Source organism: Mobiluncus curtisii subsp. curtisii ATCC 35241, from assembly GCF_000146285.1.
Taxonomy (GTDB): Bacteria; Actinomycetota; Actinomycetes; order Actinomycetales; family Actinomycetaceae; genus Mobiluncus; species Mobiluncus curtisii.
The window spans coordinates 538,567-595,473 of sequence record NZ_GL385912.1; the positions used below are offsets into that span (position 1 = coordinate 538,567).

Below are 56,907 nucleotides of genomic sequence, written 5' to 3' on the forward strand. Positions count from 1 at the left end.
ATAGGACGTATCCAGCACTTTTGTAGCATAGTGGTGTCGTTCGCAATACCGCAGGTACATCCGCAGCAGCATCTGCGCAAAGTCGGCGGCGTCCACCCCGCCTGCCCCGGAGCGAATGGTGACGACCGCGAAGCGTTCGTCGTATTCCCCGTTCAACAGGGTCTTTACCTCCATCGCGTCCAGATCCTGTTTCAAAGTTTCATAGGTTTGTTCCGCGTCAGCGAGGATGGCGTCGCGGTCCTCTCCACTTTCTTCTGCCCCCAGCTCGACCAGAGCTTCCATATCGTCGATACGGGCACGCATCTTTTGCAGACGTTGCAAATCGGCTTGTGCTGCCGAAAGTGATTGCGTGACTTTTTGGGCGTGTTCCTGGTCATCCCACAAGTCCGGGGCGGCGGCTTGTTGCGTCAGGTCAGCAATCTTTTGCGTCAACAGTTCAGGGTCCATCACCGCTGAAATCGTCGCGAAAGACGCACGCAGTTTCTCAATCAGGGGTTGAAAATCATCGGGAGAAATCACCTTTTTACCTTACTGGTAATCCGGGGCGGTTCTCAAATGAGTTGCGTGGCGCCCTGCCGGGTTTATACTTGTCCGGTGGCTCGCATCTCCGAGTTTAATCCCGGTCGCAAGATTTCGGCAGCATTCCTGATAACTATCCTGGTGGGTACGGTATTGCTGATGCTCCCAGCATCCCGGAGCGGTGCTGCGGTCGCCACGAGTTTCGATGTCGTGGCTCCCCACGCTGTCCCCACCGGGGTTCCTGTTTTTGGTCCCTCGTTTGCGGATGGTGCTCCTCTGTCGATTGCGCTGTTCACCGCTGCCTCTGCCACCAGCGTGACGGGATTAATTGTGGTGGACACGGGCAGCTACTGGTCTGCTTTCGGTCAGGCTGTCATCTTCCTGCTGATTGAGTTGGGCGGTATCGGCACCATGACGATGGTCACACTGTTCGCTTCGGCGTTGCGCAAACGCGCCACTTTTGAGGATCGCGCGATTGCCAAAGTGTGGTTCGGCTTGACTCCGCGGGAAGTCCGGCATTCCGTGGGGCAGATTGTGGTGGCTTCGCTCTTGTTGCAGCTGGGGTTTGCTTTCCTCAATAGTCTCTATCTGTGGTTTTCCCATCATGCCACCTCACCGTTGCAGGCGATGGCACACGGGGTGTTCCTCACGGGTTCCGCTTTTAACAATGCCGGGTTTGCTCCTTATCAGGATTCGTTGATGAGCTTCAGCACTGAGCCTTTCCTGCTGTTGAGTCTGGGGGCGCTTATCGTGATTGGAGGCTTAGGCTTTCCTGTTTGGCTGATGCTTTACCGCAACGGCTGGCATTGGTGGAAGTGGGGCATGACCACCCGGATTATGCTGCTGGGCACCGCGGCGGCGATTGTGTTCGGCTGGGTCGCCATCACGGTTTTGGAATGGCACAATCCGCATACGTTTGGGGCGATGCCTGTCCCCGAGCGCCTGCTCAACGGGTTATTTTCCTCTGTCTCGCCACGCACCGCGGGCTTTAACTCTGTTGACATTTCCCAGCAATACCCTGAAACCTGGCTCATCACCGATGGGCTGATGCTGATTGGTGGGGGTCCTGCCGGGACTGCGGGCGGGCTAAAGATTACTACGGCGATTGTGGTGATGGCGACTCTTTGGGGTGAGATTCGGGGTGCCCACGCTATTAATATCTTGGGCTGGCGCCTGGCGCGTTCTGCCCAGCGGCAAGCCTTGGCGGTGCTTTCGCTGTTTTTCGGGCTGGTCGCGGTGGGGGCTTTCCTGCTGATGCTCTTTACCCCTTTCAACCTCAACCAGTGCCTGTTTGAAATCTGTTCCGCCTTGGGGACCGTGGGTCTGAGTACCGGCATCACTCCCCTGTTGCCTGTTGCGGCGCAATTCATGGTCATAATATTTATGATTCTGGGACGTATTGGACCGTTGACCTTAGCAGCGGCCCTCGCCACCCGGAGACGACCGGTAGCTTACGAACTGCCTCGGGATCATCCCCTTATCGGTTAGGACGACACAAATGAGCATATTTAATACGAATTCTGTCCCGGAGCCCCCCGCTCATCCGACCGGGAATCCACAAAGCGCGGTCGTCATCGGCTTGGGACGCTTCGGTTTGAGCATGGCGACCGAGTTGGAGGCCAGTGGTGTGGAGGTGCTGGGCATCGACTGTAACCCAGAAGTGGTGCAGCGCGCTTCGGCACTAATTCGTCACGTGGTGCGGGCGGATGCCACGGATAAGGAGGCATTAGCCCAGCTGGCAGTCGATGAGTACGCCTGCGGGGTGGTGACGATTGGTGGCGATTTGGCGGCTTCCATCCTGAGTGCCTCTGCCCTGCTGACCCTGCACTGTCCTCAGGTGTGGGCGAAAGCCTCCAGCGTGGAACAGGGTGAAATCCTCAACCAGATGGGTATCACCCGCGTGTTCTATCCGGAATCCGAGATGGGTTTGCGTGCCGCCCACCAGGTCGCCCAGTCTTTCGAGGACTACATCGACCTGGGACATGGGTTTGCCCTGGTTATCACCAGTCTGGGACCGCGTTACTGCGGAAAGACCTTGGGTGAACTCGACGTACGTCGCCGCGATGGATTCTCTATTGTGGCGATTCAATCCCCCGCTGACACTTGGGAGACCGCTCACGCCAAAACGATTTTGTCCCCTGCTGACCGGGTGATGGTGGTGGCACCCACCCGGATTATTTCCAAAATTACCCGGCGAGATTAATCAAAATTTCATGTAATCGTAAAGCAACAGGGAAATTGCCCTAAAGTAAAATTATTTTACACAGTCTTAACATTAGCCCCGCGCTAGCCTTAACAATCCTTTCTTACTATCTGACTTGGGAGTAAAAGTTCGAGGTATGAAAGGAACACCATGAAAATCTCTCGTATTGGCGCGATTTTTGGCGCTGGCTTGCTTTCCATGTCTTTGTTGACCGGCTGTGAGGGCGGTGGCAATCAGACCGCCTCCGGTACTGACGCCGAGTCCAGCGCAGCGCCTTCGACTCTGAGTGGCACCGTCACTGGTTCCGGCTCCTCCGCGCTGCTGCCCTTGGCGAAAGCCGCGGCCGAGGCTTTCATGCAGGATAACCCCGATGTGACCGTGACGATGAACGGCGGCGGTTCTGGGGAAGGTCTCAAGCAGGTTGCTGCCGGTTCTGTAAACATCGGTAACTCTGACGTTTTCGCTGGTGAAAAGCTCGATACGACCCAGGCCGCCGACTTGGTCGACCACAAGGTTTGCACCATCACTATGGCTCCGGTGGTCAACAAGGATTTGGGGGTAACGAACCTCACCACTGCCCAGCTGACCGATGTCTTTACCGGCAAGACTACGAACTGGAAGGAAGTGGGCGGTCCGGACGAAAAGATTGTGTTGGTCACCCGCCCGTCCTCCTCCGGTACTCGCGCCCTGTTTAAGACCTGGGCGTTGGGTGGTGCTGAGGAGGCCTCCAACCAGTCCCTTGAGACGGACGACTCCGGCACTCTGCTCCAGACCGTGTCCCAGAACAAGGGCGCTATCGGCTATGTGGCGCTGTCTTACCTGGTCGGCAAGGACGAAGTGCAGCCAGTCGCTATCGACGGCGTGAAACCGACCTTGGAAAATACCTACAGCGGTAAATACAAAGTGTGGGGCTATGAGCACATGTACACCAAGGGCAATCCCGATGCGGTGACCAAAGCGTTCCTTGACTACATGATGGGCGACAAGTTCGCCGCTGACCTGGAAAAAATGGGCTACGGTGTGTCCTCCAAGATGTCCGCCCAGGCTGCCGCTTCTCACCCTGACCCCGCGGCATAAAGAGACTCAGGCGCGACTGTACTAATGGCAACCACGGCTTCTTCGGTGCGGGAGCCTGAATCGATGGAAATGCAGATGACTGATGATGTGTCTACTCGTCTCAACTCCACGGATTCAGTGCTCCCGCAAACGCGCAACTCCGCAGCTGGGGCGGGTTTATCCCCCGCCAGGTCGCGGTTCGACTCTCGCGGGGCGGATAAACGTTTCCGTTTGGCAAACAAAATCGGCGGAACCATCGTGGCGATTGCGGGTATTTCCCTCATCGCACTCACGGTCATGATTGGTCTGTTCCTGCTGTACAAGGGTTCTTTCACCTTTACCGCGTTCCAGCATTCCGTCGGAGAATTCCTGTTTTCCCCGGACTGGAATCCCCAGGACAGCCCGGACTTGACTCTGCGCGGCAGTGTCGGCGCCCTGATTTTTATTCTGGGTTCGCTGATGACCTGTTTCCTGGGTCTGGCCATCGCTACGCCTTTCGCGGTGGGAGCCGCCGTGTTCATCACGGAAATCGCTCCGTGTGCGGGTGAGCGCCTGTTCCGTCCCGCGGTGGAACTGTTCCTCGGTATCCCCTCCGTGGTTTACGGCTGGGTCGGCTTGACCGTCCTGGTGCCTTTTATTCGTGACTATTTTCACGCCCCCCTGGGCGGCTATTCGGTCCTGGCGGCGGGCATCGTCCTGGCGGTCATGATTTTCCCGACCATCACCACAGTTTCTGCCGACGCGATTACCGCGGTTCCTGACCACTACCGCGAGGCTGCCTACGGTCTGGGGGCTACCCGCTGGCAATCGATTTACCACATTGTCCTGCCTGCCGCGCGGAAAGGCATCTTGACCGGCATTATTCTGGGTTTGGCCAGGGCTTTTGGCGAGGCTCTGGCGGTTGCGATGGTCATCGGCAAAACTCGCGCCCTGCCGGCTGATATTCTCTCTCCGACCAGTTCGCTGACCACGGCAATTACCGCCGACATGGGAAACACCACCAACGGCGGCGAACACAACTCGGCATTGTGGACCATGGCTTTGCTGCTGTTTCTCATCTCGATGTTCTTTATTTTTGTGATTCACCTCATCGGCACAGAGAGGAAACAGAATCGATGAGTACCGCTACGACTACCGCTTCGGGTCTTTCCGCTCAGATGGAACACCGTATTCGCCGCGCCAAGAGCGTCAACAACCTGATGACCGGCGTCTTTGGCGCTATCGGGGGTTTCTTCCTGATGTTGATTGTGGCGCTGGCGGCATACATTGTGTTTCGCGGTCTGTTGAGTTTTGACCCCGTGTTCCTCAGTTTCACCCGTGACGGCATCATGAACCAGGTGTTCAACACCGTTTACCTGGTGTTTTTGTCCCTAATTGTGTCCGTTGCGCTCGGTGTTCCCGCCGGAATCTACATGGCTGAATACGCTCCAGAGAACCGCTGGACCGGGTTCATCCGCATCTCTATCGAGTCTCTGTCCTCCCTGCCATCCATCGTGGTCGGTCTGTTCGGTTACCTGGTCTTTATCCTCATGGTGGGGCAACAGTGGAACCTGCTGGCCGGCGCTTTGGCAGTTTCGATTCTGAACTTGCCCCTGGTCACTACGTCTACCGAGTCGGCTCTCCGGGCGCTGCCCGCAGACCTGAAGTACGGTTCGGCGGCTTTGGGCGCGACCCGCTGGACCACCATTGTGCGGGTGCAGCTTCCGGCGGCTCTCCCCCACCTGATGACAGGGGTGGTGCTGGCGGCTGAACGCGGTTTCGGGGAGGCTGCCGCCCTGCTCTATACCGCCGGCATGTCCACCAACATCAACTGGTCCTCCATGGACATCACCTCCCCCACCAATGCATTCAACCCTGTGCGTCCCGGCGAGACGTTATCGCTGCACGTGTGGGCGATGCGTACCGAGGCGGTGGAACCCAACGCGGTGGACATCGCTAACTTCTCTGCCGCGGTGTTGGTGATGATTGCCCTCCTGTTCTCGATTTTGGCTCGCACCATCACGAAACGGGTTCACGCCAGCCTGGCGGGCCTGTCTGACCAGGCTCCCCAGGGCGGCACAGGCAAGTGGCGTAAGGTCAACGCTGGAACCCCCGTCCCCGCTACTGACACGGTGAATCGTCCCGAACCGACTATTGACGCTACGAACTTCACCGACCGTTTCCACACTGATAAAGGAAAGGAATAATCACTCATGACTGCGCAAACCAACGTCCTGGCGTCCCCCTCGGCGCCCAAAATTTCCACCACCGCCAAGTTTTCCGCGCGTGACCTGCACCTGCATTACGGCGATTTTGAGGCTCTCAAGGGAGTCAACATCGACATTCAACCCCGCAAAATCACGGCTTTGATTGGCCCCTCCGGCTGCGGCAAGTCGACTTTCCTGAAAACCTTGAATCGAATGAATGACCTGGTCAAGGGCGTTAGCATCACCGGTCAGGTACTGCTGGACGGCGCGGATATTTTCAAGGATATGGACGCCCTCGCCCTGCGGAAGCGGGTGGGCATGGTGTTCCAGCAGCCCAATCCGTTCCCCAAGTCGGTCTTTGACAACATCGCCTATGGGCCGCGTATCAACGGGATTCGCAATCACCGGGAGCTGAGCGAAATCGTGGAGCGTTCCCTGCGTCAAGCCGCGATTTGGGACGAGCTAAAGGATCGCTTGCACAAGTCCGCCGTGGGGCTTTCCGGGGGTCAGCAGCAGCGCCTGTGCATCGCCCGCGCTTTGGCTACCGAACCGGACGTCATCTTAATGGACGAACCGACCTCCGCTCTGGACCCGATTTCTACTTCCAAGATTGAGGAACTGGTCGTGGACCTGGCTCGGGATTACACCATCGTGATTGTGACCCACAATATGCAACAGGCTTCGCGTATCGCCGACAACACGGCGTTCTTCCTGCTGGGCGAACTGGTGGAGTACAACGATACGGAAACCCTGTTCAGCGTGCCGTCGGACCAGCGCACCGAGGACTACATCACGGGTCGGTTCAGCTGACACTGTTTTCGCGTGCCCCGGCGGACTCCGCTGGTGCGCGACGGGGAAATACCGTTCTGAGTTATGGAACAGAAAGTAGGGAGTTAATGCGATCCCGATTCGATCAACAACTCACGCAGCTCAGCGAAATGCTGGTGCAGACCGGAGAGCTGTGCGAACAGGCCATCAGTCAGACCATGGTGGCTCTGTCCAGTTCCAGCGATGAAATCGCCCGTGAAGTCATCCGGGCTGATGCCCACATCGATCAGATGGAACGGGACATTGAGCACTTGTGTCTGAAATTGCTGTTGCAGCAGCAGCCCGTGGCGGGGGATTTACGCCAGGTTTCCGCCGCCCTCAAAATGATTACCGACATGGAACGTATCGGCGATCAGGCAGCGGATATTGCGGAAATCGTGAAGTCTACGGATATGTCCCTGGTGCGAGGATTCCCCAAGATACCTCAGATGGCGGCGAAAACTGCCGCGATGGTCCATGATGCGGTCCAGTCTTTTGTCGACCGCGATTTGGCTTTGGCTACTGCCACCCAAGCGGCGGATGACGCGGTAGACCGGATGTTTGCTGAGGTCGCCACCGAGATGATTGATTTCATTGTGCATGCCGATGCCGCGGACGCTCAAAAGGCTATCGACGTCATCATGATTGCCAAATATCTGGAACGTATCGGGGATCACGCCACGAACCTCGCCGAGTGGGTGGATTTCTCGATTACGGGGGTACACGATGTCAGCTTCGACACAAAATCCGCCTGAATCGGGCGGTCCTTGGAATAATGGAAGTGTGATTTATTTTGTCGAGGATGACCTGAACATTCGAGATTTGGTCGTTTACACCCTCGGTTCCACCGGGTTTACCGCTCGGGGTTTCGCTGATTATCGGGAATTTCGCGAAGCGATGACGGAGCTGCTCCCGGAAATGATTTTGCTGGACATTATGCTGCCGGGCGTTGATGGTATCCAGATTTTGCGTCGAATTCGGGCTAACCCGGAAACCGAGGACATTCCGGTCATCATGGTTACGGCAAAAGGCGCCGAGTTTGACAAGGTCAAGTCCTTGGACTTGGGGGCTGACGACTACATCACCAAGCCGTTTGGCATGATGGAGCTGGTGTCACGAGTCCGGGCAGTGCTGCGCCGCGTGGCTCGTCCCGCTGATTCTACTGTTGGGGACGAGGAAATCCTCACCATCGGCTCTATTGACCTGAACCTGCCCCGCCACACGGTCGCGGTTGCGGGTCGGGAGGTGAAACTGACGCTAAAGGAATACCAGCTGTTAGAGGAGCTGATGAGCCAGCCGGGGATTTTGTTTTCCCGCAACAGACTGCTGGATTCAATCTGGGGATACAGTTTCCATGGCGGGACGCGCACGGTCGATGTGCATATTCGCACGCTGCGCAAGAAACTCGGTCCGGCTGCGAAACATATTGAAACCGTGCGTGGCGTCGGCTACAAGATTTCCGAATGAGTGCGTTGTTAGCGTAACCGCCATCGAATCAAGGGAGATTATATGCGACGCAAGATTTTGGGGGCTATCTCAGGTATTTCTGCCCTAGCTCTGGTGCTTGCTTATGCCGGTTCCGTTTTGTTCTTTTACCAGGTCAATCGTGCCAACATTTTGAACGCCCTGACCGAAGAGGGCAACCTGTTGGCGCTGAGCCTGGAGCATCATCCCGACGGTATGCAGACCCGGATGCTGACCGACTTTCACCGGCAGACCCCGGGGGTTCGCTTGACGTTGGTGGCCAGTGATGGTGAAGTTCTCTATGATTCCGAAGTCCCTGCCGCTCAGATGTCTAACCACGCGAACCGACCCGAGATCGTCTCGGCTTTGAGACGCCAGGCTGCCGGGTTGGGTTCCGATATCGAGGTACGTGATTCTGATACTCTCGGCGAGGATATGTGCTATTACGCGCGGGCTATTCCGTCGGGCAAAATCGTTCGCGTGGCGCGTCCTGTCCGCACGTTTTATGCCACGGTCCTGTCTGGGCTGCCGATTTTGGGCGGCATCGCCCTTGGTGTATTCGGGCTGTCTTTCCTCATTGCGCGACGTCAGGCCCGCCTGATTGTCGCGCCGCTGGAACAGATTGACCTGAACCACCCGCTCTCGGGCACCCCTTATGACCGCGACCGGCTGCCCAAGGTCAGCAAAAACGGGGTGTTCGGGAACTCCAGCGTTTTCGGTGGCGGAGGGATTTTCGGTTCGGGAGCCTGCACCGACACGCCCGCGGACGAGGATCCGAATCAGCCTGAGTCTGCGGAGCCTCCCCTGCCCTCCGATGCGCTCCAAGCCTACGGTAAGGACCACGGAACGGTCCCGATTTACCCCGAGTTTTTGCCGCTGCTGCAACGTCTGGAACATCAGAATCGGGATAAGGAAGCCGCCGCGCGTTCCCGCCGCGAGTTTTCCGCTAACGTGTCTCACGAGTTGAAAACCCCGCTGACCTCTATCTCTGGATATGCCGAGATTATTCGTAATGGTTTGGTGAGAGACGAGGATATTCCAGGTTTTGCCGAGCGCATTCACCAGGAGTCCTCCCGACTGTTAGACCTGATTGGCGACATTATGGAGCTGTCCCGGCTGGACGAGGGTGGTCTGCCGGCAGAAGCGGGGGAGGTCGATTTGTTTGGTTTGTGCCGTACGGTGGTGGAGCGGCTGCAGGCTCGCGCCGCGGCCTTCGATGTGAAGCTGACCTTGTCCGGCTCACGCACGACGCTCATCGGGGTGGAGCCGCTCCTGGGTGAGATGGTGTACAACCTGGTGGACAACGCGATTAAGTACAATCGCGAGGGCGGTGAGGTGAACGTTTGGGCAGGGACGCACCTGGGCAGGCCCCAGCTGGTCGTGACCGACACGGGTATCGGGATTCCTCTCGAGGATCAGGAGCGCGTGTTTGAGCGGTTTTATCGGGTGGATAAGTCGCATTCGCGACAGACCGGGGGTACCGGTTTGGGGCTATCTATCGTCAAGCACGCCGCTAGCCTGCATTCGGCAGAGATTACGGTGAACTCGACTCCGGGTCAGGGCACGCGCATCGAAGTGACTTTCCCGGACGCGGCTTGAATTTAGCGCCACTCAACGACACCAAGCGCGCGCGGATTCGGGGGAGTGACGCGTAGCTGTAGCCGCCTATGGGCTCGTGTCATGGATAGAAATCAGGTTAAGCCGTGAACTAGTTTTTCAAACTGTGATTTCATATAATGAAAAATGTTTAATTTTTGAAAATAAGCTCCGAGGTCACGTTGTAAAACATTCCATCTTTGAATGTGTCGTGATCACCGGGGAGGGGATAATTCCATGAATGTTCACTTTAAGCAAGCTGTTGCAGGGATAATTGCGCTGGGACTGGTACTTCCAGGGGCGATGATTTTATCTTCGCCGGGGGAAGCTAGCGCCGCCGAACACAGCACCTATGCAGACTCTCTGAGCGCCGAACCGGTAAAGCTTTCAGGCAGCGAAACTGCTGCGGATGTCATCAAGAACCCCGCGCAGCCAGATATTTACACCCTACGTAGCGACTATGAAATTACAAAAGATGGACATAATATCATCAACTACCAACCCTACGTAGCCACCGTGGGAGCAGCCGCTACCTCAGAGGAACAGAACAAAGTCGACAAGACCATTAAGCTGCCACAGTTTGCTGGCTATAACAAGCCTACGGATAATGCTAATGATCCAATCAATAACTACCACATCGACTACCAACGAGTCGTAGATGCAGCCCAAGCTGGGAGCACCACTGGTGACACCGAATATGGAAAAGTACACCAGGCGAAAAAAGAGTATATATACAAAGGTCTGCCTGGAACCATCACGATAAAGCACGTGTTTCAGGAATTACGAAAAATTAATGAATACAGTAGAAAGCCGGGAACTAACACCGACATTATCACTACGCAAACCGGACAAGTTGGTGACAAGCCTCTCATCAAGCCCTTACCAGCTGCTGAAATAGCTGGTTTTGTACCCGAAAATAAAGAGATGAGGGTTTTAATCACGCAACGTGGTCGCAACGTGGAAATGCGTTACAACCGCGCCTACTATGCGGTCACATTTGACACCCAGGATGGGACGGCGGTGCCCACTCGCACCCTGTATTACGGACAAGAAATTCCTGCCATCAAGAGCACTGATATCCCCACCAGAATTGGAGCTAAGTTCTTAGGCTGGAAGCCATCTGTCGATTTGCACGGCACTTTGAATGGGACAGAAACTACATTTAGGTCTAATGAAATCATTAAAGACAGCGCCGGTACCCCTCTCAAAGATCTAAACGCCAAACTAATCATGCCGGCTCACCATATAAAGTTCACGGCAGTTTGGGAGGAGGATCCTACGGCAGATTATGCGATTCAATTTTGGACGGAAAAAGCTGATCATGCTGATAACGCTCCGCTCTTACAAAAGTATGAATTCGTGGGCACTCACGTGTACCGGAACAAGGCCACAGGTTACCGTCCGAATCTGGAGGAAGAGCCCATCAAGGGAGTGGAATTCCCCGATTTGGATAAAAAACGTTTAGTTAAAATCTGGAACGGAGATAAGTTCCTGTCTGGTCGGTTCCTGTATTTCAATAAATTCTATAAATACAATAAAACTTTAACTGATAGCGAAAATGCTGATCCAGATACTCCCAGTGAGGTAAAGCCTGTTTCCGCTACCGGCAAGACCGTCTATAACATCTATTTCGACCGACAGGTCTATGAAGTGTACTTTACGAAATCTAACGTCAGTAGTATGGATTCTTTCTTTCCTACAATATGGCGGTATAATAAACAATCAGGTGAACCAGAACAAGTAGGTGGGCCAGGACACCCCTACCACTTCAAAGCCAGATTTAACCAGCGCATGTTAGATTGGCCGAACGATGCCCTCCAAACCAAGGGGTTCGATGAGGGTAAGCAAAGCTTCGGGTGGGGGCCGAACTTCTTAGAACCGAATTGGATATACCGCGACACGCCTCCTTACCGGCTATCAGCTGATGACTTCTTAGACATGGAGGAATACACTAAATACTCCGGCTACACCAGCCAAATTGATGCCGGCGACGGTACCACCATCCCGGTTAATCTGGCGGCAAATCCACAAACTTTCACCACGCTCTCTTTTGGTATCGTGCAAGCAGGTGATAACGGTAACCCGTCGACACCTCACCACATGGACTTTTGGATGGATGGCTTTGACATAAATCCAGACTGGCAACCTGGCATGGATCCGAAAGAAAAATATAATAAAATTATTGACTACGACCTTTATAGATCTAAAGCCGATACAAACAGTTCCAGCTATAGTCATAAGGCTCCGGTAGTCCAAGGCTTTACCCCTTACGATATAAACCCCGGGACGGGCATCGCGTCGGAGGATTCGAGACCACTGACGGAAAACGATTTTGATGAGCTGAACGAGGCGCGGGGCGAGATAACGCCATACCCCAAAGAAGAAATAACAGACATTTTTGGTAATACCGACAACAAGGGTAAAATGCACTTTATAAAAGCATTCTTTAGTAACGCCGATGAGTTTGGCGACCCACTAGAGGGTGACGAATTTGAAGAAAATGGCTATATTCGTTTTTACTACAAACGCAATCAGTATAAATTGCGTTTCAATAATGACCCCGCCACCATCAAAGCTGACAGCGAATATAATGCAAGCAATCAGAAAGATATCTTTTATCAAAAACCTTTACAGGATTTGAATCTGGATAACGTTGATACTTTGTTAGACATGGGTCTAACGGATCTTTTAGAACGGGATAGCCACGGAGACTATCAAGTTAAACGACCCGCCGGACTCGCGCCCAATATGGTATTCAAAGGCTGGTCCCTGGACCCTGCCGGACGGAAAATGGTTTCGGACAGCAAAGAAACCATGCCTGCTCACAACCTGGTCCTCTACGCCAAGTGGGAGGAACCTGACTATAAGTGGAAAGTCACTTTTGACCCGGCAGGCGGCACTTTGCCACCCGTTGACGCCGCACAGCTCGCGACAGAGCAAAAAACCATCCGGGAGATGACTGGCACCCATGTGGGTAAGGTCACCTATCCCCAGAAAACTGCTGCCGCATCGGGAGCTACCCCAGATGACAAGCAGGTATTCACCGTGCTGCATCGCCAGAAACTGGTAGAGCCTACCAAGCCCACGCGGGACGACTATTCTTTCCTAGGATGGGAAGTATTGCACTACAAGAAAGATGCTCACGGCAGATACACCGATGAGATTGATAATTCCTATCGTCAGAGGTATATCGTCCCTGAGCTGTATTCTTTCGGAAATGAAGTGGTGGATTCCCTTTACCTCAGGGCGATTTGGGTAAAGAACGACTTTGAAAAGGTTAAGGTGTATCACCACTTCTTAGATAGCCAATACCGCACCGACCCGAGTGTTCCAGATAATCCTAAAATCATCGTTTTAGAGCAGGAACGTGCCGGACAATATACGATGGCACTCGCTACTCAACAAAACGAGAAATGGCTCCTTGCCCAACATGACGAACTGCTGAAGACCAAAGACCAGCAACTTAAGGCACTCTACACCGAATACAACGACCGTTTAGGCTTCGAAAACACAGGTTTCCAAACGTTTAGGGTGCAGCCAAAACAGATTATCGAAAATGGTCATCCCGTACCTAATCCCGAATATAAGAACAACGAATTTCACTTTTTCTATGTTCCTTTCCGGACCCGTAACTACAAAGTTAACTATGTGGACGAAAGAGCCCAGGCGGAATTGCGGACAGCCACCACGGAGGCTCAGAAACAAGCCATTATTAACAAATACCGCCTCATCGACCAGGAACAGGTCTCTAGCCAAGCACGCCACTATGATGCGCGAAACTACAAGCCGATCAAAGGGTGGAAGCTCACCTCAGCGCCGCAACAGCAGCTCTTTTACGATGTAGAGGAAAGTACCAATAAATTCCTAGGTATCAACGGCACCGGCTCTGATGAAATCACTTTCTTTTACCGGGATGTCCGAATCATCGAGGTACCCCAGGGAGGCGTGACTCCTCCCGGATATGTGCGGGTCACGTTTAAGGCCAGTGAGGGCGGCTCCTTTGGCTCGGATGCCGCAGGGCACCCCATCACGGAACTGCATTACGATGTCCTCAAGGGTACTAAATCAAGCCAGCTTCCTGTTCCGCAGGAATTGGGAGGCGGTACTCGCAATGCCGACAAATACTATATCACCCCGGATGCGGGCAGGAATTTTGTAAACTGGGACAAAGACCCGCTTTCTCCGGTCATCACGCTTGATGACAGCTCTCATGTCTTTACTGCGCAATTCTCGGCTCCGGCGCCGACTCCGCCTGCGCCGACTCCGGGTCCAACCACACCACCCGCGCCGACGCCTAACCCGACCACGCCCGCGCCGACGCCTAACCCGACCACGCCTGTGCCGACACCCAATCCGACTACGCCGACTACTCCGCCGACGCCTGGTCCGACCACGCCCGCGCCTAGCCCGGCTACGCCGACTCCGGGAGGGACACCCTCGACTCCGGTTTCACCGGCGCCCAGCACGCCAAGCACTCCGGCTACCCCAAAGCCGAGCCAGCCGAGTGAACCGAGCCAGCCGGAAACGCCGGCACCGCCGCGTTCACCTGAAAATTTCGGGAAACCGGCTACACCTGCGCTCCCCGGTAAGAGCCTTACCCCCTCTCTACCGCCGTCTGCGCCCATCAGTCCCGACCAGCAGCACAAGTCGAATCCGGCTAAGCTTGCGGCGACTGGAGCGAACTCGCTGCTCTATCTCTATGCGGCGATTTTGTTCACCGTAACCGGTGGCTTGATGGTCAGGATTAACAGAAGACGGGTTCGGGATTAAAACGAACCTCGGCGGGGCACCGTATATACGGTGCCCCGCCGTCTTTAATCGTCATAATGCACCGCAAGCCTACACGCTTGCGACATTGCCCGACTTTCGCGCTAAATATAACCCAGTTACACTGTTAATTTGCTGTCCTAGCCCAGGTTATATATACTGTTTAGGCACTTCGGGGCATTGGCGCAGTTGGTAGCGCGCTTCCATGGCATGGAAGAGGTCAGGGGTTCGAATCCCCTATGCTCCACATTACGAAGTCGCGGAAACCTTTGGTTTTCGCGACTTTTGCATTTTACAGTCGTGAGTTTTTGGGCGTGCTGAAAGCTGACACCTAGCAGGGTGCCGATGTCTCGATAGGACAGCCCAAGGGCGTAAAGGTCGGATGACGCTTCTTACGCCACGTTGGTGGCTTTGGCTCGCGTTTTTGAAGCTTTGCGCTGCAGTTCGATTGCTGGGGCGGAAACCGAGGTAAACGCCGGGTCTGGAATCACGTTTACTGCGGTGGTTTGCGGGTTTTCCTCCACTTCGGGGAACAGGGTCAGTGCGTCTTGAACCTGCGCGGGAATCTGGGTAAAGGACAAATTGCAGGGATGCTATGCCATGCGGGGCAGGGTGTCGTTGCCGTGGTAGCCGTCGTTGCGCCGGTCGGAGAATAGCGGGGTAGGCTCGGTATCAGACAAGTGCTAGGTCTTAGCGGTTTCGTAATTAAGGCTTGACGACAGGCAGAAAATTATGAAACAATCGGGATGCCAGCGAGAAGAGGGTCAGGGATTCTTTTCCACTATGTGGATAGCTGGCAACAATCTTTTTTACACTCCCCACGGGTGCCGAACACAGTCGGACGGAATCCGGGCACACACCTCAAAATCCTGCAAGTTTCTCTTGGACATGCGGCGTTGCAATCCCCAAAGCATATAGTCCGCAATCTGTAATCCCGAGGATGATGCGGAGTCCCAGTAGCAAGGTGTTATTTCTTGGGGCATCTGGTTAGAAATATCCAGCAGAGCCGTCTCGGCTGCGGTTTTCTCGGATTTCGTGCCGAAGGTCGCGAGCACCAGGTACAGGTGGTCGTTTTTGTCGAAAGCTGTTTGGCACAACCCGCGGACGTGTTCATACAATGCTAGTTTGTATAGCCGCATTTTCCCGGCCTGCTGCACGTAACTATACGCCCTGGATTTGTACAGGAATGTCGCGTGGAAGACTGGGGGTTGTTGGCTTAGTAACGCGAATACCTGGGCGCGTGTGTTCATGGAGTCGTTTTTTGCGTGGAAACCACGGGGCAGTGATATACCTTGGTCTTCCAGGGAGGCACGCAATACCAGCATATTCCACAGGATGTCAGCGTGCTCGTCTTTGAAGGTGGCGGAGCCGATTCCGAAATAGGGGCTGTCGCTTTCTGTTTGCGGTTCCCGGAAATCCAGGGTGCCGGTTTCATCTATGTAGACGAAGTAATCTGCCATAGCGGTAATTCTATGGCATGCTGGACGTCGAACCGGTATCACGATGATTGCGACTGTGTTCCAGTGCCGGTGGTTGGCCGCTGGGTGGTTGATGATTCCATTCGCGGAGCGCATTGGGAGGGACAGAACCCCGGATACGACTTCGAGGAACTCTACGAGAAAGAATACTTGCCCTATCATCATGCTGGGGACACCCCTGAGGACGTGATGAAACGCCGCCGCGCTGTACAGCGTCAAGCGAAGCAAACTGAGAAACGCAATACCCGCAAAGCCTCACTTGATGGTACTTTGCAAAGGGAAAAGTGGGACGCATACCGGTCTTGGGTTGAGAACCAAGCGAGGCTGAAAGGAATAGTCATTGACGGAGAGGCATTCAAGCTCCCGCCAAAGAACTGGGAAGAACCACCGGACGATTGGCCGCAAGACTTACCACTACTTCGGGCGTTGGAGTGGAATCATATACTTTTCAGCAATGTCAAAGGTGGAGGGCACCTTCAGGGGTACGGTTGGATTAAAGACCGCACGGAATTCGATAAGGAATGGACTCCAGAGGTAATAGCAGACAAATTGCGTAAATTACTTCCGCTAGTGCCCTATGAAAAGGTTGAACGCACAAGTAAGTTTGTGGTGACAGATTCAGGTATCAATTATGCCATCGGAATTTCAGAATCACACGGTATAATAAGAGTAACGACTTTCTATCGGATGGAGGACTAAAATGGATGAGGGCGAAGAGGAAATACGTTTGGTTCTCCAGCATATGCACCAGCAAAAGGTCATTACTGATCAAGAGTTCAAGGATATGAATTCATTCATCGATGAGGATGGGACTCTTGGCGCACTGGCAGGCATAAGCGCTGTGGTACAGAATGACCCAAATGGCATTCCCTCAGAACTGCTTGACGAAATCCTCGCCCTCGAACCAGTGTTTGAAGAGGGCTATTATGAAGAAATGCTAGATGCGTTGCAGGAACGCGTCTAACCAAACAAAACCCATCAGCAACCGTCTTGGCTATACGCCAGGGCGGTTTTCTTATGCCCACTATCCCGGGGCATACCGTGACTACCCAACCAGCCCCCTAGGGTGCGTGTTGTTACACCAGGCGACACGAAAGGTTTGGGGTTTTCTGGTGGCCAATAACTACTCCGAAAGGGAGGCCTAACTATGCCCGAAACAAACACCAACGCTGAGCAGCCCCAGGCGGCTGCAGCATCTGCCGATGTTCCGGCCGCGGATTCTGTACCGAAGGAGTCGCGTACTTTCACTCAGGAGGAAGTCAACGCTTTCCTCGCTGAGGACCGTCGGAAGACCGCGAAGAAGTATGAGGGATTCGATGCTTTGAAAGCGAAGTTGGCTCAGTACGAATCCTCTAAGACTGACGCTGAGAAGCTTCAGGAAAAGGTAGCTGAGCTCGAGCGGGCGAATCGTGATGCGGTTCGCGCGAAGGTCGCGTCTCAGTATGGGATGCCTATCGAACTGGTTACTGGTGAAACTGAGGAAGAATGCGTGGCTCAGGGTGAAGCGTTCAAGAAAGTTCTTGCTGACGCGAAGCCTGCTGGTCCGTCCTCGAAGGTTTTGGGTAACCCCACGAAGGGGGCACCTGCTTTGAACTCTGACGTGTTGGAAAACGCGCTGAGGGCAAAGCTTGGAATCGCGTAATTTCAGCCTCTACAAGACAAGGAGATGACTATGGCTGAGCAAACTAAAGCAACAATGACTAACGAGTTCGCAGGTTTCCTGCGTCCTGACCAAGCCCAACCGATTTTCGATGAGGCTATGAAGACTTCCGTGGTGCAGTCTTTGGCTCGTCAAATCCCGGTTGGGGTTAACGGTGTGGAGATTCCGGTGACTACCGGGAAACCGGAAGCGGGCTGGGTCGCTGAGGCTGGATTGAAGCCCTCGACTTCTACCGCTATTGGGATTAAGACCATGAAACCGCACAAGCTGGCTGCGAAGACTGTGGTCTCTGCTGAGGTAGTCCGTGCTAACCCTGGTGGTTATGTGGACATTTACAAGAAACAGATTGGTGAAGCGTTCGCTTTAGCTTTCGACAAGGCTGCCCTGTTCGGTGGGGTGAAGCGTCCCAGGTTTTGTTCCGCTTCTTATACGGGTGCTAGTTGTTTAGCATGGGTTTGGTTGTAGCGGGTTATCACCTCCTGGGGGGTGTATAGTTCAGGGATTCGTGAAGGCGGGTATTGTTCCACCAGTGAACCCAGTTCATGGTGGCGAACTCGACCTCGGACAGGGTTTCCCAGGTTTGCGAATAGATAAATTCGGTCTTATATAAACCATTTACGGTCTCTGCCAGGGCGTTATCGTAGGAGTCTCCCACGGTTTCGGTAGAAGGTTTTATACCGTAATCAGTGAGTTTGTTGTTATAGGCAATGGAGGTGTACTGGCTACCGTGATCGCAATGATGCACCAGGCCTGCAAGATTGTCTCTTGCTAGGGCTATGGCCTGCTCGAGTGCTTGCAGGGGCAGTACCTCGGTTTTCATTGATGACCTGGTAGCCCACCCCACAATCTTGCGTGAATACACATCGGTTACGAACGCTGTATAAACAAAACCAGAAAGAGTACGAACGTAGGTAATATCTGCTACCCACAACCTGTTAGGTCTATCTGTTCTAAACTGGCGATTAACTAGATTAGGGCGTGCATCAGGGACCTTAGAAGGACGGGTAGTAACTGGTCTACGTCCCCTACTCGCCCCGCAAATCCCGGCCAGACGCATCAACCTGCCAGTCTGTTCCCGCCCGATAGCAAACCCCGCCCGGCGCATAGCACGCCAGATTTTACGAATCCCATAAACACGGTAATTCTGGTCGAAAATCTTTACGATTTCCTCGATTAACAAGGCATCTCTCAATTGCCTAGCACACACTTTTCGGGTCTTTGCCGCCCGGTAACCACGTGGCGTGAGGAAGCCCCCAACCGTGTGTTCTCTCATAACCCGGCAAATACGCTCGACCGAGAAACAATCACGATACTGGTCAATAAACGCAATAATTTCATCCCGGGGTGGTCGAGTTCTTTGGCGAAAAAAGCCGATGCGAGCTTCAAAATCTCGTTAGTACGTTTAAGCTCCGCGTTTTCTTTACGCAACCGCCTTATCTCGGCAGACTCCTCCCGACTAACCCCAGGTCTTTCTCCCCGGTCTATCTCGGCTTGAACAACCCAGCGACGCAATGATTCACGACTCACACCAAGCTTTAACCCGGTATCACTAATAATCGCTGCTCTCGAACCAGGATCATCCCGAAGCCGGTCAAACACCAACCCAACAGCACAATCCCTAAACTCCCGCAAATACTTCCAAGGCATAAAACAACCCTCACAAAAAACCTAGGAACAAAACCCAGGACGCTTCAGTTTTGAGAGGTTTGAGTTTGTTTGAATATCGTAGCGACTAGACATCATAGTTCTGCTGAAGTCAACACCGCTTTAGCAGGGATTTTTATGGTTTTTGCTTCTAATCATAAAGAGATTATTCGCGGAACTCGGGATGGTAAAAACTCAGCAAAATTGCCGCAGCTATCAGGACTGTGCAACATGTCATTGGTAGCCACGGAGAGAGTCCGTAAAGTGCGGTGGAGGCTATCGGTGCCACTACATAGGCTGCACCATTGTTAGCATTAATCAACCCGACCAGTCCACCTTGTTCTTCGGGCTTCATTTGCAAAGTAGGCGCCGTGTTGTAGCCAGGCATCGCCAGGCCTAGACCAAAGCCTGTCAAGATGCTGGCCACGATGAACAGTCCAAGATTTAGTGGATAAACCAAGAGCAGTAACCCGAGAAGAACGATTATTAATCCTCTTCTAAAGAGTTTTTTAGCACCCCAGTTTAACCTTGGAGCCACCAAGGCCTGCGCCAGTATCATCACCACACCCATTATTGACATGCACAAAGCGGTGAGCCCTGCTGTGGCGCCGGCCGCTAGCTTCAAAACGTCCTGCAGTAAAAAGCCGAAAAGTGTAGCCACGGTAGAAAAAGCGGTAAACATTAGGAAACCGCAAGCCAGGAACACGAATACTCTTGAATCAAAATAGGAAACTTTTGCCGGTTGAGCGACTTTTTCTTCGCCACCTGCGGGTTTGAATGTTAGCAGCAAAACGGCAACGCCTAAAAGCATGACCAGAGGCATCACCAGCAAGGGCATCATGAAACCTCCTATAGCTGCAAGGCTGCCGCCCAATAAGGCTCCAAGAATAGACGAGAATCCTTGTGCAGCGCCCAAGACTCCCAGACCTTTGACCCGTTGCGTCTCATTGTAGGTATGAGTCACAACGTAGGTTTGCGCGGCTGGGGAAACTGATGCGATGGCACCGCCGTACAGCACTCCCCTAGTTATGACTACTCCCAGAATCAACGCTATGCCGGTGAGCAGACCCTTAAATCCTAGCCACACCACCATAGCGAATCCGCCTAGAGCCAGGATTCCGGCAAGCATGCCAATAAGCAAGATACGCCGAGATCCCCATCGCAATGAGACCCGTCCCCACCTGGTGGAGGTAAGAGAAAACATTATGGCAGCTAACGAAATGGTGGCGCCAATGTGCCATTCCTTCAACCCGATCTCGCGCGATAGCGGAGCCAGAATTGGATTAAGAATCATCTGCCCCATATATGCCAGTAACACCGTCAAAAACAAGGGAAACAGTCCCGCTATTTTTGATTCGACTTTCTCGTTTCGTTCATTAGTGGCGCACATTAAAACATCCTTTCCAAAGTGAGCTACCAATCAAGCTGAAACAATACTAGAACAATGTTCTAGTATTGTCGAGGTTGAGGGTATGCTGTTTTCGTGGGAAATAAAGACAAACGGGTAAACACGGGTAGACGCGCCTGGCTGACGCAAGAAAAGATCATGTACACCGCAATGGAACTGACCCGAGAGTGCGGTCTAGAAAAATGGTCGATTCGCGACCTTGCACAGCGTCTGGGAGTAGTTCCCTCTGTCATCTACCACCATTACCAAAACCGTGACGCCATTACCGCTTCTGTAATAGGCGAAATCACTAGCACCATCGAGCTACCGGACGAGCAGCTGGAATGGAAAGATTGGTTCATCTCCCTAGCAAAAAATGTCAGGCCCGTCTTTCTTGAATTCCCCGGAGTCACCGACAAACTGATGTATGGACATATGAACGACGCGTTGATACCAATCTTGGAGGTGGCTTACGAAAAACTACGGGATGCTGGTTTTAGCAAGTACATTCACATCGCATACTCAATTATCATCAACACGATGCTGTGGAGCATTACTGCTCGCAACTTGCGCAGCCCAACCAAGCAGGAACAGCGCCACGACCTAGACCAAATGATTACCCAACTTCAGCCCCTAGCTGCCTGCTCCACAACGCTGGCTGACATCATTCAAGGCTACTTAATTCCGCTAGCCAACCCGAAAAACGAAGACCGCATGAGTCAGGAATACTTTGAAATCATCATAGAAGTCGTACTCGCCGGTTTAGAGATAGCGATCTTGCCTCGCGAAAACGCCTAACGAACCCGTGAACAAGAGAAATCATCAAACAGGACGAATTGTGCACGAGGATGCGGCTCTTGACGTACGTGAAAATTTCGCTGCCATATGTAAAGCATCAGGTCGGCAGCCTGTAGACCCATCTGTTCGGAAGATGATATAAAATCCAAGGGGTCTGAAATGGCTGCTAATTTAGAACTTTGGTATCCGCCGGTACCATATACTTTATTTCTCTCCATCTGTTTCTTGAGCAGTCCCGGCACGCTGCAGATATTCGGCAAATAGTTGAGGATGCGTAGCATGCCACTGATGCCCCACTCCCGGAACGACTGCAAAGCGAGCCCCAGGAATAAGCCGAGCAATTTTACGCGACGCCGGCAGGTTCGCTTTATCTCTGCTACCGCAAACCACAGTTACCGGCATCCGCAAAGCTGGCAGCTGCGCAGTGAGATCTAAATATTTCAAGCTATCGAGCACCCCGAAAAGGTCAGCTTTACTCAGCTGCGGTGGGCAGACCCATTTCGGGGGCAGCAGTCGCATCAGCACGCGCTGCAGGCTCATCAACAGTTTGGGCAGCTTGGCTTGCGGAGCCGAAATAAACAACGAAACGACCTTTTCAGGGTGAGTGATGGCGATTTGTAAAGCTATCACTGCACCTAGTGAGAGCCCGACCAGGTGCACAGGTTCCGTGAACGTATCAGCAATCTCGTTGCTGATACCCTCTAGTGACCAGTCAGTCATCGGAGATTTCACCTTTAAAACCTCGGGAGCTGCGCACTCGGTTTGCGCCAGCTGCTTGACTACCGGATTCCACACCTCACTGGTCTCACCCAACCCGTGCAAGAATACAACTTTGGGAATATCACTCATTTACGCACCGCGAGAACCCCTATAATCAGGCTGGTTATCAGGAAACCGGCGACATTTCCGATAGCGGTAACCGGTGAAATCACATGAGTGACTCCGAGAACAGCAAAACAGAGAGCTGCCAGCAACAGTCCAACTGTCGACAACAGTAGCCAGTGGCGTGTTCGCACATTTTTCTTTTCCATAAAAGCGTCCTCCCCCGGAAGCGTTTTCACTGATTATCCCATAAACGGGTCAGAGCGTTTCCCCACCATGAAACATTTGAGGGAAAAATACCCGCACTTTACTCAAACCAGGTTCTAACTGTCTTTCGGTGCCTCGTAGGATTCCTGGCGGTATGTCTTTCCCAAGGAGATTAAATACGGTCACATGAACCACATAAACAAGGCTATGCAAAACCTGGGACGCTTCAACAACGCGGTAAAATAAGGGTGACTACTTTCTACAGATGGGAGGGCTACACATGGATGAAGGCGAAGAGGAAATACGTTTAGTTCTCCAGCATCTGCTTGACCACAAGATAATCAGCGAAAAAGAGTTTACGGGCATGTGTACCGCCATTAAGTATGACGGAACTTTGACTGCTCTGGCTGGTATAAGCGCCGCGGTACAGAATGACCCGAATGCCATTCCCTCAGAACTGCTTGACGAAATCCTCGCCCTCGAACCAGTGTTTGACGAGGGATATTATGAAGAAATGCTAGATGCGCTAGCCGACCGAACGGCTATGCCCTAACCGCGGTGTCCGACACGCCCACGTTATAGGAATCAATCCGCCAGTACGGCTCGCGATGCTCGGACTGAATCACCGCCCAATGGCAGTTATCCAAGCCGTGCAGCCCATACCACTGGGCAGGGTCGTGCCCCAGCAAACTCACGATTCCCTGCGAAGTGGCAGACCCGTGAGAGACAAACAAAATCGTTTCACCATCAGCGATTTTGTCAGCCCAGTCGCGGTAAGCCTGGGACACGCGCAGCCCGACCTCGTGACGCAGCTCTACTTTCGTAGCCTCCGGGTCGGGATCGCCAAAATCACGCCACGAGGTGAAGTCGTCAGGCCAGCCTGCCTTAATCTCCGTAGCGTTGAGCCCTTCCCAATCTCCAAAAGACCGTTCCATCAGGCGTTCGTCAACCTCGATGGACAAACCGAGCCGATCTGCCAGTGCGTGAGCGGTGTCGAGGGCGCGACCCAAAGGTGAGGAAACCACCCTTGTGAAGGGAAACCGAGCCAACCCGGCTGCGGCTTCTCGAGCCTGTGCAATGCCCGTCTCGTTGAGAGGGATGTCAATCTGTCCCTGAATCCGTTGCAGCTTGTTGTAATCGGTTTGCCCATGCCGCCACATCACCAAAGTTTTCGGCATCGCCCTGTCCTCCTGTTCGGTCGGCGCATAAGTCCCTGACCCACGTGTTTAGGAAAAATCCTCGCCAATGAGGTCCAGCGGCGAGATCGGTTGAGGCATCTGCGGGGTGGCACTGGAAGGTGCCGGACCGTCACTCTGCGTGACCGGCACTTCTGAATCAGGTACCTCAATCAGGGGCGCGTCCGCCCACAAACGTTCCAGCGCATAAAACTGCCGGTCGTCCTCTTGCTGGACATGCACCACCAGCAGCCCGTAATCGAGCAACACCCAATGAGCCTGTTCCAGCCCCTCCCGGCGGAGCAACTTTAAACCAGCTTTCGTCATCGCTTCGTCAACAGCATCAACAATCGCCCGCACCTGACGGTCGCTATTGCCCGTAGCCAACACAAACATGTCGGTCAGCACCAAGCGCTCAGAGACATCCAGAGCGATGACCTCCGTGGCTTTCTTTGATTTTGCGGCTTGACCTGCTGCTATGGCGAGTTCGATGGACTTAGCGTCAGCACTCATACAGAAAAAATCCTCATTTCAGTGGTGGAATCGGGTAAAGAAGTCTGTCCCGGCGAGACTGCGGGAGGGTCTGGTGCTGTTGCGCTCAGCGTAACTCCCGGTTCTAGCGTTGTTCCCGAAGCGGTTGTAACCGCAGCGTTCTTGTCCAGAGCAAAGATGAGCATGGCGACAACCAGGACGGTCACCAACACGACCAACGCCCAGCGCGCTGCTTGCCCCAGCATCAGCAAAGTTTCGCCCCAACGCCCGGACTTGCGAATCAAACGTTCGGTTAAGGATTCCTCGAACTCGAACTCTTCCCAGTCGATGTTTTCCAGTTCTTCATCAGTGATGTCATCGCCGAGTTCCTTACGCAAAACCTCCACGTCGGCCTCATGGAACTTCTTTTCAGCTTCTTTAAGTTCCTCAAGCTGCCGAGCCTCTGCCTGTTCCAGGCTCTCACGGCGAGCCGAGCGGGTTTCTTGCGGATTCCACAAGTGAGGCATTCCAGGACGAGTAGGCATTCCGGGGCGGCCGTAAGGCATGGGTGGCATCCCATAACCGGGCATTCCCGGCATCCCAGGCATACCCGGCATTCCTGGCATACCGGGCATTCCCGGCATCCCAGGGCGACCGTAAGGGTTCGGACGCCCCCACATGCCATAGGGAGAACCCGGCTGTCCCGGCATTTGCCCTGGTTGTCCCGGCTGACCAGGCATTCCGGGGCGGTTCGACATTCCCGGCTGGTTCGGCATTTGTCCCGGTTGGTGTGCCGTTCGCGGATTACCGGACGGACCTGCCGAAGTGTGGACCAGCATCTGTCCGGGTTGCCGTGGTTGGTTCGACTGACCAGCTTGACCGGGTGCCGGTTGGGATTGACCGGATACTTGTCCGGGTTGCGACGATTGATTCGGCTGACCGGGCTGTTTAGGTTGGCTGAGTTGATTCGGCTGCCCCTGATTTGGCTGATCCGGCTGGGTGGGCTGCACTGGCTGAACAGGTTGTTTAGGTTGACTGGGCTGATTCGACTGCCCCGGCAGGGAGGGCTGCTCCGGCTGCACCGGTTTACCTGGCAGAGTGGTCGGCACCGGTCGCCCCGGCATTTGCCCCGGCTGAGCCGGCTGGCTAGGACGCCCTGGATGCCCAGTTTGACCGGGCACCGGCTTGGCTTGACCGGGCATCCGATTCGGTTGCGGCGATTGATTTGGATGACCAGTTTGACCGAGCGCCTGTTTAGGCTGCTGCCTCAGCTGGGCAGGCTGACCTGGCTGAACAGGTTGTTTAGGTTGACTGGGCTGATTCTGCTGTCCCTGATTAGGCTGACCCGATTGGGCGGGCTGCTCTGACTTCCCAGGCTGCCCTGGCCGCACCGGTTTACCTGGCTGAGTGGTCGGCACCGGTTGACCCGGCATTTGCCCCGGCTGACCCGGCTGGCTAGGACGCCCTGGATGCCCAGCTTGACCGGGCACCGGTCTGGCTTGACCGGGCGCCTGCCTGGGCATTTGTTTGGGTTGCCCTGGCTGAGCCGGCTTACCCGGCTGGTGAGTCTGTCCCGGTTGCTTCGGTTGCCCTGCCGACAGGGGCGGACGGGCTGCAGAGCCCGGTGTCATTCCCGGAACCGCAGGGTTAACTCGCTGCTGTCCAGCCAACCCCGACTGCGCGGGAACTGCCTGCGGAGAAGTCGGCTGCTGACGCGGTGTGGAACCCAGCTGACCGGCGCGTGGCACCGGAGGAGTCGACCGTGTACCAGGCGTCGTGGCTGGTGCTGCTGCTGGAGATGGCACCCCACCAGGTCCTGTAGTCCGCGGACGTTGCGGAGTCGCACCACTTCCAGAAGCCCCTGGCTGGTGCGGAGTGGAACTGGTCGGAGCGGACGAGGGCGGACGGGACGGGCTGCTCGGAACGGGAGGGTTCGCCCCTGTCTTGAGCAGCTTCGCCGAACCTGTCGAGTTCGGTGCCACTGTGGGAATCATACCCGTGGTAGAAGGGGGCACCGGAGTCCCCGGAGTAGGCAACTGACGAACCGGGGTGTCCGCAGGACGATTTCCCACAGGAACCGCCGGCTTTTCCGGCACCACTGGAGTCGTGCCATGCACGAGTGGGCGCTTCACTCCAGCGACTCGTGGTCCCGCAGCACTCACTGCTTGGGCTTTACCAACGACCGGAATCATGCCGGTCAACGCACCGTCCTTGTCAACAGCACGCACAGCTTGGGCAGTGTTGGGGACTTGCAGAGCAGGACCGGTCGGACCGGCACCGGGCAGCACTTGTCCAGGCCTAGGGGCACTGGCTCCCAAGCCTGGAAGATTAATCGACTGCACCGGCACGGGGCGCGGTCTTGGCTTGCCCTCGCTCACATTCCCCCTCTCGACAAGGTCATTACGGATTCCTCTGGTGAAGCTGCATCATTGACAGCCACCGCCGTCAAAGCCGCCTTGGGGACAGCGTAAGACGCCTCCCCCGAATCTGACTGCAGTCGCGCATCATCAGCATAGAGTCCGTATTTAGCAATATATTGAACGACACCGTCGGGCACTAAGTACCACACCGGTTGGTGCGATTTTACCCGATTCCGACAGTCGGTTGAGCTGATTGCCATGGCAGGAACCTCAACCAGAGAGACATGCTGTGCCGGAAGGTTGACCGGGTTAAAGGAATGCCCCGGTCGAGTAACCCCTATGAAATGCGCCAGCTCGAAAAGCTGGTCGATATCTTTCCAGCGCATGATGTCAGAAATGGCGTCAGCCCCGGTGATAAAGAATAGTTCCACGTCACCTAAAGCGGCTTTCAAGTCGGTCAACGTGTCAATCGTATAGGTCGTGGTAGCTCGGTCTATATCCACACGAGACACCGAAAATCGCGGGTTAGAAGCGGTCGCAATCACTGCCATCAGGTAGCGGTGCTCCGCTTCCGTGACTGGGCATCCCAGCTTAAATGGCTGTCTAAAAGTGGGCACAAAAATGACCTCATCCAGACCGAAAACCGCCTGGACCTCGGAAGCTGCCACCAGGTGACCGTGGTGAATCGGGTCAAAAGTGCCACCCATCACCCCAATACGACGCCGACGCTGGTTTAACTTGACCGAATTCTCGGAATCCAACGCCCAAACGCATCTGTGCGTGCGAGACTCCATGACGGCCTTTCTTGATCATTTGGTGCTCCAAAATGAGCGCAAAACTTCCTTTATGAAATTATACCCGTCCAGACCTGAGTGGTTCCTGAAAATGGCAAGGAAATCTGTAACCGGGACTGACACGTGCATTCTGCGCTTAGTCAGCCTCCCCAGGATCATTCCACAGACCCGATTCACGTTCGGCGTCCAATTCCTCACGAGCACGTTTCTTGGCGTCCATCCAAGCGTGATAGTCGATACGACGCTGCTGGTTGGTGCGGCGAGTGTTTTCGTAGAGTCGCGAGTCCGTGCCGCGCGCGCCCAGCAGCTCAGCCCCGGCTTGCAGAGTCGGCTCCCAGTCAAAGACCACACCTGTATCGGGGTCCCCGATGACGACGGTGTCTCCCGCTTGTGCTCCGGCTTTCAGCAGGTCGTCCTCGACTCCCAAGTTTGCCAGGCGGTCAGCCAGGTATCCTACCGCTTCATCATTGGTGAAGTCGGTTTGTTTGACCCAGCGTTCCACCTGTTCGCCACGGACCGAGAATCCCGGCGTGCCCTCAATAGTGGTCGTCTCAATAGTGTAGGTCTTGGCGGGGCGAGCCGATTTCGGCTGCGGACGCAGCACGGGGCGCTCGGGGTCATTCTCTGGCAAGTGGGAACGGTATTCCTGGACCATTTCAGCCAGCCCAAAAGCGAGTTCTTTCAAGCCTTCGTGAGTGGTCGCCGAAACCTCAAAGACCGGCCAGCCAAGTTTCGCAAGCTCCGTTTCCATCAGGGCTGCCATATCTCGCCCGTCCGGGACATCAATTTTGTTGAGGATAATGGCGCGTTGGCGCTCCATCAGGGGTGGTAGGAAGTCTCTGCCGGGTCGATACCGGTCCAGGGAACTGGCGTAATGCGCCAGTTCGCGCTCCAAAGTCTTAATGTCTGCCAGTGGTTCACGTTCCGGATCCCACGCCGCCAAGTCCACCACGTGCGCAATCACGCAGCAACGTTCGATGTGACGCAAGAAATCCAGTCCCAGTCCCTTGCCTTGGGCAGCACCGGGAATCAATCCGGGCACGTCCGCCACGGTGTAGCGTGCCGCCGGATTATCCACCACTGCCAGGTTCGGCACCAGGGTCGTGAATGGATAATCCGCAATCTTGGGACGCGCCGCGCTCATAGCAGCGATGAGGGAAGATTTTCCCGCCGAAGGGTATCCCACCAGCGCCACGTCTGCCATCGACTTGAGTTCCAAAATGACGGTGCGTTCTTCACCGGGTTCCCCCAACAGGGCAAAGCCCGGCGCCTTGCGTTTCGCGGATGCCAGACCGTAGTTGCCCATGCCCCCGACTCCGCCACGAGCGATGACCAGTTGCGCCTCCGGGGAGTCTAAATCTGCCAAAAACTCGCCATCCTCGCTGGTGACGACCGTGCCTTGGGGAACGTCCAGGAACAAATCCTCACCGCGACGTCCATCACGGTAATCGCCCATCCCCGCTTGACCATTCTCTGCTTTCACGTGCGGGCGATGATGGAAAGGCAGCAGGGTCGTCTCTTGCGGGTTGACACGCAAAATGACGGATCCTCCGTGACCGCCAGTCCCGCCATCCGGTCCCGCCAACGGCTTGTACTTTTCGCGACGAATGGACGCGCAGCCGTTGCCACCAGTTCCGGCTTGGGCAAAAATTTTTACGTAGTCCACAAAGCTGACCATTTGGGCTGCTGACCTCCTCCGGCTCTCTCAGAGAGCCATCGTTACGTTAAACAGCAAGAGGGCTCGAACGAGCCCCCTCACAACAGTAGTCACTACCAACATTTAGGCGTTGGCAACTTCCTTAATGCTCACGATGCGGCGATCGCGATGACGACCGAACTCCACTTCGCCGGTCTTAAGGGCGAACAGTGTGTCGTCCTTGCCGATGCCCACGTTGAAGCCGGGGTGGTAGTGGGTGCCGCGCTGGCGTACCAAAATTTCACCAGCGTTGACCAGCTGACCGCCGAAACGCTTGACGCCTAGGCGCTGTGCGTTCGAATCGCGACCGTTGTGGGAGGAACCGAGACCTTTCTTATGTGCCATTGTTACACCCCTTACTTAATGGAAGTTATCTTAATGCGGGTCAACGGCTGACGGTGACCTTGACGCTTCCGATAACCAGTCTTGTTCTTAAACTTGACAATGGAAATCTTGGGACCCTTGGCAGCACCCAACACTTCTGCGCTGACCTTTACCTTAGCCACGTCGGCAGCCTGGGACGTCACTTTGGCGCCGTCAACCAACAGAATCGCAGGCAGCTCAATCGTCTCTCCCACTGCCTTATCTACCTTTTCTACCAGCAGCTCTTCACCGACAGAGACTTTCTCCTGTCGACCGCCGGCCTTAACGATTGCATATACCACGTCGAAACTCGCTTTTCTGAATGTATTTCGTTCAATTGTGCCCTCACTATGCGCAAGAAGCACCGAAGTTCTAAATTAGCGGATTTCACCTGGTTTTGCAAAATCAAGTTTCATCCACCGGTCTTGGCGGATGCGCCAACCCAAGGTTGCCATTCTTGCCAGGAAAAACACCCCGCAATAACATCCCCACAGCCACGCCAATCCCAGGATTCCGTCAGGTGCGAAACGCCACACCAACACCAGAGCCGGGATATAGACAACCAGGTTAATCAGACCCGCGAGAGCCAGGTACCAAGTGTCGTTAGCACCAATCAAGACCCCGTCGAACACAAAAACTACCCCCGCGAGCGGCTGGAAGAACGCCGATACTAGCAACGCCAGTGCGGCGGCAGCCAGAACTTCGGAGTCGTTAGAAAAGACCCGCGGCCAGAGCGGAGCCAGAACCGCAATAATCACCCCCAACACGACACCCAAACCTAATCCCCACAGTGTCACCCGGTGAATCAGGTCGCGCACTGCCCGGCGGTCGGCACGCCCCAGCTCGAAACCAATCAGTGCCTGCACGGCGATAGCCAGAGAATCATGCAGGTTCGCCCCCAAACTCCAGGTGTTCGCGGCAATCTGACGCCCCGCGATGGCAACTTCCCCTTGAGACGCCGCCACCCACAGGGTGCCGAGAACAACAATCTGTATGGTGAGGGTGCGAATCATCAGGGGCACGCCCCCGGTCAGAGCCGCGAAGATTGCTCGGAACTCGGGATGCAGCGCGACTTTGGCGCGCCGGGCTCCGACCATAATTTTCAGCGCAAACGCTGCCCCCATGCCGATACCGGCGAGAGAAGTGCCAATCCCTGCCCCGGTGACACCCAGCTTGAAACCGTAGATAAACGTGGCGTTGCAAGCCACGTTAGCGATAGCCCCGCTCACGGAAATCACCAGGGGAATCTTGGCGTCCAGCATCCCGCGCATCGCGCCGGTTCCTGCCAGTACCAGCATCATTCCCAGCATCGAGGGAGCCGCCGCGCGCAGATACGCCGCTCCCTGGATATTAACCGGCTCGGCAGCTCCAAATAACGAAACAATCGGCAACGCCCCGACCCACAGGACTGCTGCCAACACCGCTCCCACCAGCAGCCCCAACCAGGCACCATCCACCCCGGTCTTGACCGCGCCACGGCGATTCCCTGCACCCAGCTGACGGGACGCCACCGCGGTCGTGGTATAGACCAAGAAAATACAAATCCCTACCAAAAACACGTTGACCGACGAGCCGAGGGTCAATCCTGCCAGCTCAGTGGTACCCACGTGCCCAATCATGGCAGAATCCGCCATCACCATGAGTGGTTCAGCCAGCAGCGATCCCAAGGAGGGCACAGCGAGGGACAAAATCCGGCGGTTCAGGGGCTGGTTCTCCGCTTCAGCGGTCGCATTCTCCGGTTCAACAGCTTGGTTTTCCAGTTCAGCAGGTTCGTTCGCGGACGGCACGGTGTCCCCCGGTTTCATGTTCACAGTACCGGTTTCAAAATATCGGCAACAATCAGCAACACCGTCATCGCGATGAAAGCGATAACCACCGTAGCGGTCACGGGCAGCATTGCTGCCAAATCGACCGGACCGCCATCATTCAGACCCCGCGCCCGGCGCACCCGCTTGCGGATTCCTTCATAAATCGCACCCACGGCTTGCCCGCCATCGAGGGGCATCAGCGGAATCAGGTTGAACATGAACAGGGTCATGTTCAACGAGCCGAACAACAGCAGGAAAGACCGCAGCTTTTCCAGGAAACCGTAGCCGACAGAATCACTGGCAGCGATAGAACCCGCGACCTGCCCCATGCCGACGATTCCCATCAGCGAGTTCGGGTCGCGTGGCTGGTTCGGTTGAAACAGTCCGATAGTGGTCTGCCACAGTTTCACGGGCAAAGCCAGCAGGATTTTCGCGGTGCCTTTCCCGGTCTCCCACTGGTAGTTAGCGACTTCTCCCCAGGTGGCATAGTGGCGTTCGGTGGCAGCAATGACACCGATGACGGCACGTTTTTGCCCGTCCATAGCTTTGGGAGTCACCTGGATAGTCTGGGTTTTGCCGTCACGCCGAACCGTGAGAGTGGCAGGTTTCCCCGGCTGACTCACCGCTACTTGACTGATAACTTCGTCCCAGGTCTTTGCAGGTTTACCGTTCCATCCCGTGATAATGTCTCCGGGCATCACCCCCGCCGCGGCAGCGGGAGAATTCGGAGAAACCGTGGCGACTTCGCGAGTGGGCAGCTCATAGCCAATTGCGCTTAACGCCACCAGCACGCACAGGAAACTCAACGCCAAATTCACCAAAGTGCCGCTGACCATCACAATCAGACGCTGCCAGATGGGCTTGGCATAAAACGCCCGGTGTTCCTGACCGGGAGGGATTTCTTCGTTCGAGGCGAGACGGGCTTCTTCCGCCGCAGTCAATTCACCTTTGCGGTTTATCGTGCGCCGCCCCGGATGCCCCGGCGCGTACATCCCCACCATTTTCACGTAGCCACCCAGCAGCACCCACTTCATTCCGACTTCGGTTTCACCGATTTGGCGCGAAAATATCTTTGGTCCGAACCCTATGAAATACTGGGTACACAGGATGTCGAAACGTTTTGCGGGAATCAGGTGACCCAGCTCGTGCAGGGCAATCGACACCAGCAAACCCAGCACGAGGGCAATGATTCCAGTTAAATAATCCATAGCAGTGACGGTTCCCGTAGCGTGTCTAGCGGTTCTCGATGAGCGCAACAGCTCGCTGTTTGGCCCAATCCAAGATGTGCTCCAACGCGGACAGGTCCGGGTCGGACACTCCGCGGTGTTCGCTCACGACCTGCTGCACCACGTCATAGATGCCCAGGAAAGGCAGACGTCCGTCCAAGAAAGCATTAACGGCAATTTCATCCGCACTAGCCAGGACCGCGGGGTGGGTATCAGAAGCAGAGATAGCGTATCGAGCCAAGCTGACCGCCGGGAAAATTGATTCGTTGAGGGGCTCGAACTGCCAGGTAGCGGCACTGCTCCAGTCACAAGCGGGGGCTACCTCACGCAACCGGGCGGGTGCGGACAGACCCAAGGCAATCGGAATGCGCATATCGGGCGGGGAGGCCTGGAGCAGGGTCGCGCCGTCCCGGAACTGTACCATAGAATGCACAATCGATCCGGGATGCACCACGACGTCGATGTCTTTCGGTTCAATGTCGAACAGCAGCGAAGCCTCGATAACTTCCAGCCCCTTGTTAAACATGGTGGCTGAATTGACGGTCACGAGCGGACCCATGTCCCAAGTCGGATGGTTCAGGGCTTGCTCTACCGTAACGTGTTCCAGTTCCGCGCGGGTTTTCGCGCGGAACGGACCGCCACTGGCAGTCAAGATGAGCCGTTCCACTTCGCTGTAGCCGGTGACGGTTGGCGAGCACAAGCCGCGTTCGTGCTTGCCGGAGCGGAGTGCTTGCCAAATCGCGCTGTGTTCGGAATCAACCGGCACGATTTGCCCCGGTCGCCGCAAAGCGTCCCGCACCAGGGAACCGCCAATGACCAGGGATTCTTTGTTTGCCAACGCCAACCGTGCCCCGGAATCTAACGCCCGCAGGGTCGCGTGCAAACCGGAAATTCCCGCGATAGCGTTCAACACGATGCCCTGAGGCACAAATCCAGCCGCCGCTTCGACTCCAGCAGGACCGGTCAGCAGGTTATGGCTGGCACGCGGCTTGCCCAGCTGGATTTCTGCCTCCCGGATTGCCTCATCCAGTTCCCCCACGGAGCCGTTCGCGACTGCCACCATGGGGACTTCAAATTCGACGGCTTGCCGCGCCAACACATCCAGATGCCGCCCGGAGGCAGCCAAACCTTGCACCCGAAAATGTCCGGGATGAGCGCGAACGATGTCCAGAGCCTGAGTTCCAATCGAGCCGGTAGAACCCAAAATTACGATGTCTTGCACCAGTTCATTCTAACGGCAAGTTTAGTTTTCGCTCATTTATAGCGACCCGGAACCCCGCCAGGGGACGGACGAAGCCGCCCCAACGCCCTTGTGAAAGGCAAAATCACTCGACTGCCAGCAACACTTCCACCGCGCGAGCCAGGTACGCGTCAACGGGACCTTCCAGGTATGCCCTGGTTCCTTTCGCCTCCGCAAACACCGAGTCCCGGATTTCTTTGCTGGTCAGAGGCTTATTTTCATCGAAATATGCGACCAGGCGATCCAGCAGCGCGTCCACGTCCTCAATGCGGTAGCCGCGCTGGCGACCCTGGGGATGAGCAAAACGTTTCCCCACTGGACGCAACAGTCGCGGATAGAGGGTCGTGGCCTGTTCCGCCACCAACGACATCCATGCCTTTTGCCCGTTCACCGCAATATGGTCAGCCCGCGCCCGCGCCACAAAGGCAGATTCCAGCCGGTCCATCGCCGCGTCTACTTCGACAAAGTTGTATCCCCCGCGCACCACGTTGAATCCCTGGGCGCGCACCTGTGCCGCCCCGAAATTTGCTGGTCCACCATTGCCTTCGTATGCCGAACGTGCCTTCGCCAAGAACTTGTCGACCTGGTTGCGGTCGTAACCCTTGCCGAGGAGTTTAGCGGTGCGAAACGTCGTGTCGCTCACGTTCCGGCCCTTTCTTTGTCTCTCCATGCTCTCAACAGTCTGTCCACGCACTTTCGGAGTGTTCCCTAGGCTGCGGGAGACTGCTTCGCTTTCGCCGCGAGCTGCCCGCAAGCTCCGTCAATATCCGAGCCACGGGTATCTCGTAGCGTAGTGCTGATTCCAGCTTGCCGTAAAATCTCCATGAATTCGTCCATGACACGCGGCAGAGACGCATCCCAGATGCTCCCAGGGGTGGGATTGAGCGGAATCGGGTTCACATGCGCCCAGGTTTTACCCCGTTCATTGAGTTTATCCGCTAGTAGCTGCGCTCGCCACGGGTGGTCGTTCATGTCCCTAATCAGGGCATATTCAATAGAAACACGTCGACCGGTGGCTTGAAAATACGCATAAGCGGTGTCCAACAGTTCGTCGACTTGGTAGCGCCGGTTCATGGGTATCAGTTCGTTACGCAGCTCATCATCGGGGGCGTGCAGGGATACCGCCAAAGTGACCGGCAGCCCTTCCTGGGTCAGCTTGCGTATTCCGGGCACCAAACCGACGGTGGAAACGACCAGGTTACGCGCCGAGATGCCAAAGCCTTGCGGGACTTCCGCAGTGAGGGTTCGAATCGTGTGCAGCAGGGATTTGTAGTTGGCGAGCGGCTCGCCCATCCCCATAAACACCAGGTTAGACAGCCGGGCGGGGCTGCCGAGTTCTCCGTCTTGGGCTGCCCTAGCTGCGAGCCGGACTTGTTCCAAGATTTCTGCCGCCGACAGGTTTCGGGTCAAACCCAGTTGACCGGTCGCACAAAATGGACAGCCCATACCGCAACCGACCTGAGAGGATACGCACAAGGTGACGCGCTTCGGGTAGCGCATCAGGACGGATTCCACTTGGGCGCCGTCGAACAGCCGCCACAGGGTCTTGCGGGTCCATCCCTTATCCGCGACCTGAGTCACGACCGGGGTAATGAGCTCGGGCAACAGGTCCCGAGCACGTTCCCGGTCAGCGGGAGCGAGGTCTGTCATTTGGGCGGGGTCAGCTTCAAAACGTCCAAAATAGTGGCGCGCCACCTGGTCAGCACGAAACGGGCGCATTCCTGCCGCGACTACCGCTTCACGACGCTGCTGAGGATCAAAGTCCGCGAAATGCTGCGGGGCGCGACCACGAGCATGAGCTCGAAAGCTGAGTTCTGCCGTAGCTCCCGCGTGCGTAGCCCCGACCGGAGGTTGGTGGTGGGGCAGAACCTGTCTTTCCATAAGTCTAAGTTTAACGGTTTTTCCGAGAACGTCCGGGTGGGGTTTAGGACAGCACCGGACCTTGTTGGGAAAAAATGGCGAATTTCAACACGATATACGCCACCGGCGCTGCCATCAGGATGGAATCCATCCGATCCAGCAGACCGCCGTGCCCCGGCAAGAGGTGACCCATATCTTTAATGCCCAGTTCCCTCTTCATCAGTGACTCACTCAAGTCCCCGATAGTCCCCACCACAGCCATCAAAACGCCCAAGATAATCCCGTAAAACCACGGAATTCCCATCCAGAACGTGCCCGCTACGGACACGGTGACAGCAAATAAGACCGAACCGGCAAACCCTTCCCACGTCTTGCGCGGAGAAATAGACGGTGACATATGGTGACGCCCCAGGAAACGCCCACATAAATAGCCGCCGGTGTCTGAACCTAAAGTGACGGACAGGACAAACACCGCCGTCGCGGGAGCCCCGCACTCCACCGCCAGCAAAGCCAGGAAGGACCCCAGGAAAGGAATATACGCCACGGTCAGAGTACTGAGAGTAACGTTCTTGAGGGCATCTTCACCGCGGTAGGGACCCGCTAACTGCCACAGCAGGGCAGCCGCCATCGTCAGCAGAGTCGCGGTCAACATGGCTTCCAGACCGACTTGCCAGGCACAGATATAAATACCAATCCCGCCGATGACGACGATGGGCATCCCCAAATGCCGGTCGGTAAACCGGATGGCGTGGCGAAACTCAATCAGACATGCCACAATCGTCACCACGCACAAGGCTGCGAACAGCGGTTTCACCAGGAACAGGGTCAGTCCGTAAGCCGCCAGCAGACCCGCCCCCACCCCGGTGGCAGCCGCGAGATTACGACCACCCTTCCGAGATTTGTTTCGCGCAGACGTCACCGGTTGGGGCTTCACTTTTAGGAAGGGAACGCCCCAGCCCCGTTTACGGCGTTGCTTTGCCACGCGATTTTCGCGGCGACTGGGTCGGGTCACCGGATGCACCCCAGTTTCCGGGGTCGCCGGCGACACCGATGCTTCGGAAAATCGCGGCGGCTGGAAATTTTCGGTATCAACCATGCTCTTGCAGCCCCAGGTAATGACGGGTCGACGGCGCCTAAATAGTCATCAACTCTGATTCTTTGGCAGCCAGCAGCTGATCAATTTCATCAGTGAACTTTTTCGTGATGGAATCAAGTTCCTTTTCTCCGCGTTTGATTTCGTCCTCGCCGAGTTCCTTATTCTTTAGCATAGCTTCGAATTCGTCCTTGGCTTTGCGGCGCAGTGAACGCACGGACTGGCGTCCTTCCTCGGCTTTGGTCTTGGCAATCTTAACGTATTCTTTACGCCGTTCCTCCGTCAGGGCGGGCAGGACGATACGGATGGTTTTACCGTCATCAGTGGGGTTCACGCCCAAGTCTGCTTCCGCAATGGCACGAATGATGTCTTGCGAGGCTGACTTGTCAAAAGGCTGAACTATGACGGTACGAGCCTCGGGAATGTTAAAGGAAGCCAACTGCTTTAACGGGGTGGGGGCGCCATAGTAGTCGACCATAATGCCGTCAAACATAGCAGTATTGGCACGACCGGTACGAATGGAAGCGAATTCGTCTTGGGTGGCGCTCAGTGCCTTTGTCATCATGGTCTTGGCAGATTTGAGGGTGTCTTCAATCACGAGTTTCTCCTTTTATTCTTTGCTTTCTCCACAGGTTCCCCGGTGGGTTTCGTTATCTCAATTACTTTTCGCTGTATAGCACAGTGCCGATTTCATCGCCCAGCAATGCCCTAGTAACGTTGCCTGGCTGGGACATGCCAAACACGCGCATCTTCAGTTTGTTTTCGGAGCACAGGGAAAAAGCAGCCGCATCTACGACCTTTAAACCGTCGCGCAGCGCTTTCTCGTAGCTAACCTCGTCAAGCTTTACAGCCTCCGGGTTCTGGCGCGGATCGTCAGTGTAGACCCCGTCCACCCCGTTCTTGCCCACCAGCAGTTCCTGACAATGTGTCTCCAGGGCACGCTGGGCACTAACGGTGTCGGTAGAGAAATACGGCATCCCCGCACCCGCTCCGAACACGACCACGCGCCCTTTTTCGAGGTGACGAATGGCACGTAACGGCACATAAGGTTCAGCGACCTGGGTCATCGTGATGGCAGACTGAACCCTGGTGCGCACCCCGGCTTGTTCCAGGAAATCTTGCAGAGCCAGGGCGTTCATCACGGTACCCAACATCCCCATGTAATCCGCTCGTGCGCGATCTAAACCGTGCTGGCTCAGCTCCGCGCCACGAAAGAAGTTTCCGCCACCAACCACAATGGCAACCTGTATTCCCTGAGTCACCGCCGCAGCGACCTGCTGAGCGATATTGGAAACGACATCGGGGTCCAACCCCACTTGCCCGCCACCAAAGACTTCACCGGAAAGTTTCATCAAAACCCGGCGTTTACCGGGGGCTACAGAGCCGTTGTCGCTCATCTATCTTCTCCCTTGAAAGACCAACATCCTTAGTCATTATACGCAAATGCCCCAAAGCCTTCATCGACCCTGGGGCATTTACCTAGTTTAGATGGGTTTCACGAACCCTTCGGGCTTACTCGCCAGCCTGCAAACGCGCGAAAGCGGTGACCTTGCCCTTGGAAGCTTCCACAATCTTGCCGACCGTGGTCTTGGGATCCTTCGCAAAGGGCTGTTCCAGCAGCACGCAGTCCTTGTAAAAGCCTTTCATCCGACCTTCCACAATCTTTGCCACAGCAGCTTCCGGCTTGCCTTCAGCCTTGGTGGTTTCAGTCAGAGTGGCGCGTTCCTTTTCGACTTCCTCGGCAGGAACATCCTCGCAGCTCAGGTACTCCGGGCTGTAGGCAGCGATGTGCATCGCGACATCGTGAGCGACTTCGGCACCAGCCTTGTCGGTAGCCACCATGACGCCAACGGTCGGGGGCAAATCCTGGGAAGAACGGTGCAGGTAGACATCGACGGCTTCGCCTTCAACCTGGCGCACGTTGCCGACTTCCAGTTTCTCACCGATAATCGCCGCAACCGCCTCAATGGTGTCCTTTACCGTGCCATCAGCAGACTTGGCAGCCAGGAGTTCCTCTACGGTAGCCGCACCGGATGCAGCAGCAGCTTCCAGTACCTTGTCTGCCATCGCGATGAATTTGTCGGTCTTGACCACGAAGTCGGTTTCGGCGTTGACCTCAACCATGGTGCCGCGCTGACCAGCCTCGGTGTCGGTGACCTTGGCAGCAATCAGACCGGCTCCGGCGGAGCGACCTTCGCGCTTAGTCAGGGACTTCAGACCCTTGACGCGGATGATTTTCAGGGCTTCCTCACGGTCGCCGTTTGCTTCTTCCAGGGCTTTCTTAACGTCAGCTAAGCCCGCACCGGTTTCTTCGCGCAAGTCCTTGAGGTCTTGCATGTTATATTTAGCCAATTTTTCCTCCAGTTTCAGAGCAAGTTTCATGCACCGGGAACTTCTATATTCCCGATAATCCTTTTGAGTGAGCGTCGGAGTGTTATCTCCCCGCTCAGCTGCAGCCGATTACTCGGCTTTTGCGTCGGTAGCTTCGCTCGCAGCGGGTGCAGTTTCCGCCGGCTTATCCGCGGCAGGAGCCTTCGCGTCATCGCCTGCCAGAAGCTCGCGTTCCCACTCCGCCATCGGTTCGGCACTTTCCGGGTTCTCGCCCAGCTGTTTCTTGGAACGAGCCAGCAGACCCTCTGCACAAGCGTCAGCAATCACCTTGGTCAGCAAATCGACTGCGCGAATCGCGTCGTCGTTGCCAGGGATGCCGTAATCTACCTCGTCAGGGTCACAGTTCGTGTCCAGAATGGCAACGACCGGAATCCCAAGCTTTTGGGCTTCCGCAATCGCCAAGTGTTCCTTCTTGGTGTCAACCACCCAGATAGCCGAAGGGGTTTTCGCCATGTCGCGGATGCCGCCCAGGGTCTTGGCGAGCTTGTCCTTTTCACGGCGCATCATCAACAGTTCCTTCTTCGTCAATCCCGAAGCGGAAGTGTCCTCAAAGTCGTACTGTTCCAGTTCCTTCAGTCGCTGCAAGCGCTTGTGCACCGTCGAGAAGTTGGTCAGCATCCCGCCCAGCCAACGTTCGTTCACGAAAGGCATCCCCACGCGGGTAGCCTGTTCCTGAATGGACTCTTGAGCCTGCTTCTTGGTGCCCACGAACAGCAGCGTGCCGCCGTGCGCCACGGTTTCCTTTACGAATTCGTAAGCAATATCAATGTCAGCAATGGTTTGCTGCAAATCGAGAATGTAAATGCCGGAACGGTCGGTCAAAATAAACCGCTTCATCTTGGGGTTCCAGCGACGGGTTTGGTGCCCGAAGTGCACGCCGCTTTCCAAAAGCTGGCGCATGGTAACGACTGCCATGTGGCGTCCTTCTTTCAGTTATGGGACACAGCTGTCCCGGCGCACGAGCGCTCCGGAGACGTCTACGTCCAGTTTCGGTTAATGCCTGGTGTTCGCTCGCCTTCCCCACCCCATAGGGACCTGGAGGATTGCGCTCATCACGGCTACGCTGGCAGTAACACCGGCAACGCCGCGATTGCGAACACGCGAAGTCAGCTGCATGGGCAGCTGCGAGGGTTAACTTTACCAAAACTTCCTCCAGAAAAGCTAATTCGGCGCGACCTGACGCGGTTTTGTGGTTTTTCCACAAGCGGGGTCAAATCGGGGTTTTCCACAGGTCAAAGTTTGTTCTCTGGTGCGGGCGTTTCTTTCACGTCACACTGCAGTCATGAGAAAAGTTTTTATCGCCTTCTGCTGTTGCCTGACCTTGAGTCTGGTGGGAGGCTCTGCTTCACCTGCCGCCGGAATCACCACCGCCCCAAACTTACCTGGGGTCACCAGCCCAGCCTCGTTAACGACCTTTTCACCAGGGAAAACGCCAGGTCTGCGGGATTTCCTCTATTGGCCCACCGGTCACCCTACCGCAGTACCGCGCAAGTTTGACCCGCCCGCCCAGAAATGGTTGGCAGGGCACCGCGGTATCGATTTGCGGGTCAGCCCCGGTGAGACTGTCTTTGCCGCGACTGACGCGACGGTACTCTATGCCGGTAATCTGGCGGGACGTCCCGTGATTTCACTCGAAGACACGACGGGGCGGCGCTATACCTACGAGCCGGTAGAACCCGCGGTCGCAGTCGGGGATGAAGTGACTCGCGGTCAGGCCATTGGGACGGCACTGGGAGGGCACTGTTCCCCTGGGGACTGTCTACATTTCGGGGTCAAGGACGGCCCAGACGGCTACGTGGATCCGCTGCGTCTGTTGGGGGGAAGGATTCGCCTGTACCCAGTGAGCTAGGTGAGTCGGGGAACACGCCGCGGCGCTACCGCTCACTCACCAGTATCGGAATACTTGGCGGGAGCTTTATAGATGCCGGTAATCACGTTGTTTCCGTGAATATACTCGACCCGGTACTGGGATACGGTGTTCGAAGGGGGATCGTAGTTCAGGACTTCGCCCTTCTCAGAGCGCGCGATAATCGGCGGTTCCGCATTGCGAGCCACAACCCAAAAAATGGATTGATTCTGTTTGGACTTTCCCGCGGAGACATCGAGGATTTCCGTGCGTGGCACCCCGGTCTCTACGTGAGAATACTTCCGGGTGAAGTCAACGGACCACTGCGACATCTCCTGACACTTCGTGCACGCATCGGTGTAAACCTGGTTTACGAAATGCGCATCTTTCGACGCAAAGCTGTAATACATCGCATAGGTAAAGTACTTCACCACGGTGGCAGCACCGTCCACGGAGAACTCGTGGAAGAATTTCGGCTCATCAAACGGCGCCACTTTCATCATCTGATCTGCAGGAATCTCTTTGAGTTCAGCGGGGGAAGGGTTATCTTTCACCGTCGCGGTATAACTCGGCGCTGGCTCTCCTGAAACCGGGTCTTTAGTCGTGTTCGGAGCCGCAGGCTCGACCAAGGGAATATCCGCGGTCATCATCTCGCGCGCAGTTCTCTCGGATCCGGAAGCAGTAACCGCCGTACCGCATCCCGTTAACACTGCGGCGGAGCACAGCATCATCAGCGATGCTTGCAAAATCCGCAGTTTTCCGACCATGACGCTCCTCCCGAGACACCATTACCTTGCTTTTCATGATTCATTGTATGTGGTTTAGGAGGAAATTCATAGAGTCAATCCAGCTTTTTCTCAGTTTTGTAAAGACATTCCAGGGACACTATCTTCCCAGCTCACAGGCTTGCTTTTTTCTAGCCTTTAGAAATTTTTTGGGGAAACATTTAAATTAGGACTTTAGGCCCGCAGATGCGCCTGCAGATACACTGTCTCTTTCCGGTCACTACGTGCCTTCTCAGTAAATCCCCTTGCTCAAGCCCCACCTTGAGACACAGTCTCCCCAAATAGATTCACAAGATTGATAACTTTCGACGCCCCATCGAGACATAATCTGGGACTAATCGTCCTTCTCCGCAGCGTCAGCGGAGTCATTGATTCTAAGTACCCCCGTTTTCGGGCAAGTTATTGTCTCTTGATTTACTACATCCCGGCACGCTTTCAAGACATCCACAGCTCCTCCGAATCGAACCCGATCTCCTATTGCCAGAACACTGCCCCAAGGAAGCTTCACGCTCTGACCCGACAGGGTGGTACCGTAAGGAAAAGACACCGGCAACAATTCATTGTCAGAGCTATCCCTCAACATGACGCATCCTGCGTCGTCCTGTTCCAGAGTACCTTGAAATAGCTGATCGTAACCTCCCGGATATTCAAAGGCATTTGCTACCAGCCTCATTCCGTCCTGCACAGTTTCCACATAGCAATGCTCGATATCAGTCGGCAAAGAATCGCCAGTGACAGCGGCTTGCGGTTTACTTGACATAGAATTATCGATTTCAGGCTGCGTTGCTACGCTCTGACATCCAGCCAAGTAAAGTGCAGCTGCAAATATAAGCAAAAGAATCAGTAAATTTTTATTCATTTCTTTTTTACTCTAACCCCCAGCACAGATTCGGCAATTTGAATAGGCGTAAACACGTCCCTCTCTACACTTCCGAATTTAATATGCCCACTGTGGACGCCATAAGCAATAGAGGATGAAAACCAAGGTCCGCCACTGTCTCCACCCCTCGCCTTTCTTCCACTCATAGCCGTAAGATTACAAATTCCATTAGAAGAGCATGTTCTGATATCCCAAACAGTTTCATCACAGAATCTCGTCCCCGAGCCTCTGCCATTTAGGCACAGATTTTGCCCCACTGTGGGATACGCGGTCTGTGTGACATTTACCAAATGACTCGGAAGGGTGTAGAACTGCGGAGCGGTCCAGGCGGAAGTCGAGAACCAGGATACGTCTCCATATTGACCTTGATGTTTACCCCTCAGCTTTAATGATACGCCACCGTAGGACTGCGGTTCATTTGCGCAATGACCAGCCGTTAATAAACCATTAGGATATCCATTTGAAGATACACTAAATGCCGTTGTGCAGCTTGTGAGATATCCGCCACCATACAGAGCATCATACCCCGATTCTGTGGAATCCGTATAGTCGTATTGTATCTTGAATGGGGATTTCACGTTGGCAGATAATTTTTTATCTTTGAGAAGATTAGAAACCTTATTTATTGAAGAAACCGGAACTTCAATATGGATAACAGCATTGGGCACATCTGTATATGCAGATACCGAGCCACCAAGTTCCTCCCGAAGATTATAAAAGACCTCCTCCTGTTTGCCCATAATCTCATCTTCAGAGAAACCCACACCTCCACTAACTCTCAAATTTGGAATCAAATTTGCCATTTTCAGAACCTTGTCCGGAACATCATTCTTAAAATGAATCTCTGCTTTGCAACCACCGATACGAGACCACGAATAATTGTCAGAGTAATTTAGCCTAGAAAAGTTATCTACTTTATTTACCTCAGCTTGCCACTCTAATGCAATACCGGCATCATTTACACAAGGGCTGGTAAGCTCCTCAGCTGTGGAACTTGGAACTCCCCACAAGGATAATCCAATAAGAATTACTGGAATACACGCCTGGTACCTCAATTTAGCGAACATAGCATTCCCCTTTGAAAACTAAATCGACCGTGAGATTAAATTATCTCTCAGCTTTCGGATAATCAAGGGACTTTAGGCCCGCGGATGCGCCTGCAGATACACCGCACGGAGCTTATCCATCGAGAGGTGTGTATAGCGCTGGGTCGTGGCTAAGCTGGCGTGACCCAGAATCTCCTGGACACTGCGCAAATCCGCCCCTCCATCCAACAGGTGCGTGGCAGCGGTGTGACGTAGCCCGTGCGGTCCCAAGTCCGGTACCCCTGCCTGCGCCGTCAGTCGATGCAGCATTCCGCGGACGATCCGCGTATCCAGCATTCCGCCTTTTGCCCCTAAAAATACCCGGTTCAGCGCAGGCTTTTCCGGATTCACCAGGGCGGGGCGTCCCTTTTCCAGGTACTCTTCTAGCGCCAGACCCGCAGGAATGCCGTAGGGCACGACTCGCTGTTTGTCGCCCTTTCCCGTCACCCGGACAGTGCGTTGGCTTTTATTAATGTTGCCCAGTTCTAACCCGGTCAGCTCGCTGACCCGAATGCCGGTGGCATAAAGCAGCTCTAAGGCTGCCCAGTCACGCAGTTTCACCGGATTGGGAGCGGTAGAGGCTTCAGGATAAGCGGCGGCACGTGCCGTTTCCAAGAGGTGTGCCGCGTCCGTGGCAGACAAAACCGTGGGCAGGGCGTTATCCGGCCGCGAAGCCCGCAAGTTTTGCCCAGCATCGCCCGGGACTATGCCGCGGACCTGCGCCCACGAGGCAAAAGTGCGAAAGGACGCCACTCGACGAGCCAGCGTGGCGCGGCTCATCCCCGCGCGGCTCATTGCTCCCAGCCACGCCCGAATCCGGGCAGGATTAGCCAAATCTGCACGCAGTTGCTGCGCCGCGGGACCATCCCCGGAATCGGAGTCCACCAGGAAAGTCATTAATTCTCGCAAATCCGTGAGATACGCCCGCACGGTTTGCGGGGAAAGCCCCCGGTTTACGCTCAGCCATTGCCCAAAATCTGCGGTAATTTCTCGGGCAAAGACCGCTGCTGGGTTATTTTCACTCACCTCTTGATTCTACCGGGCGGTTGCTTTCGACCTCAGGCGATATCTCCCTTTTCGGGTTTCAACCTTGCCATCCAGTTCCATCAACCCCAGCTCACTTTGCACCGTACGAGTACCCAAACCGGCGGCACGCGACACCTGCTCCAAGGACTTCCAAGCCGTTTTCGATAAAACATCAATGACTTTTACGCCGTCACTGCTCAATCCAGCAAAAAGCGAGGGCGCCGGGATTTGTCCGGTCGAGTCGCGCTGAGGCGAAGCCGATACCACCCCGGAGATGCCCTTTCCTGCTGATCCCCCGACTCCAAACAAACTTTGTCCCGCCACATTCAGCGGAAACATGAGTTCCATGATTTCCGCCGCGTTCGTCACTAGGGCAGCGCCTTCCCGAATCAGTCGATGGCATCCGACGGAGGCGGTGGAAGTGACCGCTCCGGGCACCGCGGCAACCTGACGTCCCTGTTCCGCACCATGGTTGGCGGTGGACATCGCCCCGGAACGCTCCCCCGCCTCAACCACCACTACAACTTGAGACAAGGCTGAGATGATGCGGTTACGAGTCAAAAACAGGTGTTTAGCAGGTCGCTGGGAGGGCGGGGCTTCGCTGACAATCGCCCCCGTTTGTTGGATTTGGGAAAACAGTTGCGCATTCATGGCAGGATAGAGATTCCCCAGCCCTCCAGCCTGCACGCTGATGGTCTTACCGCTCGAAGCGAGAGCCCCTCGATGCGCAGCAGCGTCAATCCCATAAGCTCCCCCACTGATGACCCAGATGCCACACTCTGACAGTTCATACGCGATTTCTTGGGCTATATCGGTTCCATAGTGAGTCGCGCAACGTGCCCCGACCAGCGCCACTGCACCCTCAGATGCCAGCGCTTGCAAAGCCTGGGGATTACCCCGCACCCACAACGCCAGTGGCGCCACAGCGCCCAGACTATCGACTATCCCGGGCCAAGCCGCGTCGCCAGGCACCACCAGTGCGCCGCCGTCCCGGCTCAGCAGCTGATATTCCATCTCCAGGTTTAGCTCACGCAGTCGCAAAGCCCAGCCTTCGATTTGCGCCACCGACGCGGGCAACTGAACCGGTTGAAACACAGTGCGAATCATCATGTCGTCAATTTCCGGCAGCTTTGCCGCCAGAAATTTCACGCGTTCCAGGGCTTCCCTGACCCCAAAATGCTCGATGACCTGACCCACGACAGGCTCTCCCGGTTGGGCAATAGCGGTCCATGCCGCACGAGCCTGGCGATCTTCTGGGCTGAGCGGCTTCGCGACAGGGTCTCCACGCGACGGTAACGACAACATTTCGTTCGAGTGTGACAGTTCTTCCAAGACCACATCCGGCGGCGACTTCGGGGCATTCAAGGGCACGTCCTCAGTTAGGCTTAACGTTTTCATAACTTCCCCCCTTTAGGGCAGACTGAATCCTTCGTTTTGGCGCCGTAGCGTCATGGCAGTTCCCAGTTCGGGCAACCCCGGAACAGTTTTTCCGCTCAAATCGGCAACGGTCCACGCCAGGCGCAAGACCCTTTGAGCTCCCCGCATGGACAGGCGCCCCTGTTCCACCACGGTGTCGACCCGCCCAATCAGCTCCCGAGTGAAACCACCCTCGGGCTGTCGCAAAAATGGTCCCGGAATTTCCCGATTCAAATCCCATCCTCGCCCCTTCCACCGTTCCCGCTGCACGTCACGAGCACGTTGCACACGGGCGGCGACCACCGTGGTGGTATCAGCGGGTTTCGCTCCCGCGAGCGAGCCTCGCCCCGGAGATTCCACCTGGATTTGGATGTCCATCCGGTCCAACAGCGGTCCGCTCAATCGTTCCAGATATCGTTTGCGTGAATAGGGTGTGCAGGTACAGGTGGCACGCCGACTACCGGCGTTACCGCAGGGGCAGGGATTAGCCGCCATAATCAGTTGGAATCGAGCCGGATATTGGGCTGCACCCGCCGCCCGATGCAGCGTAATCTCCCCGTTTTCCAACGGTTCTCGGAGGGAATCCAAGACCCGCGCCCCGAACTCGGGAGCCTCGTCCAAGAACAACACTCCCCGGTGGGCCAGGGAGGCGGCGCCGGGACGCGGCACTCCCGAGCCTCCTCCCACCATCGCTGCCAGCGTCGCCGAATGATGCGGGGCTTGAAAGGGAGGCTGACGAATTAATCCGTCCAGCGGAGACAACGTTCCGGCGAGGGAATGCAAGGCGGTGACTTCTACGGACTGTTCCAGTTCCAGGGTCGGGAGGATTCCAGGCAGCCGCGATGCCAGCATGGTTTTTCCCGAGCCCGGAGTGCCAATCATCAACAGATGATGACCTCCCGCGGCCGCCACTTCCATCGCCTGACAGGCAGCGGCTTGTCCGCGAATATCCGAAAAATCCCCGCCCAGACTGCAGGCAGGAGCCGGGGTGGTGTCCCCCTCCGCTGCCTCCGCCGGTTCTTCCGGCGGGGGCAGCGGCATCATCAAGTCTCCCCCCAATAACTCGATGACTTGCCCCAGGTGATGCACCCCGACCACGTCCACCCCAGGAACCAGGGAAGCTTCAGCAAGGTTCGCTTGTGGCACCAAAATCTTTGTTTTTCCGGTCTTCATGGCGCCGATGACACTGGGTAAAATACCCCGGATTCCAATCACACGACCATCCAACCCCAGCTCTCCCAACATGATGCATTGCCCAGCTCGGCTGTGGGAAATGACCCCCATCGCAGCTAAAACGCTGACTGCCATCGCCAGGTCGTAGCCAGAGCCGGTCTTTGGCAGTGATGCCGGGGAGAGATTCAACACAATCCGCGTTCCCGGCCATTCATACAGGCAGCTGGTCACCGCAGCGCGCACCCGGTCTTTGGCCTCGCGCACCGCCGTATCCGGCAGCCCGACCAAACTGTAGGCGGTCATTCCATCGGAGATATGCGCCTCGACCCGCACCGGACGTGCTTGCATCCCTACCAAGCAAATCGACCAAGCAAATCCTGAACTCATTTCAACCCCTGGAGATGTTTCACCACGGGTTCACCGTGTCCGTCCCAATCCACGCTGCATAAATCCAGGCTGACCGCTCGATGGACTGGGACAATATCCCGTTGCGCCAACCATGCCCCCATAACCCGGCGCATCCGCGCCAGCTTTTTCATGGTGATGGCCTCAATAGGCAACCCGTGCCGATGATTGGAACGAGTCTTAACCTCCACGAACCCCAGAACTCCCTCGGGGCTGAGGGCGACTATGTCGACTTCCCCAGCACGACATCGCCAATTCCGATCCACAATTACATATCCCGCAGCTTTGAGCGACTCTGCAGCCACTTCTTCTCCAGCCATGCCCAGCTGACGATTGTGTAAGTTGTTCCGTGGCGGTGAGACAATTTGCCCCACTGTCCGCAGTGCGGAGTCACCGACTGTATCGTGGCATCGAGGGTTCGTCTCGGTACAGGCTTTATGACTGGTTTCAACGGTATTTGCGTAGCTCATGAACTCAGCCTTGCGCGCGCGACCGCCCTGACCAAGCCCAAACATTTTTACCTGTGGAAAACCGACTTATCCACAGCCCTATAAATGGCGAAAATCCGCCAATCAACCGGTTTTAACGAATTTATTGACGAAATCGAAGCTAGGGAATTTCGATTTCAGGCTTGGTGAGTTCCTCAACGTTGACGTCTTTGAAAGTAAGCACCCGCACGTTTTGCACGAAGCGCGAGGAGCGATAGACGTCCCAAACCCAGGCGTCCTCCAAAGTAATCTCAAAGAATACGTCCCCTCCGGCATTATTGTGCGTGGTGACGTCTACCTTGTTCGCCAGATAAAAGCGCCGGTCGGTTTCCACCACATAGCTAAACAGGGAAATCACATCGCGATATTCTCGGTATAAATCCAGTTCCAGCCCATTTTCATAGGACTCAATATCGTCGTTGTTGACCATCACGTAACCTTTCGTATTCCTCTACCCTACCGGAGCTTCCAAGTTTTGCGATGCCAGACACTCGCACCCAATTCAGCCAGACCTGCTTTGTGAGCAGGAGTCCCGTATCCGACGTTCCGGGCCCAACCATATCCGGGGTCATGCAAGCTGCGCATGAAGGCATCCCGATACACTTTAGCCAGTACCGCGGCGGCAGCGATTACAGCTGCTTTCCCATCCCCTTTCACCAGGGTTTCCACGCTGACTTCGGGGGAACTCACCAGGTTTCCCGCCTCGGCAAACAGGTCAGGTTGCCGCGGTGAGGCGAGATAGTCGAAGTTTCCGTCCAGCAGCAGTCTCTGGGGCAGGTGTCCCCTGGCATCCAGCTCGTTTAAAGCACGCCATCCAGCCAGACGCAACGCGGGCATAATCCCTAATTCGTCGATTTCCGTATTCGAAGCCTGACCGATAGCAAAATCCCTGACCCACGCCTGAATGGGGTCTTGCAGCGCTACCCGACGCCGGGCGGTGAGCTGCTTAGAATCGTTCAATCCGACAGGAAAGCCCTGGGGGAAATCCGGATTGTCTAGGCTGCGTTGATCCAGCACTGCCACCCCCACGCACACCGGACCTGCTAACGCGCCACGACCGACCTCGTCCATCCCGCCTATCAACGGTAGACGTCCTTCGTGACCGTCGCTCCCGCACTGTGCCAACTCTGCCAGAGCCGCAGTCTCCCAAGATAAATCGACCACCGCGGTAGCCTCATTGCGTGGGGGGCGGCGCTTCGTCGGCTTCGGAACTGAATTCATCATTCGGGGTGGCAGGCTTGGGAATGTTATAAAAAGCGCAGCTGGGAGTGATGAATTTCATACGTTCGACCGGCCAAACGACGACGAAAGCGCGACCCACCACGTTCGATTCAGAGACAAATCCATGCGAAGGTTTGTCTTGGTGCCAGCGGGAATCAGCAGAATGAGGTCGATTGTCCCCCATGACCCACAGCGAATTTTTCGGCACGACAACAGAAAATTCTATATCTGAAGAGACTCCGGTTCGGGGGATATAGTCCTCATCAATAGCTTTGCCGTTAATGGTCATCAGACCATCCTCGTCGCAGCAAGAGACATCATCGCCAGGGATTCCAATCACGCGTTTGATCAGATAACCTTGAGAGTCTTCCGGCAGCAGACCCACGAAAATCCCGAAATTCTTCACCTTGGTCGCAATCTGGAACGGAGTACGGTCAGGAGGGCGTTTACGCAGCTGCTCCGCGGCAGTTTGGCTCCATCCTTCCACGTCTTCAAAGACCACAATATCGCCACGGTTAATGTCTCCGTGCCGGGCAGAGAATTTGTTGACCAGCACAGAATCGTTAATCATCAAGGTCTTTTCCATAGACTGCGAGGGAATGTAAAACGGCTGCAACAGGAACAGTCGTACCAGCGAGCTGATTGCCAGAGCCGTAATTACCACCGCGATAAACTCAAAATACCAGGGCAGGTCCAGAGCTAAATGTGGACGCTCGAGACCGTCGAGATTGCCCCGCACCCCCGGTGGCAAGGCATTCATGCCCCGGAATCCAGGCATCCCGGCGCCGCGTCCCGACTTGAACTCGCCGTCCTCATCATCAAGTTTGAAGTCGGTTTCGTCCTCCGCCAAGGCGCCATCTTTCCCTGAAACGTCAGGGATTTCCTCATTATCAAACATCATACCTGGAAAAGGTATAGAACCGTACGGAGGGTAAGGCATTCCCGGATACGGTTCCATTCCCAGGGGCGAGAAACCCGGCGGCATTTGCGTTGGCGGCATCCCATTGGGGTCCATACCAGGAAATTCCGCCCCATCTGGAAATGCGGGCTGCGGGGGGTAGCCTCCCGGAAAAGCCTCCGGAGGAAAAGGCATTCTCATGCCGTCTGGCGCGTATGGCGCTCCTTCACCGGGCATTGGTCCACCGGGGAAACCTTCATAGCCAGGAGGAAAAGACTCTGACATGGTCCCAGCTCCAGCAAATTGCGGGTTCGTGTTGAAGCCATCCGGAGACGTGCCCGAGGACGGGGCGTCTCGATTGGCGTTCTCAGGCTGCTGGGGCTTCGTCATAGTAAAAAAGAATAGCCTAAAAGGCTAAAGGAAACCCAAACATTTCCGGTTTGGGCTTCCTTTAGGATGAATTTTTAGGGCAGCACTCGGCTTGTCTTTCGACTGTCCGGCTGATCTCACGAATCTCGTATTATCCCAGCGCGGCGACTGCCACAAATCATTGCAAGTTACCGCTTTTCGGCAACCTTAGCAGCCTTGCCGTGGCGATTACGCAGGTAGTACAGCTTGGCACGACGCACATCACCGCGGGTCACGACCTCAATCTTGTCCACAGTCGGGGCGTGCAGCGGGAAGGTACGTTCCACACCGGTTCCGAACGACAGCTTTCGGACAGTGAAAGTTTCGCCCACTCCACCGCCGTGGCGAGCGATAACTACGCCCTGAAAGATCTGAATACGGGAACGGTTCCCTTCGATAACCTTTACGTGAACCTTTACGGTGTCTCCCGGACGAAACTCCGGAGTATCCTCACGCATGGCGGCTTTGCCAATTTCCTCAACCAGAGGCTTCTGCATTATTTCTCCTTGACGCTCCTGCCACAGGTCAAAAACGTCTCACTGCGGGCACCTTCAGTGCCGATGGTGTTTCACTTCGCTATCGGGTCCCCCTGTGGCAGGTTGCCCGCGAAGCCGTACCATTTTGCCACAAATCAGGACAGAAACGCCACTTTTGCCCTTCCGGACGCTACGCAGCGCTTCTCAATGTGCTTATCCGTCGCTGGTTTGCGCATCACACGCCCTCGCGACACGTCCGACGATCGGACGTCTCTCAGGCATTGTCGCGGTCGAAAACTCGGCGCATCACCACATCCTGGTTTTGCACGTCTCCCACCGTAAATGTCCGTTTGCCGATACGCCGAAACCCATGATGCTTATAGAATTTTTGGGCACGCTTGTTATAAATCGAAGTCCCCAGGCACACCCCCGGCGCATCGCTGGTACTAGCCAAATCCTGCACCGCCACTTCCAGCAGCGCCCCGGACAATCCGGTGGAATGCAGGGCTTCGCGCACGTAACACTTTGACAGGTAAGCGTCTCCGGCGACGATTCCCGCCTGGTCAACTTCTGACTCGCCCAGCCCCACTTTTGCGTAAGTGTATCCCACCAGTTCACCGCCCAGTTCTGCCACCCAGTAGCGGTTTTCTTGAGGTGCATTCAGACGCGCCTTCACCGCCGTGGTGTCGAACTCAACGGCTACGAACTGGGCAATTGCATCGTTGCTGAGGTATGCCGGGCACGCCAAAGGAAATGTCTCCGATCCCAAAGCGGACAACGCCAGCGCTTCCTCCCGGTTCGGCTGACGAATCCGCAAGGGCACCAGCAGTAAATCCGCGGTATCCTTCTGCGCACCACCGATGCCTCGCGTCTCGCACAGCCGGGACAGTCCGATAGCTTCTAAATCCTGTGGGGACACGTAAAGCCACCCTAGCGAAGCGAGCTTTTCTCGCCCGCGCTTGCTTAACAGTCCGACATCCAGACTTGCCAGCAGATCCGGACGCCGCGAGCAGGTCTTTTCAATGGCTCGTTCGCGACGCCAGGCTTCGATTGCCGCGTGGTTTCCGCCTTTCAGCACCTCGGGAACAGCCAGGTCACGCCAGATTTCGGGACGCGTATAGCAGGGGTATTCCAACAGCCCCGTTCCCTCGTATGATTCCTCAACCAAAGATTCCGGGTTGCCCACCATGCCGTCAAGGAGCCGCCCAACTGCCTCAATCAGTGCCACAGCAGCGATTTCCCCACCGTTGAGCACATAATCCCCCAAGGAATATTCAAACACTTCCAGGTCGGGATACAGTTGCGAGTCAGTGTAGTGCGAAGCGACTCGCGAGTCGATACCTTCGTAACGCCCACAAGCGATAATGACATTGTCTGCGTGCGCGGCAATCTCCCGAACTTTCGCCTGGGTCAGTGGAATTCCAGAGGGCGTGGGGATAGCCAGGATAGTTTTCGGGTTCACAAGGTCAGTCGGGCGGTTTTCCGGGTCACTTCCCGCGGACTGGTCTCGCAGCCTGTCCCGCGCCGCGTCAATGGCTTTGCCCCAAATGTCAGCACGCATTACCATGCCGGCACCCCCGCCGTACGGGGTGTCATCGACGGAACGATGCGGGTCATCAGTGAAATCGCGCAGATTGGTGACGTCCCAGCTCAGCACCCCGTTTTGCGCCGCTTTGCCCAACAGCGACAGACCGAGCACCTCAAAAAACTCGGGAAAAATCGTCAGAATCTGAAAACGCATCGTCCTCACCCTTATTCAGAAAGTCTCTCCCGGCACCCCCGGGAAACGTCAAACCGCCCTAGTGCGAGGGGAATAGCCCTCCGGGCGGATCCATGGTGACCAACCCATTGTCCAAATCGACATCGGGGACGATTTCATAAACAAAAGGCACCAGGATTTTTTCCCCCTGCGCGGTGGTGACTTCCAGCAAGTCTTGGGCAGGCGCCAGCAGCAGGTCACTGATGGTGCCGAGCGTTTCTCCTGCCAGGTTCATCGCCCGCAGCCCCACCAGTTCGTGACGGTAAAAGCCGTCATCGCCCTCAGTAGTTTCCGGGTAGTCAGCCGTCTCCGGGTCAGCAGTGGTGTCTGAGGTGTCTCCGGGGTCGGTGCACAAGGGTGGGGCATCGGTCTCTATGTACAGTTTTGTCCCGCTGAGGGTCTCGGCGTCGTTACGGTCGGGAATTTCCTGAAAGGACACCACGAAGTGTTTACCGCTCATCCGTGCTTGGTCTACTGTCAGCGCAGCGGGACTGTTTCGGTTGGTTAACAAGACAGTGCCGGGGGCAAATCGAGAACGCGGGTCGTCCGTGCGCAGGGCGACTCGGACTTCACCGCGGACGCCACTGGCGCGCCCGATAATTCCCACCGTGAGTTTCACCGCTGACCCCTTTCCGGTCTGATAAGTGCGTTAAAAAGTTTGACCCCTGCTATCGGCAGGGGTCAAACCAAATGACTATTTAGCGCCGATCTTGATCGATAACATCGACACGGACGCTGCCCTGGGTAGACAGTGCGGACGCCACCGAACGCAGCGCTTTCGCGGTGCGACCGTTACGACCAATGACTCGACCCAAATCCGAAGGGGCAACGTGTACTTCCAGGAGCTTGCCGCGACGCAAAGACTTTTCGCTCACACGCACGGCCTCTGGCTCGTCGACGATGCCGCTAACCAGGTGTTCCAAAGAATCTGCAAGCATCGACATTATTCTGCTGCTTCCTCAGTCTTTTCTTCTGCCGGAGCGTCCTCAGCCTTTTCTTCGGCAGGGGCTTCAGCAGCATCTTCCGCAGCTTCGGCTTCGGCAGCCTTCGCGGCTTCTTCAGCTTCCTTCTTTGCCTTGGCTTCGGCTTCAGCCTTCTTTGCCTTGGCCTTTTCGGCAGCGTCATCAGCAGCCTTCACAGCTGCCTCTACGTCAGCGCCGGCATCCTTAACCTGAATCCGGTTCTCAACGACCTTGGCACCCTTAAATTGCGCCCAGTCGCCGGACAACACCAGGAAACGGTGCACCGCATCGGAGGGCTGAGCCCCTACACCCAGCCAGTACTGGATGCGTTCCGAGTTCAGTTCAATCAAAGACGGCTGCTGGTTGGGGTCGTATTTGCCGACCTCCTCGATAACACGACCGTCGCGCTTCTTGCGGCTGTCGACCACGACCACTCGATAGATGGGGTGGTGAATTTTACCAATTCGCTTCAAACGAATACGTACTGCCACTGTTGTGACTCTCCTTGTAACTCATGTCGCGAGCCTACAAAACCCCAGGTAGGGAAACACTAAAGCCTTGTTCTGCTCAAAATCCGAGGCTATGGTCACGAGAGGGCGGCAACCAAAGCCCAGTACAACGTTTCATTATGCCCGATTTATCCCGATTTACGCAATTCAATAGCCAGGTTAAATTTAGTCAAAAATGACCTGCCAATTGGGATTGCGATGCGCCTCCAAACACATCTCTACTTGTTCAGGGGTGGTCTTGCCCAGGGACATTTCCGGCAGCTCATCCAGTCCGAACCAGCCAATCTCAGTAGTTTCGAGATTTTCCGCAAAGGCTCCTCCCAACAGGCTACATTCTACGAAAAAGGTGTAAACATGAAATATACCTTTACTAGGATTATGTTTGCGCTTGTCAATTACCGCTAACAGCCTGCCGGTTTTTACCTGCATCCCGGATTCTTCATAAGCCTCCTTGATGGTGTTTTCCCGGACGCTCAAACCCTCATCAATCCAACCTCCCGGCAGGGACCACCGCCCATCCAGACCTTCGTGTACCAGCAAAATCTTGTCTCCGTCTGCGCCGGGACGTCCCGTGCCGTCACCAAAAATGACAGCCCGCGAATCTACTTTCGGTGTTCGGTAGCCGTAATCCTCCAGCAGTACTTCCCGAGCTTGTTCGGGATTGTTGCCCGTCAAGCGCGCCAAGAGTTCCGTTGCCAGTTCCCGAGTTTGGATTGCCCGGTCTCGGTCATAGTCATCATGGCCATAGAACTCTCCAGACTGACCGATGGCCTGCAGCTCCAAAATGAGGTCTACGACATCTTTATTCACGGTATCCACTAGCCTTTCCTCACCATCATCAGTTTCAATACCAGCAAGTCCTATAACGGAATGACGGGAAGAATCCATTTGTTCCCCTTGGGGGCTGAATCGGGGACCGTGGTATTTCCGCGATCAACCGCACGGACCCGTTTCGCGGCATCTGTAGCGGCGTGACGTGCGTCGCCAGTCGCGGATAGCGGCAGAACGCCAAGTTTCATCATGGTCTTGACCATCGGCGGTCCCATGTGTCCGCTGACCACTGCCACAATGTCATGGTCCCGCATGAAACCCACTATTTGCGCGTGCAGACTGCCGTGAGGTCCTTGCTCATGCAAGATGTCCCAACCGACTTCAAATTCTTGCCAGGCTGTAATCTCGTCAGTGGCGTCGACGGTTGCTACCGCCATAGTTCGGGCTCTCCCCAGACCACCACCGACCTCGTCACCCATCACATTGATTGCTATATTCAGGTTTTTCTTCTCACTCATTATTTATCCGAATTTCAGTATATTTATTCCTTGGCAAAGCTAGGAGCCTAAACAGGTGGTACCCTCCAGCGCCACTTTGCCTCTTTTCTCGGGTTTAATCCTATGCCAGGTCCGCTCGCGGTGCCGGACAAATCCCGAACACCAATTGCTCGGATGACTCGTGCGGTTCCCCCGACTAGTATGATCCCTATGAACAAAACCCCAACTATTTTGGCAACCTCCGGTGGATACAAAAACGGAGAACGAATCTTTACCGAGTTCAACCACCTGGTGATGTATTCCCTCGAGCTGTCCGGCACCACCCGTTCCAAACCGAAACTGGGCTACCTGGACACCGCTGCCGGCGACCAGCATTATCGCTTAGCACAACGTTATGAAGCGGCTCGCCTGGCGGGGGTGGAACTAAACCCGCTGCAACTATTCGTCATGCCCAACGTGGAAGACATCGAAGGCTACCTCATGGAACAGGATGCGGTCTGGGTCGACGGGGGTTCGGTGGCAAACCTGCTGGCAGTGTGGCGGGTTCACGATTTAGACCAGATTTTCCGGCGAGTCTGGGAGGCTGGCATCGTCCTGGCAGGGGTGTCTGCCGGTTCTATCTGTTGGCACCGAGGTGGCACCACGGATTCTTTCGGGCCTGAACTTCGCGCCGTCACGAACGGTCTGGGTCTGATTCCCTACGACAACGGCGTGCATTACGATGTCGAAAAGCGCCGCCGCCCCACGGTGCATCGTCTGGTCGCCGAGGGTATCTTGGGGAAAACCTATTGCACCGATAACAATGTGGGTTTGGTCTACCGCGGCACTGAACTGGCAGAAGCGGTCAGCGAAGTGCCGGGCAAGTCAGCCTGGGTCGTCACCAAAGATAACGGCGAAGTCATAGAGGAACGCCTCGAAACCCGTTTCCTGGGATAATTTCAAACTCTAGTCTTGCTGCCAGGACGCCCACAGTGAGGCATATTTACCGCCGGCTGCAACGAGTTCATCGTGCGTACCCAATTCCACGATTCTCCCGTCCATCATGACTGCCACTCGGTCGGCATCGTGGGCGGTATAAAGCCGGTGAGCGATAGCGATAACGCTGCGTCCTGCCAGCACTCGCGACAATGACTGTTCCAGAGAACGGGCTGCAGAGGGATCCATCAGGGAAGTTGCCTCGTCCAGCACCAAAGTGTGCGGGTTCAACAGCACGATTCGCGCCAGGGCGAGC

General features: G+C 55.5%; 59 protein-coding genes, 1 tRNA gene and 1 pseudogene (2 of these 61 cut by a window edge). 19 read left to right on the forward strand and 42 right to left on the reverse strand.

What is annotated here, in order from left to right:
* Positions 1-519: the 5' portion of a peptide chain release factor 2 gene (gene prfB, locus HMPREF0574_RS02400; protein ID WP_004007087.1), read on the reverse strand. The gene continues 612 nt to the left of window position 1, outside the view; 519 of the gene's 1,131 nt are visible here — the first part of the coding sequence; it begins with the start codon at positions 517-519; its stop codon lies beyond the left edge, outside the window.
* A gap of 75 nt (positions 520-594) precedes the next feature.
* Between prfB and HMPREF0574_RS02405 the strand changes: the two genes are divergently transcribed.
* From HMPREF0574_RS02405 to HMPREF0574_RS02455, 11 genes are all read left to right on the forward strand, one after another.
* Complete coding sequence (locus tag HMPREF0574_RS02405) at positions 595-2,007, forward strand: TrkH family potassium uptake protein (RefSeq protein WP_036324844.1); 1,413 nt, start codon at positions 595-597, stop codon at positions 2,005-2,007.
* Positions 2,008-2,017: 10 nt separating this feature from the next.
* A complete protein-coding gene (locus tag HMPREF0574_RS02410) occupies positions 2,018-2,722 on the forward strand; it encodes a potassium channel family protein (RefSeq protein ID WP_004007089.1) in 705 nt (234 codons plus the stop codon).
* 150 nt (positions 2,723-2,872) lie between these two features.
* A complete protein-coding gene (locus tag HMPREF0574_RS02415) occupies positions 2,873-3,799 on the forward strand; it encodes a phosphate ABC transporter substrate-binding protein (RefSeq protein ID WP_004007090.1) in 927 nt (308 codons plus the stop codon).
* Between the two features lie 24 nt (positions 3,800-3,823).
* Positions 3,824-4,897 carry a phosphate ABC transporter permease subunit PstC gene (pstC, locus tag HMPREF0574_RS02420; protein WP_004007091.1) on the forward strand — a complete coding sequence of 358 codons (1,074 nt, stop codon included), beginning with the start codon at positions 3,824-3,826 and terminating at the stop codon, positions 4,895-4,897.
* Entirely contained in the window at positions 4,894-5,964 is a 1,071-nt protein-coding gene (gene pstA, locus HMPREF0574_RS02425) for a phosphate ABC transporter permease PstA (RefSeq protein WP_004007092.1), read from the forward strand. Before pstC ends, pstA begins: the two co-directional genes overlap by 4 nt.
* A gap of 6 nt (positions 5,965-5,970) precedes the next feature.
* On the forward strand, positions 5,971-6,774 hold the full coding sequence (pstB, locus tag HMPREF0574_RS02430) for a phosphate ABC transporter ATP-binding protein PstB (protein WP_004007093.1): 804 nt from the start codon (positions 5,971-5,973) through the stop codon (positions 6,772-6,774).
* An 86-nt stretch (positions 6,775-6,860) separates the two neighbouring features.
* Positions 6,861-7,526, forward strand: coding sequence for a phosphate signaling complex protein PhoU (gene phoU, locus HMPREF0574_RS02435; RefSeq protein ID WP_004007094.1), 666 nt, complete (start codon positions 6,861-6,863; stop codon positions 7,524-7,526).
* A 28-nt stretch (positions 7,527-7,554) separates the two neighbouring features.
* Positions 7,555-8,238 (forward strand): winged helix-turn-helix domain-containing protein, encoded by a 684-nt coding sequence (locus tag HMPREF0574_RS02440; protein WP_004007095.1) that lies wholly within the window; start codon positions 7,555-7,557, stop codon positions 8,236-8,238.
* Between the two features lie 42 nt (positions 8,239-8,280).
* Positions 8,281-9,834: a sensor histidine kinase gene (locus HMPREF0574_RS02445; RefSeq protein WP_004007096.1), complete on the forward strand. Its 1,554-nt coding sequence runs from the start codon at positions 8,281-8,283 to the stop codon at positions 9,832-9,834.
* Between the two features lie 234 nt (positions 9,835-10,068).
* The gene (locus HMPREF0574_RS02450) at positions 10,069-14,601 is read left to right on the forward strand and encodes an InlB B-repeat-containing protein (RefSeq protein ID WP_004007097.1); all 4,533 of its coding nucleotides are present in this window, start codon (positions 10,069-10,071) and stop codon (positions 14,599-14,601) included.
* Between the two features lie 171 nt (positions 14,602-14,772).
* Positions 14,773-14,845, forward strand: a tRNA-Ala gene (locus HMPREF0574_RS02455).
* A gap of 145 nt (positions 14,846-14,990) precedes the next feature.
* Here HMPREF0574_RS02455 and HMPREF0574_RS02460 read toward each other — a convergent pair.
* On the reverse strand, positions 14,991-15,179 hold the full coding sequence (locus tag HMPREF0574_RS02460; protein WP_004007098.1) for a 50S ribosomal protein L11 methyltransferase: 189 nt from the start codon (positions 15,177-15,179) through the stop codon (positions 14,991-14,993).
* Positions 15,180-15,407: 228 nt separating this feature from the next.
* Complete coding sequence (locus HMPREF0574_RS02465; RefSeq protein ID WP_004007099.1) at positions 15,408-16,058, reverse strand: DUF3800 domain-containing protein; 651 nt, start codon at positions 16,056-16,058, stop codon at positions 15,408-15,410.
* Positions 16,059-16,070: 12 nt separating this feature from the next.
* Here HMPREF0574_RS02465 and HMPREF0574_RS02470 point away from each other — a divergent pair, with 12 nt between their 5' ends.
* The 4 genes from HMPREF0574_RS02470 to HMPREF0574_RS02485 all read left to right on the forward strand — a co-directional run bounded on the left by HMPREF0574_RS02470 (position 16,071) and on the right by HMPREF0574_RS02485 (position 18,201).
* A complete protein-coding gene (locus tag HMPREF0574_RS02470; RefSeq protein ID WP_236585848.1) occupies positions 16,071-16,775 on the forward strand; it encodes a hypothetical protein in 705 nt (234 codons plus the stop codon).
* Between the two features lies 1 nt (position 16,776).
* Positions 16,777-17,040, forward strand: a complete 264-nt coding sequence (locus HMPREF0574_RS02475; RefSeq protein ID WP_004007101.1) for a hypothetical protein — start codon at positions 16,777-16,779, stop codon at positions 17,038-17,040.
* Positions 17,041-17,223: 183 nt separating this feature from the next.
* Entirely contained in the window at positions 17,224-17,718 is a 495-nt protein-coding gene (locus HMPREF0574_RS02480) for a hypothetical protein (protein ID WP_004007102.1), read from the forward strand.
* Between the two features lie 30 nt (positions 17,719-17,748).
* The gene (locus tag HMPREF0574_RS02485; RefSeq protein ID WP_236585847.1) at positions 17,749-18,201 is read left to right on the forward strand and encodes a phage major capsid protein; all 453 of its coding nucleotides are present in this window, start codon (positions 17,749-17,751) and stop codon (positions 18,199-18,201) included.
* On the opposite strand, the pseudogene HMPREF0574_RS02490 reads toward HMPREF0574_RS02485, so the two are convergent.
* Together HMPREF0574_RS02490 and HMPREF0574_RS02500 are read right to left on the reverse strand one after the other, a co-directional pair.
* Positions 18,162-19,383, reverse strand: a pseudogene (locus tag HMPREF0574_RS02490) (IS3 family transposase). The gene HMPREF0574_RS02485 and the pseudogene HMPREF0574_RS02490 sit on opposite strands and share 40 nt — an antisense overlap.
* A gap of 163 nt (positions 19,384-19,546) precedes the next feature.
* A complete protein-coding gene (locus HMPREF0574_RS02500; protein ID WP_004007106.1) occupies positions 19,547-20,770 on the reverse strand; it encodes an MFS transporter in 1,224 nt (407 codons plus the stop codon).
* Between the two features lie 93 nt (positions 20,771-20,863).
* Between HMPREF0574_RS02500 and HMPREF0574_RS02505 the strand changes: the two genes are divergently transcribed.
* On the forward strand, positions 20,864-21,565 hold the full coding sequence (locus HMPREF0574_RS02505; RefSeq protein ID WP_004007107.1) for a TetR/AcrR family transcriptional regulator: 702 nt from the start codon (positions 20,864-20,866) through the stop codon (positions 21,563-21,565).
* Between the two features lie 204 nt (positions 21,566-21,769).
* On the opposite strand, the gene HMPREF0574_RS02510 is transcribed toward HMPREF0574_RS02505, so the two are convergent.
* The gene (locus HMPREF0574_RS02510) at positions 21,770-22,414 is read right to left on the reverse strand and encodes an alpha/beta fold hydrolase (RefSeq protein WP_004007108.1); all 645 of its coding nucleotides are present in this window, start codon (positions 22,412-22,414) and stop codon (positions 21,770-21,772) included.
* Positions 22,411-22,596, reverse strand: a complete 186-nt coding sequence (locus tag HMPREF0574_RS02515) for a sodium:proton antiporter (protein WP_169760271.1) — start codon at positions 22,594-22,596, stop codon at positions 22,411-22,413. The genes HMPREF0574_RS02510 and HMPREF0574_RS02515 overlap by 4 nt, the downstream gene beginning before the upstream one ends.
* Positions 22,597-22,874: 278 nt before the next feature.
* Here HMPREF0574_RS02515 and HMPREF0574_RS02520 point away from each other — a divergent pair, with 278 nt between their 5' ends.
* Positions 22,875-23,147: a hypothetical protein gene (locus tag HMPREF0574_RS02520; RefSeq protein ID WP_169761320.1), complete on the forward strand. Its 273-nt coding sequence runs from the start codon at positions 22,875-22,877 to the stop codon at positions 23,145-23,147.
* On the opposite strand, the gene HMPREF0574_RS02525 is transcribed toward HMPREF0574_RS02520, so the two are convergent.
* From HMPREF0574_RS02525 to rpsB, 17 genes are all read right to left on the reverse strand, one after another.
* Complete coding sequence (locus HMPREF0574_RS02525) at positions 23,137-23,772, reverse strand: histidine phosphatase family protein (protein ID WP_004007111.1); 636 nt, start codon at positions 23,770-23,772, stop codon at positions 23,137-23,139. The two genes, HMPREF0574_RS02520 and HMPREF0574_RS02525, sit on opposite strands and share 11 nt — an antisense overlap.
* Before the next feature lie 48 nt (positions 23,773-23,820).
* Positions 23,821-24,282, reverse strand: a complete 462-nt coding sequence (gene rsfS, locus HMPREF0574_RS02530; RefSeq protein WP_004007112.1) for a ribosome silencing factor — start codon at positions 24,280-24,282, stop codon at positions 23,821-23,823.
* Positions 24,279-26,618, reverse strand: coding sequence for a hypothetical protein (locus HMPREF0574_RS09795; protein ID WP_236585846.1), 2,340 nt, complete (start codon positions 26,616-26,618; stop codon positions 24,279-24,281). The genes rsfS and HMPREF0574_RS09795 overlap by 4 nt, the downstream gene beginning before the upstream one ends.
* Positions 26,615-27,361: a nicotinate-nucleotide adenylyltransferase gene (gene nadD, locus HMPREF0574_RS02540; protein WP_004007115.1), complete on the reverse strand. Its 747-nt coding sequence runs from the start codon at positions 27,359-27,361 to the stop codon at positions 26,615-26,617. The genes HMPREF0574_RS09795 and nadD overlap by 4 nt, the downstream gene beginning before the upstream one ends.
* A 169-nt stretch (positions 27,362-27,530) precedes the next feature.
* Positions 27,531-29,072 carry a GTPase ObgE gene (obgE, locus tag HMPREF0574_RS02545; protein WP_004007116.1) on the reverse strand — a complete coding sequence of 514 codons (1,542 nt, stop codon included), beginning with the start codon at positions 29,070-29,072 and terminating at the stop codon, positions 27,531-27,533.
* A 102-nt stretch (positions 29,073-29,174) separates the two neighbouring features.
* The gene (gene rpmA, locus HMPREF0574_RS02550; RefSeq protein ID WP_004007117.1) at positions 29,175-29,435 is read right to left on the reverse strand and encodes a 50S ribosomal protein L27; all 261 of its coding nucleotides are present in this window, start codon (positions 29,433-29,435) and stop codon (positions 29,175-29,177) included.
* An 11-nt stretch (positions 29,436-29,446) separates the two neighbouring features.
* The gene (gene rplU / locus HMPREF0574_RS02555; RefSeq protein ID WP_004009268.1) at positions 29,447-29,755 is read right to left on the reverse strand and encodes a 50S ribosomal protein L21; all 309 of its coding nucleotides are present in this window, start codon (positions 29,753-29,755) and stop codon (positions 29,447-29,449) included.
* Between the two features lie 75 nt (positions 29,756-29,830).
* A complete protein-coding gene (locus tag HMPREF0574_RS02560; protein WP_004007119.1) occupies positions 29,831-31,258 on the reverse strand; it encodes an MATE family efflux transporter in 1,428 nt (475 codons plus the stop codon).
* A gap of 2 nt (positions 31,259-31,260) precedes the next feature.
* Positions 31,261-32,469, reverse strand: a complete 1,209-nt coding sequence (locus tag HMPREF0574_RS02565) for a M50 family metallopeptidase (RefSeq protein WP_004007120.1) — start codon at positions 32,467-32,469, stop codon at positions 31,261-31,263.
* A 25-nt stretch (positions 32,470-32,494) separates the two neighbouring features.
* A complete protein-coding gene (dxr, locus tag HMPREF0574_RS02570; RefSeq protein WP_004007121.1) occupies positions 32,495-33,709 on the reverse strand; it encodes a 1-deoxy-D-xylulose-5-phosphate reductoisomerase in 1,215 nt (404 codons plus the stop codon).
* 103 nt (positions 33,710-33,812) lie between these two features.
* On the reverse strand, positions 33,813-34,397 hold the full coding sequence (locus HMPREF0574_RS02575; protein ID WP_004007122.1) for a DivIVA domain-containing protein: 585 nt from the start codon (positions 34,395-34,397) through the stop codon (positions 33,813-33,815).
* A 38-nt stretch (positions 34,398-34,435) separates the two neighbouring features.
* The gene (rlmN, locus tag HMPREF0574_RS02580; protein ID WP_004007123.1) at positions 34,436-35,608 is read right to left on the reverse strand and encodes a dual-specificity RNA methyltransferase RlmN; all 1,173 of its coding nucleotides are present in this window, start codon (positions 35,606-35,608) and stop codon (positions 34,436-34,438) included.
* Between the two features lie 43 nt (positions 35,609-35,651).
* Positions 35,652-36,683 (reverse strand): phosphatidate cytidylyltransferase, encoded by a 1,032-nt coding sequence (locus tag HMPREF0574_RS02585; RefSeq protein WP_004007124.1) that lies wholly within the window; start codon positions 36,681-36,683, stop codon positions 35,652-35,654.
* Positions 36,684-36,720: 37 nt separating this feature from the next.
* On the reverse strand, positions 36,721-37,278 hold the full coding sequence (gene frr / locus HMPREF0574_RS02590; RefSeq protein ID WP_004007125.1) for a ribosome recycling factor: 558 nt from the start codon (positions 37,276-37,278) through the stop codon (positions 36,721-36,723).
* A gap of 61 nt (positions 37,279-37,339) precedes the next feature.
* Positions 37,340-38,077: a UMP kinase gene (gene pyrH, locus HMPREF0574_RS02595; protein WP_004007126.1), complete on the reverse strand. Its 738-nt coding sequence runs from the start codon at positions 38,075-38,077 to the stop codon at positions 37,340-37,342.
* Between the two features lie 115 nt (positions 38,078-38,192).
* Positions 38,193-39,062, reverse strand: coding sequence for a translation elongation factor Ts (tsf, locus tag HMPREF0574_RS02600; protein WP_004007127.1), 870 nt, complete (start codon positions 39,060-39,062; stop codon positions 38,193-38,195).
* Positions 39,063-39,140: 78 nt separating this feature from the next.
* Complete coding sequence (gene rpsB, locus HMPREF0574_RS02605) at positions 39,141-39,986, reverse strand: 30S ribosomal protein S2 (RefSeq protein ID WP_004007128.1); 846 nt, start codon at positions 39,984-39,986, stop codon at positions 39,141-39,143.
* Positions 39,987-40,353: 367 nt separating this feature from the next.
* On the opposite strand from rpsB, the gene HMPREF0574_RS02610 reads away from it, so the two are divergent.
* Complete coding sequence (locus HMPREF0574_RS02610) at positions 40,354-40,920, forward strand: M23 family metallopeptidase (RefSeq protein ID WP_004007129.1); 567 nt, start codon at positions 40,354-40,356, stop codon at positions 40,918-40,920.
* 32 nt (positions 40,921-40,952) lie between these two features.
* Here HMPREF0574_RS02610 and HMPREF0574_RS02615 read toward each other — a convergent pair whose 3' ends face one another.
* From HMPREF0574_RS02615 to HMPREF0574_RS02695, 17 genes are all read right to left on the reverse strand, one after another.
* Positions 40,953-41,684, reverse strand: a complete 732-nt coding sequence (locus HMPREF0574_RS02615; RefSeq protein ID WP_004007130.1) for a DUF6318 family protein — start codon at positions 41,682-41,684, stop codon at positions 40,953-40,955.
* A 352-nt stretch (positions 41,685-42,036) separates the two neighbouring features.
* Complete coding sequence (locus HMPREF0574_RS02620; RefSeq protein WP_236585845.1) at positions 42,037-42,462, reverse strand: hypothetical protein; 426 nt, start codon at positions 42,460-42,462, stop codon at positions 42,037-42,039.
* Between the two features lie 95 nt (positions 42,463-42,557).
* On the reverse strand, positions 42,558-43,649 hold the full coding sequence (locus HMPREF0574_RS09380) for a S1 family peptidase (protein ID WP_004007132.1): 1,092 nt from the start codon (positions 43,647-43,649) through the stop codon (positions 42,558-42,560).
* A 72-nt stretch (positions 43,650-43,721) separates the two neighbouring features.
* Complete coding sequence (locus HMPREF0574_RS02630) at positions 43,722-44,693, reverse strand: tyrosine recombinase XerC (protein WP_004007133.1); 972 nt, start codon at positions 44,691-44,693, stop codon at positions 43,722-43,724.
* Between the two features lie 9 nt (positions 44,694-44,702).
* Complete coding sequence (dprA, locus tag HMPREF0574_RS02635; protein ID WP_004007134.1) at positions 44,703-46,091, reverse strand: DNA-processing protein DprA; 1,389 nt, start codon at positions 46,089-46,091, stop codon at positions 44,703-44,705.
* A 12-nt stretch (positions 46,092-46,103) separates the two neighbouring features.
* Positions 46,104-47,669, reverse strand: a complete 1,566-nt coding sequence (locus HMPREF0574_RS02640) for a YifB family Mg chelatase-like AAA ATPase (protein ID WP_004007135.1) — start codon at positions 47,667-47,669, stop codon at positions 46,104-46,106.
* Entirely contained in the window at positions 47,666-48,157 is a 492-nt protein-coding gene (locus HMPREF0574_RS02645; RefSeq protein ID WP_236585844.1) for a YraN family protein, read from the reverse strand. The genes HMPREF0574_RS02640 and HMPREF0574_RS02645 overlap by 4 nt, the downstream gene beginning before the upstream one ends.
* 139 nt (positions 48,158-48,296) lie before the next feature.
* Positions 48,297-48,605, reverse strand: a complete 309-nt coding sequence (locus HMPREF0574_RS02650) for a DUF2469 domain-containing protein (RefSeq protein WP_004007137.1) — start codon at positions 48,603-48,605, stop codon at positions 48,297-48,299.
* Between the two features lie 26 nt (positions 48,606-48,631).
* Entirely contained in the window at positions 48,632-49,339 is a 708-nt protein-coding gene (locus tag HMPREF0574_RS02655; protein ID WP_004007138.1) for a ribonuclease HII, read from the reverse strand.
* 10 nt (positions 49,340-49,349) lie between these two features.
* Positions 49,350-50,684 carry a signal peptidase I gene (gene lepB / locus HMPREF0574_RS02660; protein WP_004007139.1) on the reverse strand — a complete coding sequence of 445 codons (1,335 nt, stop codon included), beginning with the start codon at positions 50,682-50,684 and terminating at the stop codon, positions 49,350-49,352.
* Positions 50,685-50,851: 167 nt separating this feature from the next.
* A complete protein-coding gene (rplS, locus tag HMPREF0574_RS02665) occupies positions 50,852-51,199 on the reverse strand; it encodes a 50S ribosomal protein L19 (RefSeq protein WP_004007140.1) in 348 nt (115 codons plus the stop codon).
* A gap of 253 nt (positions 51,200-51,452) precedes the next feature.
* Positions 51,453-52,919 carry a tRNA (guanosine(37)-N1)-methyltransferase TrmD gene (gene trmD, locus HMPREF0574_RS02670; protein WP_004007141.1) on the reverse strand — a complete coding sequence of 489 codons (1,467 nt, stop codon included), beginning with the start codon at positions 52,917-52,919 and terminating at the stop codon, positions 51,453-51,455.
* A 58-nt stretch (positions 52,920-52,977) separates the two neighbouring features.
* The gene (locus HMPREF0574_RS02675) at positions 52,978-53,556 is read right to left on the reverse strand and encodes a ribosome maturation factor RimM (protein ID WP_004007142.1); all 579 of its coding nucleotides are present in this window, start codon (positions 53,554-53,556) and stop codon (positions 52,978-52,980) included.
* A gap of 79 nt (positions 53,557-53,635) precedes the next feature.
* The gene (locus HMPREF0574_RS02680; protein WP_036324558.1) at positions 53,636-53,875 is read right to left on the reverse strand and encodes an RNA-binding protein; all 240 of its coding nucleotides are present in this window, start codon (positions 53,873-53,875) and stop codon (positions 53,636-53,638) included.
* Between the two features lie 5 nt (positions 53,876-53,880).
* Complete coding sequence (rpsP, locus tag HMPREF0574_RS02685; RefSeq protein ID WP_004007144.1) at positions 53,881-54,390, reverse strand: 30S ribosomal protein S16; 510 nt, start codon at positions 54,388-54,390, stop codon at positions 53,881-53,883.
* Between the two features lie 183 nt (positions 54,391-54,573).
* Positions 54,574-55,296 carry an NUDIX hydrolase gene (locus HMPREF0574_RS02690; protein WP_004007145.1) on the reverse strand — a complete coding sequence of 241 codons (723 nt, stop codon included), beginning with the start codon at positions 55,294-55,296 and terminating at the stop codon, positions 54,574-54,576.
* On the reverse strand, positions 55,269-55,697 hold the full coding sequence (locus HMPREF0574_RS02695) for a NifB/NifX family molybdenum-iron cluster-binding protein (protein ID WP_004007146.1): 429 nt from the start codon (positions 55,695-55,697) through the stop codon (positions 55,269-55,271). The genes HMPREF0574_RS02690 and HMPREF0574_RS02695 overlap by 28 nt, the downstream gene beginning before the upstream one ends.
* Before the next feature lie 189 nt (positions 55,698-55,886).
* On the opposite strand from HMPREF0574_RS02695, the gene HMPREF0574_RS02700 reads away from it, so the two are divergent.
* Entirely contained in the window at positions 55,887-56,612 is a 726-nt protein-coding gene (locus HMPREF0574_RS02700; protein ID WP_236585843.1) for a Type 1 glutamine amidotransferase-like domain-containing protein, read from the forward strand.
* A 9-nt stretch (positions 56,613-56,621) separates the two neighbouring features.
* On the opposite strand, the gene HMPREF0574_RS02705 is transcribed toward HMPREF0574_RS02700, so the two are convergent.
* A protein-coding gene (locus tag HMPREF0574_RS02705) for an ABC transporter ATP-binding protein (protein WP_004007148.1) crosses the window boundary here: on the reverse strand, positions 56,622-56,907 show its final stretch. Its footprint extends 1,520 nt past the window's final position; the window shows 286 of its 1,806 coding nt (coding positions 1,521-1,806); its start codon lies off the right edge, out of view — the gene reads right to left on this strand; the stop codon is at positions 56,622-56,624.

Coding starts and splice junctions, on each gene's coding strand:
- HMPREF0574_RS02410 (WP_004007089.1), top strand. CDS start 2,018: ATGAGCATATTTAATACGAATTCTGTCCCGGAGCCCCCCGCTCATCCG.
- HMPREF0574_RS02415 (WP_004007090.1), top strand. CDS start 2,873: ATGAAAATCTCTCGTATTGGCGCGATTTTTGGCGCTGGCTTGCTTTCC.
- pstC (WP_004007091.1), top strand. CDS start 3,824: ATGGCAACCACGGCTTCTTCGGTGCGGGAGCCTGAATCGATGGAAATG.
- pstA (WP_004007092.1), top strand. CDS start 4,894: ATGAGTACCGCTACGACTACCGCTTCGGGTCTTTCCGCTCAGATGGAA.
- pstB (WP_004007093.1), top strand. CDS start 5,971: ATGACTGCGCAAACCAACGTCCTGGCGTCCCCCTCGGCGCCCAAAATT.
- phoU (WP_004007094.1), top strand. CDS start 6,861: ATGCGATCCCGATTCGATCAACAACTCACGCAGCTCAGCGAAATGCTG.
- HMPREF0574_RS02445 (WP_004007096.1), top strand. CDS start 8,281: ATGCGACGCAAGATTTTGGGGGCTATCTCAGGTATTTCTGCCCTAGCT.
- HMPREF0574_RS02450 (WP_004007097.1), top strand. CDS start 10,069: ATGAATGTTCACTTTAAGCAAGCTGTTGCAGGGATAATTGCGCTGGGA.
- HMPREF0574_RS02465 (WP_004007099.1), bottom strand. CDS start 16,058: ATGGCAGATTACTTCGTCTACATAGATGAAACCGGCACCCTGGATTTC.
- HMPREF0574_RS02470 (WP_236585848.1), top strand. CDS start 16,071: ATGGCATGCTGGACGTCGAACCGGTATCACGATGATTGCGACTGTGTT.
- HMPREF0574_RS02475 (WP_004007101.1), top strand. CDS start 16,777: ATGGATGAGGGCGAAGAGGAAATACGTTTGGTTCTCCAGCATATGCAC.
- HMPREF0574_RS02480 (WP_004007102.1), top strand. CDS start 17,224: ATGCCCGAAACAAACACCAACGCTGAGCAGCCCCAGGCGGCTGCAGCA.
- HMPREF0574_RS02485 (WP_236585847.1), top strand. CDS start 17,749: ATGGCTGAGCAAACTAAAGCAACAATGACTAACGAGTTCGCAGGTTTC.
- HMPREF0574_RS02500 (WP_004007106.1), bottom strand. CDS start 20,770: ATGTGCGCCACTAATGAACGAAACGAGAAAGTCGAATCAAAAATAGCG.
- HMPREF0574_RS02510 (WP_004007108.1), bottom strand. CDS start 22,414: ATGAGTGATATTCCCAAAGTTGTATTCTTGCACGGGTTGGGTGAGACC.
- HMPREF0574_RS02515 (WP_169760271.1), bottom strand. CDS start 22,596: ATGGAAAAGAAAAATGTGCGAACACGCCACTGGCTACTGTTGTCGACA.
- HMPREF0574_RS02520 (WP_169761320.1), top strand. CDS start 22,875: ATGGATGAAGGCGAAGAGGAAATACGTTTAGTTCTCCAGCATCTGCTT.
- HMPREF0574_RS02525 (WP_004007111.1), bottom strand. CDS start 23,772: ATGCCGAAAACTTTGGTGATGTGGCGGCATGGGCAAACCGATTACAAC.
- rsfS (WP_004007112.1), bottom strand. CDS start 24,282: ATGAGTGCTGACGCTAAGTCCATCGAACTCGCCATAGCAGCAGGTCAA.
- obgE (WP_004007116.1), bottom strand. CDS start 29,072: ATGGTCAGCTTTGTGGACTACGTAAAAATTTTTGCCCAAGCCGGAACT.
- rpmA (WP_004007117.1), bottom strand. CDS start 29,435: ATGGCACATAAGAAAGGTCTCGGTTCCTCCCACAACGGTCGCGATTCG.
- HMPREF0574_RS02560 (WP_004007119.1), bottom strand. CDS start 31,258: ATGAAACCGGGGGACACCGTGCCGTCCGCGAACGAACCTGCTGAACTG.
- HMPREF0574_RS02565 (WP_004007120.1), bottom strand. CDS start 32,469: ATGGATTATTTAACTGGAATCATTGCCCTCGTGCTGGGTTTGCTGGTG.
- HMPREF0574_RS02575 (WP_004007122.1), bottom strand. CDS start 34,397: ATGGAGAGACAAAGAAAGGGCCGGAACGTGAGCGACACGACGTTTCGC.
- rlmN (WP_004007123.1), bottom strand. CDS start 35,608: ATGGAAAGACAGGTTCTGCCCCACCACCAACCTCCGGTCGGGGCTACG.
- HMPREF0574_RS02585 (WP_004007124.1), bottom strand. CDS start 36,683: ATGGTTGATACCGAAAATTTCCAGCCGCCGCGATTTTCCGAAGCATCG.
- pyrH (WP_004007126.1), bottom strand. CDS start 38,077: ATGAGCGACAACGGCTCTGTAGCCCCCGGTAAACGCCGGGTTTTGATG.
- tsf (WP_004007127.1), bottom strand. CDS start 39,062: ATGAAACTTGCTCTGAAACTGGAGGAAAAATTGGCTAAATATAACATG.
- rpsB (WP_004007128.1), bottom strand. CDS start 39,986: ATGGCAGTCGTTACCATGCGCCAGCTTTTGGAAAGCGGCGTGCACTTC.
- HMPREF0574_RS02610 (WP_004007129.1), top strand. CDS start 40,354: ATGAGAAAAGTTTTTATCGCCTTCTGCTGTTGCCTGACCTTGAGTCTG.
- HMPREF0574_RS02615 (WP_004007130.1), bottom strand. CDS start 41,684: ATGGTCGGAAAACTGCGGATTTTGCAAGCATCGCTGATGATGCTGTGC.
- HMPREF0574_RS02620 (WP_236585845.1), bottom strand. CDS start 42,462: ATGTCAAGTAAACCGCAAGCCGCTGTCACTGGCGATTCTTTGCCGACT.
- HMPREF0574_RS09380 (WP_004007132.1), bottom strand. CDS start 43,649: ATGTTCGCTAAATTGAGGTACCAGGCGTGTATTCCAGTAATTCTTATT.
- dprA (WP_004007134.1), bottom strand. CDS start 46,091: ATGAAAACGTTAAGCCTAACTGAGGACGTGCCCTTGAATGCCCCGAAG.
- HMPREF0574_RS02640 (WP_004007135.1), bottom strand. CDS start 47,669: ATGAGTTCAGGATTTGCTTGGTCGATTTGCTTGGTAGGGATGCAAGCA.
- HMPREF0574_RS02645 (WP_236585844.1), bottom strand. CDS start 48,157: ATGAGCTACGCAAATACCGTTGAAACCAGTCATAAAGCCTGTACCGAG.
- HMPREF0574_RS02650 (WP_004007137.1), bottom strand. CDS start 48,605: ATGGTCAACAACGACGATATTGAGTCCTATGAAAATGGGCTGGAACTG.
- lepB (WP_004007139.1), bottom strand. CDS start 50,684: ATGACGAAGCCCCAGCAGCCTGAGAACGCCAATCGAGACGCCCCGTCC.
- rplS (WP_004007140.1), bottom strand. CDS start 51,199: ATGCAGAAGCCTCTGGTTGAGGAAATTGGCAAAGCCGCCATGCGTGAG.
- trmD (WP_004007141.1), bottom strand. CDS start 52,919: ATGCGTTTTCAGATTCTGACGATTTTTCCCGAGTTTTTTGAGGTGCTC.
- HMPREF0574_RS02680 (WP_036324558.1), bottom strand. CDS start 53,875: ATGCTTGCAGATTCTTTGGAACACCTGGTTAGCGGCATCGTCGACGAG.
- HMPREF0574_RS02690 (WP_004007145.1), bottom strand. CDS start 55,296: ATGGATTCTTCCCGTCATTCCGTTATAGGACTTGCTGGTATTGAAACT.
- HMPREF0574_RS02695 (WP_004007146.1), bottom strand. CDS start 55,697: ATGAGTGAGAAGAAAAACCTGAATATAGCAATCAATGTGATGGGTGAC.
- HMPREF0574_RS02700 (WP_236585843.1), top strand. CDS start 55,887: ATGAACAAAACCCCAACTATTTTGGCAACCTCCGGTGGATACAAAAAC.